Source organism: Spirulina sp. CCY15215, assembly GCF_016888125.1.
GTDB lineage: Bacteria > Cyanobacteriota > Cyanobacteriia > Cyanobacteriales > Spirulinaceae > CCY15215.
Map to the genome: position 1 here is coordinate 1 of NZ_JACSWA010000484.1, position 41,242 is coordinate 41,242.

The window sequence follows — 41,242 nt, forward strand, 5'->3', positions numbered from 1 at the left end:
TTGATAGTTGATAGTTGATAGTTGATAGTTGATAGTTGATAGTTGATAGTTGATAGTTGATAGTTGATAGTTGATAGTTGATAGTTGATAGTTGATATGCTGAGTTTGTTGAAGTTTTGATAATTTATAACTCATAATTCATAATTCATAATTCATAATTCATAATTCATAATTTATAATTAATGAGCAGAACTTATAAGGCAACGGGGATTAATTTGAAAAGTATTCCCCTAGGAGAAAGCGATCGCATTGTTACGATATTAACTCCAGAATATGGTTTAGTGCGAGCGGTTGCTCCTGGTTCGAGGAAACAAAAGTCCCAATTACGCGGGCGAATTGAGCCATTTGTTACTAATGAATTGCTCATTTCTAAAGGGCGATCGCTCGATCGCATTCTGCAAGCGGAAACTCTCGCTTCTTATCCCGGTTTAAGTAAAGATTTGGGCAAACTTTCAGCCAGTCAATATTGGGCAGAAATTGTTTTGGCTTTAGCTTTAAGCGATCGCACTCAAGAGGAAATCTATCTGCTTTTAACCGAACATCTCCAGCGCTTAAATAAATTAACTCTTTCGGGCGATCGCGACATTGCTGCAACTTCCATTCTCTCCCATTTAGCCCACGGCATTTTTCATCTTTTGACTATCGGGGGATTGAGTCCCCAAATTCAACACTGTTGTCTAACAGGAGAGGCGATCGCACCAGCTTTTCACGATCCGCAGTGGCGAGTGGGGATGAGCTTTGATGCAGGAGGACTTCTGCGTTTACCCTTAGAATTAGAGCGATCGCCGAACTTGTCTACATCAATTACTGTTCACACTCGTCTCAATGCCCTAGAAATATTTCTCCTCCAAACTCTAACGGCTCCAGAATTAACTCACTTTGGAGAACTCGAGGCAAAATTACCTCTACTGCATTCCTCAACTTCTTTAAAAATGGGCTGGCTGGGTGTAGAAAAGGTATTACGGAATTACACCCAATACCATCTCGGTAAATCCATTCGCTCGGCTGCATTACTTGATACTTTATTTACAGACTATGGGCAATAAAATAAGTATTTGCCATAAGTTCAGCCACAGAGAGAGAAGCCAAAACCTGTGATGGGAAGAGTCGTGCAAAGTTCTCTGGAGTTTGTACTTTATAATGAAAGAAAATAGTTTTTAAACCCATTACCGATCGGAAAATTCCCATGACTGTCTCCGACTCTCCCTCTTTCAAAACCTATCAACAGGAAGAGATTCAGCAGATTCTCCACATTGCGATCGCCAGCCAAAACGAGAATGGTGAATTGACTGAAACGCAGCTACAAGAAATTGCCGCAGATTTGGGCATTTCTCCCGCATCGCTACAAGAAGCGGAACAGCTATGGTTACAGCAGAAAATTGACAAAACCAAACGTCAAGCATTTAACCTCTACCGTCAAGAGAGATTTCGTCAGAAAGCGATCGCCTATACAATGTTAAGCAGTTTTTTGGTCGCTTTTGACCTACTCGGTGGAGAAGGAATGAGTTGGTCACGCTACGGGATTTTAGTTGCAGTTCTTATGGTTTCTCTGAGTGGGTGGAAGGCGTTTCAAACCCAAGGAGAAGACTACGAACGGGATTTTACGCGCTGGGAAACCAAGCGCCAAATCAAACAAACTCTGAAAGGCATTTGGGACAATGTACAAAAGGCTTTACAAAGCAATTAAACATTGAGGCAATTATTTCTGCTTCATTAATATATTCCCTAGACAAAAAAAAAGAGAGTCACCGTTTTGGCAACTCCCCCAATCATCAGGGTGCATCTACAAGTATTAATATAACATTTGGGGTGGGGGGTGTCACCCCTTTTACTGAAAATTTTGCCAATCTGTAATATTTCTTTACAGAAAAACTTATTGATAATCTTTTTCATTAATGTTATGGTGGTTAATGCAAATTTACGATGCTAGTCTGTAGAAAAATGATTAAACCTGTAAAACCCGTAGAACTCTTTCTTGCTCTTGGTTTAACTGTTGCCGTCAGCGCTTGCGGTAATTCTCCTCCTGTCGATGAGAGTGGGGAGACGGGAAATTCCTCCGATGCACCCACGGAAGTTCAAGATAATGAGGGTGATAGAGTTAACAAAAGTGATGAAAAAAGTGAAAGTGGTGAAGAGGGTGATGAAGTTAACAAAAGTGATGAAAAAAGTGAAAGTGGTGAAGAGAGTAAAGAGGAGGAGAACAAAAGCGATGAAAGTGGTGAAGAAGGCGAAGGAGGTTAAAGTATAAGGAAAATAACCATAGTAATTTTCTGGGAGGATCTGGCGATCGCAGGTAATCGGAATTGAGTCTCGCGATCGCCAATTAATTGTTAGCTATTCTCGCTTTTCAAAATGATTTTTACCATTCCTAATCTTCTTTCCGTTGAAGAACTAGAGACAATTATGACAACACTTGCCGACTCGGAATTTGTGGCAGGAAAATTAACCGCCGGCAGACAAGCCAAACTTGTTAAAAATAATCAACAAGTTAAATCCGGTACTTTAGAGAGTCAAAAACTGAAACAAATTGTTCAAGATGCTTTAAAAAAGAACACACTTTTCCAAGCTGGGATCCGCCCGAAGAAAATCCATTCTCTTCTCTTCAGTCGTTATGATGCGGGAATGTCTTATGGGAGGCATTCCGATAATGCCTTGATGGGGGAATGGAGATCGGATGTTTCTTGGACGATTTTTTTGAACGATCCTTTAAGTTATAAGGGAGGAGAATTAGCAATTGAAGGGGCAGATGATGAAAAATATTATAAATTGGCTGCTGGAAGCGCGGTTTTTTATCCTTCCTCTACTTTGCATCGCGTCGATCCTGTGACGGAAGGGACTCGTTTTGTTGCCGTCGGTTGGGTACAGAGTCGCATCCGAGATCCGGGCGATCGCGAACTTCTTTTCGATCTCGATACCGCAAAGCGGGGGATTTTTGCAAAATATGGGAAAATTCCCGAAGTAGACCTTCTTGGCAAAAGTCTCTCCAATCTCCTGCGAAAATGGGCGGAATAATTTTGCGATCTCTATTAGCATCTTGCCCGCTTGTCAAAGAGATGCACCCCACCATTCATTCAGCCTGTGCATCCATGCAAAGGGAGAATAAAGTTTCCGCCAATTTATCTGCAATACCTTCAATCCAATTTTCATCTTGTTTAGTGTAACTACGAGGGGTATTCGCTCCTAAAATTAATACTCCTTGATTGCTCAAAGGTTGACAAATTACCCCTTGAGTATTCTCTGGTAAATAGTCAAACTCAATTTTGCCAGGATAAATCTTTAAATTGACCAAATACACAGGTTTTTGTGTCTCCAAAACGCGCCTTAAAATTACCCCAGGATTAATTTTTTTGTTATCGGGTAGAATGCCTCGACGCATTAAAACTCGATCTTGATAATAAACCAAGATCGATCGCGTTGTTGTATTAGTGAGTAATAAATGAGAAGCCCATGCCAATTCAATTTTAGCGGCTTCGGGTAATTCCTCTACTAATTCAAATCGTTCTTCACCTATTAACTGGACAGCCTCGGGCGATCGCGGTTGCACTTGCTGCCAAATTAATCCAACTAAAATTAATAACGCACTCAAAATAATACCCAACGCATCCGAACGAGATTGGGTTGAAGTGAGTTCCACCGTTAAGGAGCGGTTGACAACCAGCAAAATCCCCCCTAAACTACCCACAACCAAAGGTAACAGACGTAAAATTTGATTTGGATCTGATTTTGCCATATTGAAGGCTTTCATGAGCAAAGAAAGAGCGGGTTGGCCAATTTCTACTCTAAGCTATATTTGCCTCAACAATAATATCATTAAAGTCTAGATCTCCTCCTCCTTTTAAATCTTCAAACCCGAATACATTGTTCCCAAATAAGCGAATGTGATCCGCGCCATCGGGGTTTGCACCCTGATAGAGGAAATAGGCAACAAGATCGGAACTATTGCTATTACTAGAATTTTCAGTTAAAAACTCTTCTACCGTACCATTGGCAATAAGAAAAGGTGCATAAATTTTACCCCCGCTTAAATCCGCCGAGAAATTAGCCGTTCCTTGGTTGGACACAGCCAAATTTAAACCACTGACACGATTTTCTAAAGCGGCTCGGGCATAACCCGCAGAACCAGGTGTAAAACCGCCGACGGTACCATTAGCATCATCAACCGCGTAAAATCCGACGACATTACTAAAAGCAGCTTCTCGATATACAGTAAATCCGCCGCGAACCGATCCGGAAAGTCCTTGTAAATCGAGGAGTTCGCGACCTTGTTCTTGTAGATTCCCGATGCCGCGTGGGAGTCCGGCATTAGTTTGACGCACATTTAAAACAACTCCTTGGGCAAATCGCAAGGAAAATTCTCCGTTGGCGGTTTCAATCACCTCTGGTTCTACGGAAAGGGTGCCACCATCAATGTTTTGCAAGATAATACGGAACTGCTGACCGGGGGAAATATTGGGGCGCAAAAACTTTTGGGCGCTGACATCAAATCCACTGGGGCGAAAACGATTGGGAAGGGGGGCAAAGAGGGGTTGAGGTGCGCCAAAACTGCCGTTAGAATTTTTGAAGGAAATGCTAATTTGCGTAAAATCGTTGGCTCCATCTCCGGTTAGTTGTAATTCTACAGAATTGCCGCCTTCAGATCCGACGACAAAGAGTTTTTCTCCTTGATTAAAATTTAATTTGTTAGGGCTGCTTGACGGGGGTAATACCAGTTTAGCAATTCCTTGAATGGCAAAATCAAAGGGAGGAGCCGCGATGCTAGGATCGGTGGTGGTAAACTCCACTTTGCCGCTAAATGTGCCAGCATTGGCTGTGTTGAAGGCGATCGCAAAACTGGTGGATTGATCGGCGGCTAAATTGCTGATAAAACCTGTGGTATCGAGATTAAAGGCCGCAGAGTTTCCCCCGGCGATCGCAGGGTTCCCCAAGTCGATCGCTTGAGTTCCCTTATTAGTAATGCGGAATTTAGCAGGTTTAGCGGTACTTCCCACCAAAAGATCGCCAATAACAATGGGTGCAGGGGTGCCATCTACAATCGTTCTGAGAACATTATCTTGTTCGTCTAGCAATTCCACCACCATAGTGGGGTCAATTGCTCCCGCGAGTTTGAAATTAAAGGGTTCAGCAATGTTGGGATCGTTGGTGGTAAAGGTAATTTCTTCGTTAAACGGTCCAACTTTATCGGTTTTGAGAGCAACTTTAAAGGTAGTGGACTGATCTTTGGGGAGGGTCCCATTAAATCCGGTGGTATCCAGTACAAATGCCGAAGCAACGCCCCCTTTTAGGCTAATAGCGCCGATATTGAGGTCTTGAACGCCAATATTTTCAATTTTGAAGGTTGTAAAGGTTTGAGGGGTACCAAACAGAATATTGCCAAAGGCGATCGCCGTGGGAGCATTATCTAGGACTGGCGTTCCGCTTGGGTTATCAATAGAAACGCGAATTTGCGGTGCGGGGGGGGTAATTCCCCCAGCAATATCAAAGTTGAAGGGATCGGTAATTTGTGCGTCATTGGCTGCAAAATTCACCGTGGCTGCAAACTGTCCGAGGGTATCGGTTTTGAGGGCAACTTTAAAGGATGTGGATTGATTTTGGTTGAGGGTTGTTTGAAATCCCTGGGTATCCAAAACAAAGGCATTAGGGGAAGCGCCAACCAAAACCGGAAGCCCTAAAGTGAGGGGATCTTGCCCGCGATTCTCAATATTAAAGGTCGTAAAAGTTTGCGTTGCACCTTGGATCGAATTACCAAAGGCGATCGCCGTAGGTTGACCATCGGCGATCGCCGCACCATTGGCGATCGTAACGCGAATTTGAGGAGGATTCGCCAGAAGTTCCGGTGCATTGGTCCTGGTGACGGTATTTCCCCCATCATTCACCACCGTAGTTGGACCGGTATTTCCATCTTGGTCAAAAGCATCTTCAACATCTAACCCCACTCCTGAATTATTCTCGATCTTCGTATTGCTTAGTGTTAAACTCGTTCCTACAATTCCAGGTGCAGCACCATTAGCAATTCCGCTCCCAAATTTAGACGAATTATTGCTAATTTGGCTATCTCGGATCGTTAAAACACCCCCATTAACATTACGAATTCCTCCACCACTGCCATTTGTATTTTGATTTTCGGTAATGATACTGTTAGTAATGAGCATCTCTGCACCTAATGCACCACTATCCTTATTACCATCATTATCAATACCCCCACCTCCATCATCAAGAGCGTCTCCTTTGGCAATATTCTTGCTAATTGTACTGTTCTCAATGGTTGCTTTGGCTAACCCTTGACCTGTTCCTGTATTTATAATTCCCGCACCATCGTCGTCGGCATAGTTTTCAGTAATGGTAGAATTACGAATAATCAATTGTCCACCCGAGTTAAAAACTCCCCCTCCATCATCGGTTGCACCTGCTGTTCCCACCGCACGTCCGCCTTTAATGGTGACATTATCTAAGGTCAGTTTCCCTTTACCATTAAAGAATCCTACGGTACCGGGTCCAGCAATGAGAAAAATGCGGAAATCTGGACCGCTACTGCGTTGAATCGTTGAACCATTACCATTAATTGTAATATCGTCTACAATTACGGGCAATCCTGTCGCACCGTAAAAATTATCTACATTCTCAGCTTGTGTTAAATTAAAGGTCGTATTTGCTCCTAAATTGATCGTATCGGCTTCTGGTGTTACATTTGCTTCATTTATTCTCGCAATTAATTCAGCCGCATTATTAGCGGTAAATGTGGCTAAAATCGATGAATAAGATGCCATCACTTCGGGTTTAAAGGCTAAATCAGCAGCGATCGCCCCGATCTCATGTTCTAATTGCCAAGTTCCCTCTAAGGCTGCATTTCCGGTTAAATCTACCGACGCGGCTATATTTGCCCCTGTAATTTTGGCGATCGCCTGAACAAATTCCCGTCCTTTTCTCCCTTTCGCAACTTGACAGCCATAAAGGAGGAGATGGAGATCGAAGTTCGTAAAGGCGTGTTGCCAATGTTGGAGTAAATGTGTATAAGTTTTTAAATTATCGAGATTAAGTTTGTTATTACCAATATATAAACTACCGGGAGCGCCGTGACATAAGAGATGTAAGCTGGTAAATCCTTGATTTTGTTTGAGATAGGCGCTAATCTGGGCAATGCCATCAACTTCGGGATCGAGTTGAAACACTGTTGCGCCTTCGAGAACGCCCCTAGCGAGGTGCTGACTATCGGGGATACTCGGATCGATAATAACGAGCATTCCTTGCCCTTCTGGAGAGGGATTTACATCGGTGTTCGGGGTAATGCAGTTTTCCTGAATAAGATTGGATAGTACCATAGTTCAATGCTCGCGCTCCTCGTTAACACAGATTGCTTATTATGCTTTTTTTAGAGTAGCTTGTTAGAGACAGAATGGGGAGGGTTATTTTGCGGATATTTTTTGAAGAAAAATTAACCGCAAAGACTGAGAGGGTTCATTGTTCCTCATAATACCGTGCAGAAGGGGCAAAAGAAATCAAATCCTCAATATTTATTTTCATAGTCTGACAGATTGTATCTAAGGGCAAATCGTTCGGATCGTGTCCAAAAGGATTTTCAATTTCGATGCCAATTTCTTCAATCCCAAAAACGGTAAAACTAATAATACCGACAATGATCGCCGTACTCCAGCCAAATTCCCTCACCAGTTGTGAGGGTAAACACAAACAGTATAAAACCAAGAGTTGTTTTAGATGAATCGAATAAGCTAAAGGAATGGGTGTTTTTAAAATACGTTCGCAGCCTCCCAAAGCAGCGACCATTGTTTCGAGAAGCTGCAATATGGACAGTAAATAACTCATCCCAATGCGATCGCGATCGGATTGTTTTTTAATGTAATCTCCAATCCAAAAAGCAATTTCTAAGGGAGGGTTATTCATTGTCTTTAAACGTTCGTATCGTTCTGAAGACATGAGTTCTGCAAGTTCGTCATCGAGAGGTTCGTTTCTTAAATGGAGTTTGGTGGCGATCGCAAAAGCGACTAACAGTCGAATTGTACTGATTTTTTCTGTTTTATCTTCTGGGCTTTCTTCAGCAATTCCTACCCATAATTCTCGCGCAAGGTTACGAACATTATTAATAAAAACACCCCACAGTTTTCGCCCTTCCCAAAATCGCTCGTAAGCGGTATTTGTTCTAAAAACGAGGAGAAGTCCAAGGACTAGACTCGAGACAATACTGGTTTGAGAAGGTAAGGTAACGGGAATCTGAAAATGAAATAGGGTGGAAACAATGAGACTTAAAATAACAAAAAAAGCAACTCGAGGAAAAATGGCTGGAATCACTGAAGAGTTAAGCTGGAAAATCACTCTAAACCAGTGGCGTTTTTCTAGTATCATTTTAGGTTGATTTATCTTTCTCTTCATAATATTTTTGTACTTTTTCCATAAATGCTTGCCAGATTTCATTGGGAGTCCAGATTTTTGCTAAATCCTGTTTTGCTTTTTCTTCCTCTACGCGATCGCCAATGCGACGATACAAGTAAATAAATGCTGAAACTCTCATATTCATGGCACAATGTACCAAAACTTTTTGCTCTGAATAGGTATCCATAACCTTGACAAATTGTTGAAAATCTGCTAATGTCGGATTCTCCCAGATAACAGGAATATGGATATATTTCATATCCCAGCGATCGACGATCTCTGCTTCATCAGAAATAGCATTAGTGGAAGTTGGCAATGCTAGATTGACAATAACATCGTAGCCTTCACTGCTAATCTCTGCAAATTGCTCTTCTGTGGGTTGTCCCGCAGTTGCAATACGGTCAGAAATCTGCACAAAATTATAAATATTATCGAGTTCAGTTTCGTTCATTTTCTGAGTAATAAACAATCATTAAATGATTTCATAGGATTTTTGTTGAAACTCGGGGGGAATGACTGTGCGATCGCAACTCGCTTTGTGACTTTCCTTTTGAGTTTCCACATCGATCGCGATCGCCTCAAAACGGATCGAGAGACTTCCCAAGGGAACAATTAACTGAGTCAATGTTTCCAATTCTCCAGCTTCATTACCCGTAAAATCAACAAAAGCGCGAGGTCCATCTAACAATTGTCGCGTTTCTCGATCTTGTACCCAAAGTTTAACATAAATTGCGCCTGGATAAGCGGGCAATCTGACGCGAATTAAAACTAAATCTCCTCCTGATAGTTCCCCATTCGGAATCTCTAAAATAGGGGTAGGAATCGGAATTTGCGATCGTAACTGGGGTGGAATTAAAGATTGTTTTTGGGTGATGAGGTTGCTGCTTTGCTGAGTTAAAAAATTCTTTGGAAGTTCTGAAATGGCGATTTCTTCCTGATTTTTTTCAACGGATGTAGGAAACGACATCGATCGCGCAGCAACAAGATTTTGTATTCCCACAGGATAAGGTAAACCGGAGGTATCGTGTTTGGGTAATGCACCAGAAATGGATAATTCTTCTTCTCTTTCCTCTTCATCATCATCCACTACAAATTCATGGTTAATGCGATCGATGGTAACATCGGCAAAGGGGATTTCCTCTTCTTCACTGGGGGAAGATTTTTCTGAATTTAATGGGTCGCGATCGCCAGCTTTCTCCTCTTTTTTCTCCTCTTTTTTCTCCTCTTTTTTCTCCTCTTTTTTCTCTGATAAAGTATTCTCTCCGGAGTCCATTTCTACTGCCAATTTTCGTAAAAATTCTGCTTCTTTGGCTAATTTAGCTAAAATCTCTGTTTCTGATGTTTCATCACTAAGTTCTAATTCGTCAGCAATATCGGCTAAAGCTGCACGTCTTTCTTCTTCTGCTAATTCTTGTAGGAGTTCGGCTTTTTCTGCTAAACGTTGAGCCGTTGCTTCTAAATTGTTCTTTTGACGTTCATTTTCTGGTAAAATTGTGCTATTGGGTAATTGCGATCGCACGGGATTTGCTTGCAACCATTGCACCAATTCATCGTTAACTTCTTCATCAACTTTCAAAAGATTTATTTGTTTCCAAAACTGCCCTTGCATTTGTACTTTCTTAAAGGAAAGCACTTCTTTATCTTCTTCTAATGAAGTCTCTGAAGATTCTGAAATATACTCAGTTTCTATATTGCTTTCATTGCCTAGATTATCTATCGATATTTCTTCTTTTTTAAGAGAGGAATCTTCAATTTTACTTGTATCATTTTCGATAATATTTTCTGGGCGATCGCCGTTACTTTCAGCAAGGTTGTTTTCGGGAATTTCAGAATTAGACAGGCTATTATCTGTTTCTAAAGATTGCTTTTCTAATCGATCTTCATCCGTTGGAGACTTCAGAAAATCGGCTAAAGAAGAAACCTGATAAGTATGAGATGCAGAAACTCTTGGAGGAGGAGAATTAAAATTTGGCAGATCGATATTTTTCGATTTAACTGTTTTGTTTTTAGTGGTTTGTTTTATGGGTAAAGATAACTTTGGCGGTAAAACTTGCCGTCCAGTTGGTTGAAAAGGTCGCGATTCAGCCTCGCGTTTTGTGAGTTCGAGAAAATCGCTATTTACCGAAGGAGTTGTTTTTTCTGGCGCTTGAGAAAGGCTAGACTTTAGATGTTTGACACGATCGCCATTTTCAGATTCAATAGGATGAGCGATCGCATTGAGCAAATCATCTAATCCTGCGGTAATAGAGAAAGTTTGACTCGCTAAACGCATTGTTTTCTTTGCACGTCCGTCTCCGCGATCGAGAAAAACTTCGAGAATTACTTCTCCTAAAATTAAGCTAGTATCATACTCTGTCGGAATATCTAATAAATAATTGAATACCAAAGGAATCGTTGCGTCACTGAGAGGTTGACAAACATCAAGCAATAATTCAGTTCCATGCGGATCGCGCAATTCATAATGTAAAATTCCCTCAAACCCAGAATCAAGAATACTGTTTTGAGTCAAGTCGAGAGAATTGACATGGCCGGAAATCAACAAGGGTTCGTCTTTGCGTCGGATAAAATGATCTTGGAGTAAACTAATCGATAAGTCTTTGGGTAAATTAATCTCCTCTAGATCGGTTTTTGTCGCAACAGGAAGAGAAGGAATGGATTTTTCTGCTTGAATGTCTTGTCTCTCCGGTTTTGATGATTTTTGCGGTGGTGGATCGGGTTCGCTAACCTGTTGTAAAATATCTTCTAAACTTCGGATTGATTGTTCTAAAAGAGAATGAGCATTATTGGTTATCGGCTGGGGATTTGTGACTGATTCAACAACCGTTGGTTGCGATTTAGATCTCGCTGAAATAGGAGTTTCTTCTCGTTTTTCTAAATGTTGTGTTGGCTGTTGATTAACGATGGGCTGAGATTTTGCTTTAGACGCGATCGCCTCTTCTGGTTTTTCTAACTGAGTTGCGATCGCAGTTTGGCGATCGACTATAACTTGCGGCTGAGATTTAGCCGCGATCGCCTCTTCTGATTCTTCTAAATGAGTTTGTATCGGTTCTTTCTCAACTATTCCCTCTTGCTTATTCTCTGGGGGTTGATGGGGGACTGGTGATACAGCTTCTCGAACAACTTTTTCTGAAGAGATTATTGTTTGCGGAGGTGGAGAATTAACCTTCTCAGTTTCTTGAGGAACTTGAACGGGAATGACTTCCAGTTGTACAATTTCTTGCCAAGGTTCCCCTTGAATTTCGTTCATTTTCTCGCAGACGCAACGAAATTCCCAAAAACCAGGACGAATGTAGGTAAAAGGAATAGCAACCATTAATCCTTCTTGAGAGGTGCGACAGGTGCGTTTTTGCGAACGTCGCTTGGGGGGGATTTCATCAATAGTGCGATGAATAACCCGGATTTCTACTTCTACATTAGCACGACAAGATTGAGCAACAATTCGGTAGATGCCTGCTTCAATTTTAAGCCTCCTGCGTTTAAGAGGAAGCCAAGAACGAGTACCCTTCTTTTGAAGCAAAAATTCCCAAGAGTCCATTTATAAAGGAGGAAGAAGGAAGGATAAAAAAAGATGAAAGAGAAACAACAAGAAAGGAAAAAATCTTTCCGGTTTTTAGTGTTTCATTTGTTTTTTGAGCGTATCTGTCATGGTTAACAATTGACTTTGAGCGATCGCTTCTTGTTTTTGAGTCGCCATCCACTTCAAATTCACTGTTTGATTTTCCGCTTCAGCATCCCCAATAACCAAGCAGGCCATGGCATTACTGCGATCGGCACGTTTAAATTGTTTTCCAAAAGCAGCACCGCTTAGGTCTAATTCTACGCTGAAGCCAAAATAACGCAACTTTTGCGCTAAAACTAATGCCTGTGCCGTAGCGCGATCGCCTCGGGAAACAAGATAAAAGTCTAATTTTGGGGGTTTCTCTTCTCCTAATTGTTGCAGAAGTAAGACCAATCGCTCCATCCCGATCGCCCAACCTACAGCCGGAGTTTCTTTTCCTCCCAATTCTGCCACCAAACCATCATAGCGACCGCCTCCGCACACTGTTGCTTCGTTGCCCAAACTCTCAGCTTTAATTTCAAAGGCAGTGTGAGTATAGTAGTCCAAACCCCTGACCAAACAGGGATTGAGATGATAGTTAATACTTAAATCCCCTAAAAGTTGTTGGACGCGATCGAAGTGCTGGCGAGATTCATCTCCCAAGTATTCTAAAAGACTAGGGGCATCCCCAACAATTTCTTGAGTTCGTTTGTCCTTGCTATCTAAAATTCGCAAAGGATTGCGATCGAGACGGTCTTGGGAGTCCTTATCTAATTCGCTTTTATAGGGGCTTAGAAAGCTCACCAAGGCTTCTCGATAGCGTTGGCGGTCTTCACCCTGTCCTACGGAATTTAAGTCCAGTTTCAGGCTTTTTAAGCCCAAATCCTGCAATAATTGGGTCGCGAGGGCGATAACTTCTACATCAGCGCGAGGGTCTTGGGTGCCGATATTTTCCACCCCAACTTGATAAAATTGGCGCTGTCGTCCTGCCCCTGGACGTTCGTAGCGAAAAACAGGACCCGTGTACCAAAGGCGATGCACTCCTGCCCCTAAACTATGCTGGATGAAAGCACGGACTACCCCTGCGGTCATTTCAGGACGGAGAGAAATAGAACGATCGCCGCGATCGCGAAACGTATACATTTCTTTCCCCACTACGTCCGTTGCTTCCCCGATCCCCCGCTCAAAAAGTTCGGTTTGTTCGATAATAGGAGGCCGAATTTCTTGATAAACTGCCTTGGCAAAAATATCTCTTGCAGTTGCTTCGATTTGTTGCCAATACCCGATTTCTGTGGGGAGAATATCTTGTGTTCCCCGTAATGCTTGAATTGCGCCCATTAATACTCCACTATTTTCCTGCTAATCAATACAACCTGTACTATAAAAATTAATTATTCTTTCAGTAAAATTTAAGCATATTTGTTTGTTTTTTGGGGCATCGCAAACAGGAAAAGGGGCGATCGCACTTGGAGATGCCCCAGAGAAACAAGCACGAGCTAAAATTGATTGAGATTCAAACCTGCTTCCTTCGCCACTGCTTGTAAACCGTTCTTCTGAATGGTTTTCAGTGCTTTAGTAGAGAGTTTAATGCGTACCCAACGATTGCCTTCAACCCACCAGATCCGCTTCCATTGTAAATTCACTTGCTGTAATTTTTTGGTTCTGCGGTGAGAGTGAGAAACTGCATAGCCATTATTGGCTTTTTTCCCGGTAACTTGGCATCTACGAGACATGGAAAACCTCCAGATTGTATGATTTATTTTCGATCGCGATCTCCCATCCTACCTTAATTTTTGTCGCGATCGCCTCAACTCCGCCGATCTTTTTGCTGCAAATAGGCTTTTCTCTCTTCCGGTGGAAACTTTTCGATCGCATAACGCACCAGCGATCGCTTCCCCAAATAACCAAAAGGAGTTTTGGGTACTGGATTGGGCTTGCATGAAGGACTATCGAGTTTCTTTGCTCCATTGTAAGCAAATATTGAGTTTTGTTACAGTCCTGAGATCGAGGAAAAAAGAGAACAATATTACTGTTTTATCGCAAAAATTGTTGGCTGGTAATTCGTGTTATCGATTCTCTTTTGAGCCATTTTTTGATAGGTTTCAACTAATTCACAGCCAATAAATTTCCGATTATTTTTGATAGCAACAACACCCGTTGTTCCCGAACCTGTAAAAGGGTCAAAGACAATATCATCCATTTTTGTTGAGGCAAGTAGACAAGTCTCAACTAATTGTTCAGGATAGACGGCAAAATGTGCATCTCTAAATTTTCCTAAAGGTATCTCCCAAACCGTTCTTTTGTTTCTCCCTTGGGGATGAAAGGCTTGATCCCAACGACCATTATGTAAGTTTTGATTTCCTTCATTTTTACCTTGTTCTGGCGTACCATTTTTTTTACCCAGATGTTTTCTTCCTCCTCTCATTTTTGATTCTGAACTAAATGTTACATGAGGTTCCCTAATAGAGTCTGCGTCATAATAGTAATCAGATGTTTTTGAGAAAAGGAATATATATTCATGATCGGTTGTTGGTCTATTTTTAACTGAAGATGGCATCGCATTGGGCTTTTTCCAGATAATATCACTTCTAAGCATCCACCCCTTATCCTTGAGAGCAAATGCAACGCGCCACGGAACACCTAATAATTCTTTTTTTCGATAAGTATCTCCCAAATTTAGCCATAAAACTCCCGTATCTTTTAATTTAGATTTAATTACTTCAAAACAAAAAGTAAGATTCTTGATATATTCATCTAGGTCTTTTTCTCTCCCTATTTCATCTTGACTTAAATCTTCTCCTGAGTATTTTCTATGGCCAAAATAAGGAGGGCTAGTAATAATTGACTGAAAATAATTATCGGGTATTTTGTCATAAGTTTTTCTGATATCTCCCAGAAGAACTTGATTAATGATATTGTTATAATTTACCTGCTTAATCATGATTAAGAATTCCCTCAATATACTTGTTTAAATCTATCTGTGTCTTCTCATCAAATCCTTGAAATTTATTTGGACTCATATTGAAATGAAAAATTAAGTCTATTCGATTATTAATATTTCCCAATTCAGATGCTGACCAATTTTGAGCAATAATTACTGCCATTATATAATAGATGTTCGCATCCTCTTGAAGTTCGTCAATTGCAGCAATTAAATCCCTTGTAAATATATGTGCATGACCTCCACCTTCAGTTTCTCTTGTTTTTATTGGTATTAATAAGATTTCGTTGGCTTTACCATTTTTTGGGTCGAGTTCTACAGAAACATCAATAGTATGATTACCTATTTTGATTTGTTTAGGAGCAATCTTAATCCTTTTATATTTTCCATAGTTTCCATATATAGCAAAATAGTTTTGAAAAGCTGTAACTATAGCAGTTCTCACATTTGCTTCTACATGATGTCCTTTAATACTTCTTCGCGATCCTTCGAGGCGATCGATTATAACTTCTCTTACTGTCAACCAATCGAAACTTTTAATATGATTTTTATACTCAAAAATAAGTTCTACAAGTGTATCCGTTTCAGCTACGACTTTTTCAAGTTTCTCTAATTTACGCATTCGTGAAATTAAGGGTGCAAGTCTTTGCTGAGGTGCATCTCTAATTACCCAAGAAAAAAAATAAAAGCACGCTTTTGGATGTGGATATACCCTTCCTACTCCATCAAATAAAAGCGGTCTTTTTTCATCAGTTTCGCTATAACAATTTAAGATTATACTAGAAAGAGTATTTTTTGTTGAGTTCATCAGTATATCATGAAGTGATTTGTGAGAACTTGTTTGCTTTTTTGCTATTCTTTCAACCCAATCATAAAAAGGTTTTGCTTGGTCAGCTAGTTTCGATAGCTCGACCAATCTATAATGAGTAATATTGACCTGATGTACAATTAGTTCATTCATTGATTCAATAAAATATTGGCATATTGTATCACGTATGAGGGAATGAAATCAATTTTTAGTGAACGTAAAAAATAAGACGGTAGAAACATAAACATTATAGGATTGACGATCGCCGCGATCGCATCTTGTTTAACTCCGCCCTCACCCTGAGAAATTCAGCAACGGGTAGAAGATTTGCATTCTCCAGAATATACTCCATATAAATGATTGATAATTGATAATGACTGTAGAAGCGTGGACTTTTCTTTTTGTTACCCTTTCCTTTCTGGTTTATGCCTATATTGGCTGGCGATCGCGGGTCCGAGATAGCGAAGGCTTTTTTGTGGCTGAAAGAGGGGTTTCCGCGATCGCCAACGGCGCTGCAACTGCCGCCGATTATATGTCTGCTGCCACTTTTATTTCTAGTGCTGGGTTGATTTCCTTCCTCGGTTATGATGGTTTTGTCTATATCGTCAGCATCGGCGGGTTTGTTCTCCTTGCTTTGCTGATTGCCCCTTACCTGCGAAAATTCGGACAATATACCGTCCCAGATTTTATTGCGACTCGCTATTATTCCAAAGCTGCCCGCATTATTGCCGTGGGGATATCCATTATCATTTGTGTGACTTACGTTGCCGGACAAATGCGCGGCGTGGGGATTGTCTTTAGCCGCTTCCTGCAAATTCCTATTAGTGCAGGAGTCCTTATCGGCATGGCGATCGTTGGTTTTTTTGCCATTTTGGGGGGCATGAAGGGCATTACTTGGACCCAAGTGGCGCAATATGTCGTCTTACTCACAGCTTATTTGATTCCAGCTTGCGCGATCGCCTGGATCTTAACGGGAAATCCCATCCCCCAATTCGCCTTTGTTTTTGGAGATATTACGGATAAACTGAATGCGATTACTCTCGATCTGGGGTTTCACAACTATACCCAACCCTTCGTTAATAAATCTGAACTTGATATTTTGTTTATTACGATTTCTCTCTTCTTGGGATGTGCGGGACTCCCTCATGTTATTGTCCGTTTCTATACTGTCCCTAGCCCTCGGGCGGCAAGATATTCGGTGGGTTGGGCGGTGCTATTTATCGCCCTTCTCCTGACCACAGTTCCCACAGTTGCAGAATTTTCTCGCTACAATCTCATTACCAGTTTGCACGACAAAACCCCCACGGAAATTCAGGCTTTAGACTGGGCTATAAAGTGGGAAAATACGGGTTTATTAGGATTTGATGACAAGAATCAGAACGGGCGCATTGAATTAACCCCAGACAAGGACAGCAACGAAATAAGCATCGATCGCGATATCGTCTTTCTCTCAACCCCAGAAGTCGCCAAACTCGCCCCCTGGACGATCGCCCTGGTTGCAGCAGGAGGATTAGCGGCTTCTCTTTCCACGGCGGCGGGGTTATTATTAGTTATTTCCAGTTCTATTGCCCACGATATTTATTATCGCCTCATCAACCCCGAGGCTTCTGAAGAAAAACGGGTCATGTTAGGGCGAATCATGGTCTGCGTGGCGATCGCCATTGCGGGATATTTTGGTATTAATCCCCCTGGATTTGTGGGAGAAGTTGTTACTATGTCCATCGGTTTTGCTGCGGCGAGTTTCTTTCCGGTACTTTTGTTAGGAATTTTTGACAAGAGGACGAACAAAGAAGGGGCGATCGCGGGAATGCTGGTGAGTTTCACTTTTACTGCTGCCTATGTTATCGGCGAACAGTTTTTGGGGATGTCTCCCTGGTGTTTTGGTATTACTTCCCAAGGGATCGGCGCAATGGGGGCAATGTTGAATTTTATTGTCACGCTATCTGTCTCGCGTTTAACCCCTCCCTGCCCCTTAGAAGTACAACAATTAGTTGATGATTTGCGATCGCCGGAAGATGCCCCTTTTGCCCTCATGGATATCGGTGAAGAACAGTTAGATTAATTATAGGACTTACGCAGCTAGGGAGCGAGACGCTCCCACTACTGTATTCTCTATCATTATGGTAGTGCGGGCATCTTGCCCGCTAATGTGTAAAGCCCGCTAATGTGTAAAGCCCGCTAATGTGTAAAGTCCTCAATCATTTTCTAATCCCATAATACGGCGATAATGTGCCTCTACTTTCTCCGTTGTTACAGATTTGCGATCGCGCGTCCAATCGCTATATTTAAACAGATCTTGGCGCAATTTCTCTAGGTCAATATGGGTAAGTTTACCTGCTGCAACGACGCGATCGCCATTCACCCAAACGCTATCAACAACTTGGTTGGGACGACCAAAAACTAACAATCCAATGGGATCGGTACGGGGTAGTAAAGATAAATTAGTTAGATCGTAAAGTACGCAATCTGCTTTTTTACCTACTTCCAACGATCCTATTTTATCGCCTAAATTAATTCCCGTTGCTCCTCCTAAAGAAGCCATTTTTACCGCTTCTTGCGGATCGATCCAGCGACGATACTCAAAATCGGTAATATTGTGCAGCATCGTCCCAATTTTAATCGCTTCTAGCATATCTTGACCATCACTGCTGGCGGCTCCATCGCAACCAAAAGCAACATTAACCCCCGCTTGACGATATTTTAAAATCGGGGCAATTCCACTCCCCAATCGTAAATTACTTAACGGGTTATGGACTACCGTTGATTGGTTTTTAGCCAAGCAAGAAATATCATTATCATTCAGCCAAATGCAATGCGCTAAAGAAGTGCGATCGCTTAAAAAACCAATACTATCTAAATATTCTACTGCCGTACAACCATATTTTTCTTGGGCGAGTTTCTGCTGTGCCTTCGTTTCGAGAAGATGAGTATGGCGGCATAAATTATAGCGATCGCTTAACTCAATACAGCCTTTAAATAAAGCATCCGAACATAATTGTGTTCCCGTTGGTGCTGCCATAATACTAATACCAGCTTCGGGATGATGGAATTTTTCAATAGCAGCTTGCAACAACTCCAAAACCCACTCTGTTGTCCAACAACCGTCTTTAATTTCTCGGTTTTTACCCCCATCAGGAATACCTTCTTCCAGATCGCGATCGTAAATCAATGGACCAATAAATGCCCGAATACCAATCTCTTGATAACCGCGTACAGTTGCTGCGATCGTCTCCATTTCTTGCCCTGGAATGAGGACTAAATGATCGACAACGCAAGTTCCTCCTGATAATAAAGTTTCTGTTGCAGTACCTAAAGCACTGAGATAAATTTGCTCTATTTCTACTGGCGGAAAATCATAGAGTTGCGTCAACCATAATTCTAAAGGATAAGGGGAAATTAACCCGCGCTGCCACATTTCGGAAGAGTGGGTATGGGCATTGACAAAACCAGGTAATAATAACTTATTTGTTCCATCAATAATAGTGCCTTTGGCTTCGAGATCGGCTGCAATGTTAGCGATCGCATCGCCTTCAATTTGCACGTCAACGCGAACATATCCCGTATCTGTAGAAATCAAAACATTTTGAATGGTAAAATTCATCTCAATTATCAATTATAGTAAAGATTATCCACAGTGTAGACATATAGTAACCTGAATCAAAATCAGAAAATTCCGTCAAATTGCCGATCGCCAAATTATGAATCAATCTTTACACATTTTAGGGACTCCTCCCAATGCTTGGCAAGTGAATGCAGAAATTGCCGATATTACTCGCCCTCCCTTAGAAGCCAACATTATCACATTACCCACAGAAACAAAACTCCTACGCTTAGATTTAGCTAAAGCAGCCCTTTTGGTGATTGATATGCAGAATGATTTTTGTCACCCCGATGGTTGGTTAGCCAGTATTGGAGTCGATGTGAGTCCAGCGCGATCGCCCATCGCCCCCTTACAAAACTTATTACCCTTATTGCGATCGCACAATATGCCTATTCTCTGGGTAAATTGGGGTAATCGCCCCGATTTGCTTAATATTAGTGCCGGAATTCATCACGTTTATAACCCTACAGGAAAAGGAGTCGGCTTGGGAGATCCTCTCCCTAAGAATAACGCCCCAGTTTTAATGGCTGGAAGTTGGGCTGCTGCGGTAGTAGACGAGTTAGCACAAAAACCAGAAGATATCTGCATTGATAAGTATCGCATGAGTGGGTTTTGGGATACTCCTCTCGATAGTATTTTAAAAAACTTAGGCAAAACGACGCTTTTCTTTGCTGGAGTAAATATCGATCAATGTGTGATGGCAACGTTACAAGATGCCAATTTTTTGAGTTACGATTGTATTTTATTACAAGATTGTAGCGCAACAACTTCTCCTGAATATTGTTTGCAAGCAACGCTTTATAATATCAAGCAATGTTTTGGATTTGTGACTGATTCTCAGATACTGCAAAAAAGTATGCCTGGAATTATGAATTATGAATTATGAAAAATAGCCAATTTTTTAACCCCAATTGTTTTACTGAATCTATCACCCACCATTAACCATGACTTTATCTCTAGATAACATTACAGATCGCTGTAGTATTCCAACGTACTGCATGATTCCCACGATTAAATCTCCTCAAGATTATATCGCTTATCGCATTAGCCCTCATGATACAAATCGTTTGGCGATCATCTTCGATCCAGAAATAGCAGCAGCATCTTTAACATTTTGTGTAGAAATCTTCGATCCTGGAGGAAAAACACCTCCCAATCGTCATAATATTGCGGTAGAAATGTTTTTTATTCTTAAAGGTGAAGGAAAGGCGATCTGTGATGGAAAAACTGTTACGATCCAAACCGGAGATAGCTTGCTAGTTCCTCCAACTGGCATTCATGAAATCCATAATACGGGTTTAGGAAGACTCTATACCCTTTGTTTTATGGTTCCTAATGAAGATTTTGTCGAACTGATTCGGAGTGGTACGCGAGTAGAATTAGATGAGGAAGATTTTCGAGTTTTGACAGGAAATCGATGCACAATAAACGATTATTAATAAAAATAGTCAAACGTTAGGAGAAAAAGCAGTGCAACCCCAACAACTTGAAGCCTTTTGGATGCCCTTCACCAATAATCGTGCTTTTAAAGCCAATCCTCGCATCCTGGTGTCTGCCCAAGATATGTATTATACCAGTGCCGACGGTCGCCAAATCCTCGACGGTACCGCCGGACTCTGGTGCGTGAATGCGGGACATTGCCGACCCAAAATCGTCGCAGCCGTACAGAAACAGGTTGCCGAATTGGACTATGCACCCCCTTTTCGCATGGGGCATCCCGGTGCATTTGAACTAGCAGAACGCTTAATTGCGCTGTTTCCCGAGGGATTCGATCGCGTCTTTTTTGGGAACTCCGGTTCCGAGGCCGTAGAGTCGGCTTTAAAAATTGCGATCGCCTATCATCGCGTGCGGGGAGAAGCATCTAGAACCCGCCTGATCGGGCGAGAACGAGGCTATCATGGGGTCGGCTTCGGCGGTATTTCCGTGGGAGGAATGGGGAATAATCGCAAGTTTTTCGGCAGTCTCCTCCCCGGTACAGATCACCTCTCCCACACCCATAACCTAGCGGAGAACGCTTTCAGCCAAGGACAGCCTCAATGGGGGGCGCATTTAGCCGATGAATTAGAACGCTTGGTCAAACTCCACGATCCTTCCACGATCGCCGCCGTTATCGTCGAACCTGTCGCTGGTTCTACAGGAGTCCTTGTCCCTCCTGTCGGCTATTTAAAACGATTGCGGGACATTTGCACCCAATACGGCATCCTCCTCATTTTTGACGAAGTGATTACCGCTTTCGGGCGCTTAGGGGCAACCTGTGGGGCAGAATATTTTCATGTACTTCCCGATCTGATTACTGTTGCCAAAGGACTCACGAATGCTACAGTGCCAATGGGAGCCGTTTTAACCCGTCAAGGAATTTACGATGCTTTCACTGCCGCCGCATCAGAATCGGCGATCGAATTCCCCCACGGTTATACTTATTCTGGGCATCCCCTCGCTTGTGCTGCTGCTTTAGCCACCTTGGATGTTTACCAAGAAGAAGGACTCTTCGATCGCGCCCGAGAACTGTCCCCCTATTGGCAAGAATGCGTTCACCAGTTAAAAGGTTTACCTCACATTATTGATATTCGCAATATTGGTTTAGTGGCGGCCATAGAACTTGCTTCAATTCCCGATCGCGTTGGCGATCGCGGTACATTTTGCCTGCAACGCTGTTTTGAAAAGGGTTTAATGGTGAGGGTGACAGGGGATATTATTGCCCTTTCGCCTCCTTTAATTATCAGCAAAGAACAGATCGATCGCCTCTTTACAATTTTGGCCGAGGCGATCGAGAATATCAAAGAATAATTGGGAACTCGAACAAATAGGGTTCAATAAAGATAAAATAGACAATCTTACCCCAGCCAAAACCGCGATCGCCTTGTGACCCTACCCCAACAGAAGGCGATCGCGCCTAACGAACCCTAAACTCGATGGTCAATGTTAAATCCCAACTTGGATGAAATCCAACTCAATAAAGAAGAATACGAACGTTATTCGCGCCATATTATCTTGCCAGAAGTGGGGCTAGACGGGCAGAAGCGTCTAAAATCTGCAAGCGTTCTTTGCATCGGTACCGGCGGTCTTGGTTCCCCTCTCTTACTCTATCTTGCGGCGGCGGGTATTGGGCGCATCGGTATTGTCGATTTTGATATCGTTGATAGTTCCAACCTCCAACGCCAAATTATTCACGGCATCTCATGGGTAGGGAAACCGAAAATTGAATCGGCAAAAAACCGCATCCATGAAATCAATCCGAACTGTCAAGTAGACTTGTACGAAACCCGTTTAAGTGCCGAAAATGCCCTCGACATTATCAAGCCTTACGATATTGTTGTCGATGGAACGGATAATTTTCCCACGCGCTATCTCACAAACGATGCTTGCGTTCTTCTGAATAAGCCGAACGTTTACGGCTCAATTTTTCGCTTTGAAGGACAAGCGACGGTTTTTAATTATGAAGGCGGACCCAACTACCGCGACTTATACCCGGAACCTCCTCCACCTGGAATGGTTCCCTCCTGCGCGGAAGGCGGTGTACTTGGGGTTCTTCCCGGTATTGTCGGAACGATTCAAGCCACGGAAACCATTAAAATTATTTTAGGGAAAAACACAACTTTAAGCGGGCGCTTGTTGTTGTTTAATGCCCTGGAAATGAAGTTCCGAGAACTCAAACTTCGTCCCAACCCCGTTCGCCCAATTATCGAAAAACTTATCGACTACGAACAATTTTGCGGTATTCCCCAAGCCCAAGCAGCAGCAGCAGAGGAACAAAAAACAATGTCAGAAATGAATGTACAGGAGTTAAAACAACTCCTCGATAGTAGTGCGGATGATTTCTTGTTAATTGATGTTCGCAACCCCAACGAATACGAAATTGCCAAAATTCCAGGGGCTGTTCTCATTCCTCTCCCGGATATCGAACAAGGTCCAGGGGTTGAAAAAGTGAAAAATTTGCTCAATGGTCATCGTCTCATTGCTCATTGCAAAATGGGGGGGCGATCGGCGAAAGCCTTAAGCATCCTCAAGGAAGCGGGTATTGAAGGAACCAATGTTAAAGGTGGTATTCACGCCTGGAGTCAAGAAGTCGATCCTTCTGTACCCGAATACTAAAAATTGGCGATCGCGAATGGGGACTGGGTAATTGCTCATTCCCCATTTCTCGTCTTAAACTGAGCGAAGCCGAAGTGTTCCCTATTTTCCCTTTTCCCATGAAAAAGTCCTTCTCTCGTACAATTTCTCTGGGCATGAGCGCCCTTTTACCCGTAACCGCTTTACTGGTAGCAACCCCCAGTCAGGCTAATATTTTCAGCGATCTCGATGTTTTCAGTCGTCGCTATCGTCAAGGTCAATTTACGGAAGAGTTTGCAGAATGTGCGACGCAACTATTAGGGGTGGGAGTGCGGGAAGACCAAGCCGCGATCGCCTGTTCCGAAGCCCTAGAACCCACCGATGTCTCGCAATGTGTCAGTTCAATTGACACAGGAACGGTTATTAATGAACTCTATGCCCTATTTGCTTGTTTTCGCGTCAGACGACCCCTAGAATTGGCTGAATGTGTGGTGACGATTAATGATAACGTTTTGGTGACGCGCACCGAATTGGCGGGAAATATTACGGTTGCAGCGACGGAACTCGAACCCCTTGCTTTATCAACTTTAGATCATTGCCGTCGCAGTCTGCTACCTACGCGCTTATCGGCTTGTGTTGTTGGGTTGAGTCAACAAATTCCCCTCACTCCCTCTCGCGCTCTGAACACTTGTATTGATGCGGAAGATTTTCCTCGGGAATTATACACGCCATCCACTAATGCTACTTTAGAGCCAGATTATCCCACAGACGCGAATCCAATAGATAAGCCTAGTTTTGAGGAGTTTTCGCCCTTAGATGAGAAGTTTGATTCTACAACACCTTTTCCCTCAGAGGGAGACTCTCAAAACACACCATAACTTAAATGATTAATCCCCTTTTTCGAGTTTCTCAATAATAAAGGGGATTATTGAATTGCGGGTGCTGGGTTTAAATCACGATAAATAGGTGAGGTGAATCCACTAGGAGCGTAATGTTACCTCAAATTTCTCCGTTAGCGCCTCCCGGACTTTTCGATGAATCGGTTCGATTTCAGCGTCGGTTAAGGTGCGATCGCCGGCACGATAAGCTAAACTGAAGGCTAAACTGTGCTGTCCTTCTGGGACATTTTTGCCGAGATAGCGATCGAACAATTCTACTTTCACTAACAAATCTTTCCCTGTTTCCTGCATGGTTTTCTCCAACTCAGCCACGGGAAGATCGATCGGGGCAAAAAAGGCTAAATCGAGTTCTACGGAAGGATAAGGGGAGAAGGCTGTAAACTTAACCTGGGTCTCAATGTCGATCGCCTCAAGTAAAATTACTGCATCCAATTGGAACAGATAAATTTCATCGGGAAGATCGCGATCGCGCCGCAATTGAGGATGTAACTGCCCGAAAATGCCCAAACGCTTCCCAGCAAGCCATAAAGAAGCTGTACGCCCTGGATGCAGGCGATTATCCTCTGAACTGGCTTCATAGTCAACTTTTACCCCCAAACGGGCAAAAGCCGCTTCTAACAGCCCCTTGGCTTCATACCAGGTTAGGGGAGAACCCTTTCCTCCCGTCGTCCATCGTCCTTGGGGGAAGCGATCGCCGCTTAAAATCCCCGCGATCGCCTCGGTTTCCAGAGATCGTCCCTCTTCATCCCGAGAGAAGATGCGCCCCAACTCAAACGCATTTAACGCCCCATTGCCTCGGGTAAAGTTATATTCGTAAGCATTAACGAACTCATCGAGTAACTCTTTTCGCAGGGCAGAATATTCACTCAACAAAGGATTCGCAATCGGCACTTCCGAGAGTTCCGGTTTCACGAGGGAATAATGTACCAGTTCGGTTAAACCAATACCGCGCAAGGTTTCTCTGACTAAATTTCTGGCTTGATTTTTGGCAGGAATGCCCCCCGGTGCCGTTTGACTGGGGAGGGTTTCGCAGAAGCGATCGTAACCGTACAGCCGCGCCACCTCTTCAATTAAATCAATTTCCCGTTCCAAATCTCGATAGCGATAGGGGGGAACCGTCACCATCCAAACAGGAGTTGCAGCAGTCGTCTCTCCCTTCTCCAAAACGCAGCCAAGGGCGGTAAGAATGCGTTCTACATCATCGGAGGCAATATCGATCGCCCCTCCTGCTTCTGTTTTTACCTGACCGAGAATAGCCCCAATGCGACTCAAACGTAATTCAATTCGCCGGGACCAGGAAGCGCGATCGCTGCGGTTGTCATCTCGTCCCTGCTGGGTGACTTTTCCTCCTGCTAACTCCAAAATCAGGGCGATCGCGCGCTGACAAGCAATATCCAGTTCTGCTTGATTAACTCCCCGTTCGTAACGCGCCGAGGCTTCTGTCCGCAAACCCTGACATCGGGCGGAACGGCGAATAAACACGGGATCGAATAAAGCCGCCTCTAATAAAATATTAGTTGTCCCCTCATGTACCTCTGTTTCTTCTCCTCCCATTACCCCAGCTAAAGCCACCGGAATATCATTGGCAGTAATCAGGAAGTTTTCCGGACGTAATGGGCGTTTTTGTCCGTCCAACGTGGCGATCGCCTCCTTTTCTTTAGCCAAACGAACACTAATTGTTAAATCTTTTCCTCCTGCAACAGCTTCCAGGCGATCGCGATCGAAAGCGTGTAAAGGTTGTCCCCACTCCAATAAAATTAAATTCGTCACATCCACCACATTATTAATCGGGCGGACTCCCGCCGCTTTTAAACGAGATTGTAACCAATCAGGAGAAGGAGCAATTTTGATCCCGGCGATCGCCGTCCCGATATAAACAGGACAACCCCGAGACTCTTCTACGGCGATCGTTAAACCCGTTCCTGCATCAAACTTCATTTCCGAAACTTCCGGCAAATGTAACGCCCCCCCAGTCAAAGCCGTTACCTCCCGCGCCACTCCAACCATACTTAAAGCATCAGCGCGATTGGCCGTCGAAGTTAAATCCAAAATGACATCATCCAAACCCAACAGGGGACGCACATCCCTACCCACCTCTAAATCGGGTTCCGTAAAAATGTGAATTCCCTCCGATTCTTTCTCTAATCCCAATTCCTTCAAAGAGCAGATCATACCAAAAGACTTGATTCCGCGCAACTTTGCCGCCTTTAACTTCAAATCAATAATCGGCAAATAGGTCTTTGGAGGGGCAACCGCCACAAAAATCCCCGCTTTAACATTACTCGCACCACAAACAATCGTCGAGGCCGCATCCCCCCCAATATCCACCTCGCAGACGCTTAATTTATCCGCATTGGGATGGCGCTGACAGTCCAGCACCCTTCCCACCACCACGCCATCCGCCCACTGACGGCGATCCTCAATATCTTCAACCTCAAACCCCGCGATCGTCAATATTTCTGCCAGTTTTTCCACAGGCAGTTCAATATCCACTAATTCTCGCAGCCATTTAACAGAAATTTGCATTGAATCGTCGTTTTTCCTTAAACCTTGAACGCATCCCGACCAAATCGAGATCATAGCATAGCATAAACCCTTGCCTCTCGCTTCTCTTGATAGTCCTAGGATTTCTTTTCTCTCAATAAAGTTTAATCAAAAAATTATACTATTTGTAACACATCTTGAATTGAACGGGGAACGATAGAGTTAAACCTCCATTGCCAATAGAAATATCGAGGGAAATTAAGATATCCTAGGTAAGAGGAGGAACGCTCTATTCTTCAAACACAAAATTATGAGCATCTTAATCGGCTGTTTGCACGAGGGGCTAGACCCCCGATTTAGAGAGTATTATCTCTAAAGTTCTTGTTTCTGATTCCCTTGCAGTTCTTTTTTCCAACCAACGTTACATCGATGACGCTGAATGAGTTATTGTCTCAATCCTTCCTGTTCTTCTCCCAAAAACCCCGATAAAACCGAGGTCTGCCAAAGTTGCGGCGCGAAAATATTAATGCGCGATCGCTACAAGGGCATCAAATCTCTCGGTCAAGGCGGATTTGGGATGACATTTCTCTCCATTGATATGTCATTACCTGGCAATCCCCCTTGTGTAATCAAGCAATTACGCCCCTCGACGGACGATCCGCAAATTTTTCAGATGGCGAAAGAATTGTTTGAACGAGAAGCTGAAACTTTGGGGAAAATTGGCAATCATCCTCAAGTTCCTCGGCTATTAGATTATTTTGAATACAACAAGTATTTTTATCTCGTACAGGAATATGTTAAGGGGAATAATCTCCAACAGGAAATCAAGAAAAATGGACCTCTTAGCGAAGCCGGGGCGCGGCAATTTTTGAGCGAAATTCTGCCGATGATTCAGTATATTCACTCCCAAGAAGTGATTCATCGCGATATCAAACCGGCTAATTTAATTCGACGAGAGCAAGATAAAAAGATAGTTTTAATTGATTTTGGCGCGGTTAAAAATAAAGTTAATCCCCAAGCGGCGGCGAATACGTCCGATCAAACGGCCTTGACTTCTTTTGCGATCGGAACCCCTGGGTTTGCCCCTCCCGAACAAATGGCACTGCGTCCGGTGTATTCCAGTGATGTTTATGCGTTAGGTGTAACTTGTATTTATTTATTAACCGGAAAATCGCCCAAAGAGTTAGATTACAACCAAAAAACGGGGGAGATGGAATGGCGCAAGGAGATGGATATTTCTGACAAATTTGCCAAGGTTTTACAAAAAATGTTGGAAGTTTCCGTCCGCCATCGTTATAAAACTGCTGATGAAGTTTTGCGGGCGATGGAGTTAGAGGCTTATGAAGATCAATTACAACAAGGATTAATTACACCAAATCAGTCAAATCAAGGGAGTACTAATCTCTCTAATTCGGGCAGAAATGCGAATTCAGGGGATAGTACCTCCGGTCGTTCTAAGCCCGTTTCAGCATCGCAAAAATTAGCAGAACAATTGCGCCGAAGACGCGATCGCAACAAGCGAGGAGATGCAGGAATGGGAGGATATAACTCTTATAGTTCAGGTATGGGAGGTGCTGGGTTATCTGGTCGCGGGGCGAGATTGCCGGATTCGGGAGATATTATGAATACGGCGGGGCGGCCGGCCAAAAAACGCAAAGTGGTGAGATTAGATGAAAAAACGGTTCTCGATGGTTATGTGAAGGGACGGCGCGATTTTGCCCAACAGAATTTGAGTCAACTTGATTTGTCGGAAGCAGATTTATCGGGGGGGATTTTTCACGAGTCGCAATTACGACGAACCAATCTCCAAAAAACAAATTTAGTGAAGGCAGATTTTGGCAAGGCTAGTTTGATCAAAGCGAATTTACGCAATGCTAATTTGGTGAGGGCTTATTTTTCCGGTGCCGATCTTGAAGAAGCGGATCTGCGCGGTGCCGATCTCAGTCATGCTAATTTTAATCAGGCGAATTTGAATAAAGCCAATCTTTGCGGCGCAAATTTGACGGGGGCGAAAATTACGGAACAACAATTGGCTGTAGCGAAAACAAATTGGTCAACGGTAATGCCGGAAGGAAGAAAAGGATTCTGGTAAAAGCGTGATTTTAAACCGCTTTCGGTGGGTCAACCACAGAATCCCCATCTTTTTAAAGCGGTGAGATGTCAACCGTTGAGTTTGGTGGTTACTTCGGCCAGTTTTTTGGCAATATCTCGCACCGCCATCGCCAGTTTTTCATCCTTCAGTTGTCCAGCTTCATCAAAGGCTTGATACGCCCCTGGAATTGCCTTCTGGTCGGGAATGACCGTTACGCCAATACCTTCGAGAATGCTACGGACGTGAACCAAACCCCGCATTCCCCCCAACCCACCTGGAGAGGTTGCGAGTAGGGCGGCGGTTTTCCCTTTGAAGCAATGGAGGGACATGGGGGATTCATCGGGTTCGGGACGGGAAGCCCAATCGATCGCATTTTTGAGCAAGGGCGTAATAGAGCCATTGTATTCTGGGCAGGCAATGAGGAAACCTTGATGGCTTTTCAGCAGAGCCTTAAACTGCAAAACTGACTCGGGCAATCCTGCTTTGGCCTCCAAATCTTCGTTAAAGAGGGGCATCGGGTAGTCGAGAAAATCTAAATTAGTGACTTCGACTCCCGCAGATTTTGCCCCTTCCGCCGCAAATTTAACTAACTTTTTATTGAAAGATTCAAGGCGAGCGCTGCCTGCAAAAGCTAAAATTTTGATGGTTTGAGCCATTATTTTCTCCTTGAAAAGATTGAACAAATATGAGGATTAGAACGAAAAAACTGTTCGGATCGTCCCCGTGATAATCGTACCGTAGGAACTATGGCCATAACGTCCAAAGATTCCTAAGCGATCGCCGAAGGTAAAAGTTTTTTTACAATTTCTGCGGGAAAAGTGGAATACTTATCAACAGTTTAGCGGTCACATCTTCTCCCAACTGTCCATGATCGATGCAACTTACCCCATCTTGCTGGTTCCCAAAGGAATGACTCAGCACCTCCAACAAGTTACTCCCCGGCCTTCTGCTCCCAATCATTCTCTCCCGTCTTGCCCTCGGTTTGAAGAACCTCCCCCGCGACGATTAGACCCAGAATCTATCAAAACTCCCATCATCAACGCGATCGCAGCCGTAACCATTGGCGCAGTCGCCTCATTCTTGAATCTCACCAGTATTGGGATTCCTCTGATTTTCATATCCCTGAGTCTGTTGGTGGTTTACCTCATCAGCCACGCTCAACAATATCCCAAACGCCAACGACACTATCAACGCCAACTTGAAAAACACCAAAGCGCACAACGTAAATATGATAAGGCCACGCGGGATGCCGCCAGCCAACAACAACAATACGACGCGGCGATCGCGCAATGGCAAAAGCAGAACAAATCGTTATTGCAACTTGTTTGGGCAGAACTCAAATATACTCAAAGCCCCGGTCGTGGTTCTAACTACCGTTCTGGATATAGCGAAGCAGCATTCAAAGAATCCCTGAGACAGCATTTTGGCGATCGCATCCACACCGGATGCACAATTCGCAATCCAAAGTACGACCGAAAGCATCCCTACACGGCTGATTTTGCTTACATTGACAAGACTTTGGGACTGTATATCGATATCGAAATTGACGAACCTTACGTTTATAATAAAACTACACTCACTCACTGCATTGGCTCGGATGACGAGCGCAACGGCATCTTTTTAGAACGCGGTTGGATTGTCTTAAGATTTGCCGAGGAACAAGTGGTACACTATCCCCAACAATGCTGCCAAACGATTGCTGAAGTCGTTGCCACGTTCCAAGGTCAGCAAAGCTATGGCGAGATTCCATACCCTCCTGCTATTAAGCATTGGACGACAGAAGAAGCAATGAAAATGATGTTAGAACAGTATCGCCAGACGTATCTGTAACTTAGAATTTCCCATCATCGCTGGTTTTACAAGCGGTGAGTTACCTTTCTCAACCCGATGCCCCATTTATTAAACTAGCCCCCTTTTTAGAGAATTCTGATGGGACAATTCCCTCGCATTTAATCCAGACGGGAAACAAGTAATCTTTTCCTTTAATCTTTTCGCACCTCTAGCGATCGCCTCCCAGTCTTCAGTTTGAATTAAAGATACAGGGAAAAGTTGACTTGATAATCCTACCGCGATCGCCCCAGCTTGAATCAATTCCCCTGCATTTTCTAAAGTAACCCCTCCCGTAGGAATTAAAGGAATTCTATCTAAAGGCGCTTGAATAGCTTTAAGATAATTTGCCCCTCCCACTGTTTGAATGGGAAACACTTTCACGCAAGTCGCCCCAGCTTGCCAAGCCGTAATAATTTCCGTGGGAGTTAATGCCCCTGGTACCATAGGAATTTGGGCGATAATTGCCTTGTCAATTAATTGCCGATCGCTATGAGGAGAAAAGATAAATTGGACCCCTGCGGCGATCGCTTCTGCAAGTTGTTGTGTTTCCAGAATTGTCCCGACACCAATGAAACAAGAGGGAAATTCCTGACGTAATTGACTAATTAAAAAGGCAGGGCGATCGCTATTCCAAGCAATTTCAATGGAATGAATACCCCCCGCGATCGCAGCCCTAGCCATTTGCTGTCCTAACTTCCAATCTGGTGAACGAATCACCGCAATGAGGCGATCGCGCTGTAACTGTTGTAACCAATTGTGCGAGGATATTTCAACCACAGAGAATTCTAAATTTTGTTTATGGAGATTTTACCGTGGATTGCACTTACAATCTGAAAGGTAACTCAATGCGTAAATTCTATTATAAAAACCGCTTATGTCTTCCGTCAGCTTAATCCGCGCCGAATCCTACGATCGCCATCTTTTGCGCCAGTCTCTCCTGGAACTCCTCGAACCCCTAGGAGGAATAGGTGCATTTGTTAAGCCAGGCGATCGCGTTCTCCTCAAACCCAATCTTCTCACCGGAAGTCAACCCCCCACGCGGGAATGCGTCACCCGTCCAGAAATCGTCTATTGTCTCGCGCAAATGGTGCGAGAAGCAGGAGGAAACCCCTTTTTGGGGGATAGTCCCGCCTTTGGGAGTGCCAAAGGAGTCGCCAAAAACAACGGCTACCTTCCCTTTACCGAAGAATTAGCATTACCCATCGTTGAATTTAGCGGACAACGCCATGTTATCGAAAGCGATCGCTTTAATCACCTGCGCTTATCCAAAGAAGCACTCAACGCCGATGTCGTGATTAATTTACCAAAAATCAAATCTCACATTCAACTCACTATGACCCTCGGCGTTAAAAATCTCTTTGGTTGCGTCCCAGGAAAAATGAAAGCCTGGTGGCATTTAGAAGCTGGGAAAGATGCCGATCGCTTTGGGGAAATGTTAGTAGAAACCGCCCGCGCGATCGCCCCAGAATTGACCATTATCGACGGTATTATCGCCCATGAAGGAAACGGTCCGAGTGGGGGCGATCCCCGCTTCTTGGGCATTCTCGGCGCATCTGCTGATGTTTTTGCCCTCGACCTCGCCCTACTGGATCTCCTCCGTGTCGATCCCGCTTTAGTCCCCACAATGGTAGCCGCGCAAAACTTGGGCATCTGTCCGGAATTCTCTCAAATTGACTTCCCCAAACTCCATCCTTCTAACCTACAAGTCCAGGACTGGAAACTACCAGAAGTCCTAATACCCATTGACTTTGGACTGCCTCGCATTCTTCGTTCCACCTTTAAACATTTTTATATTCGTTTTATCAAAGAACCAATGGCGTTGTATAGCGATCGCAAATAACATCGGCTTGGCTATCTTCCCTGATATCCCCCCTTATTTTCGGCATAATATAACACCAAACCATTCTCGAGGATCCGTCTGAGTTGACAATAGGGATAAGCCCCGTTGCTGTAAGTTTTGCGTTAAAGTATCGAGGTTAAATTTGCGCGAAATTTCCGTCAGAATGCTTTCTCCTTGGCGAAATTCCACCGTCAAATCTAAAGATTCCAAACGCACTTGATGCGATCGCAAACAATCTAAATACATCTCAATTCGGGCTTCTTGTTCATTATAAATTGCTCGATGGACAAAGTTGTTAAGATCGAAATTTCCCCGAAAGCGCCAATTGAGATGGGCAAGCATATTAAGGTTAAATGCTGCCGTTACTCCTTGGCTGTCATTATAAGCTGCCTCAAGAATAGTTTTGGGCTTTTGTAAATCGATGCCTAGGAGAAAGTAATCTCCCGGTTGTAGAGTGTTAATAATTTGAGCTAAAAAGCGATCGCTTTGTTGGGGGCAAAAATTACCTAATGTACTCCCCAAAAATAAGATGATTCGTGCAGACAGAGAAGAAGGTGTTAATTGTGCTAATGCTTGTTCGTAAGTGCCAACCAAACCGCGAACTTTTAAGGTAGAATAATCTGATAGTAATTGTTTGGCACTGGCGGTTAAAATTTCGCCACTGACATCAATAGGAACATAATTTAAAGATGAATATAATGTTTGATAAGCATTCAATAAAAACCGGGTTTTGCTAGAACTACCGCTTCCTAATTCAACCAGTTCGCAATTTCCCGTTATAGAGGCAATGTCTAGCGCATATTCTTGCAAAATTCCGGCTTCCGTGCGAGTAGGATAATATTCCGGTAAATTGCAAATATCCTCAAACAAAAGAGAGCCTTTTTCGTCGTAAAAATAGCGAGGTGGTAGGGTTTTCGCGTCTTGTTGTAACCCCTGACGAACATCTTGACCATTTTCTGTGGAGTCGATCGCCTTGATTTGTTCGAGATAGCGAATATGTAAGGAGTCGATCGCGGTTGGAGTTGTAATCATCATGGTAGAGGGTGCGAGAATTCTGTTGCCATTTTGAACCATACTGCAATCGAGTTTTCCTTACAAGACAAACAGGACAGAAAAAAGCTAATTTCCCAAGTTCACACCATATCCACTTCTGACGACACTAAAAGAATACTCTAAAATTTCCGAGGATTGTCGGAGGGCTTCTTCTTCATTGGCAACCATCACGATGTTACACAGTCCAAAGGTATCAATATACCAGTAAAACCAACCGGAGGTCCCGTCAAAGTTGCACTCATCAACGTCAACTTGAAACCCCTCATAGGTTTTGGTTAGGAGGAAGGGAGAAGGAAACGCAAATAGCCCCAGAATACAAATTACAGGTAAGGCGCGATCGCCAAGGAAGAATCCCTGGGGGAAAATAGCGTAGATTCTTTGAATTGTTTTTGAGAAAAGTTTCAGCATCTTAGATTAAGAGAGTGGCATTTAGGGACAGGGAAGAGTAAAAAGGAATGAGGAAATTAAATTTAAGGCGATCGCCTGACTAATTTTCCGACTCCGATCCTCTACCTCGCTATTTATCCAATTATGACAGTACCTTTTGTCGATCTTTCTCTACAACACCAACCCCTAGAAGCCAAGATTCAAGAAGCCCTCATGACGGTAGTTCGAGATGGGGACTTTATTTTAGGCAAAGCGGTGACGGAGTTTGAACGTGCTTTTGCGGCGGCTTCAGGGGTTAAATATGGGGTGGGGGTGAGTTCCGGTACCGAAGCGATCGCCCTGGGTTTGCAAGCGAATGGCATTGGGGTTGGAGATGAAGTTCTCATTCCCACTAACACCTTTATTGCCACGGTAATTGGGGCATTGCGAAGCGGTGCTAAACCGGTTCTCGTAGACTGCGATCCCGCAACGGCTTTAATCGATCTTGAAGCCGCAGCCAAAGCCATTACCCCTCAAACTAAGGCGATTATACCCGTTCATCTCTACGGACAGATGGTTTCTCCCTCTCGCTTGCAAGACTTCGCCACAACTCATAATCTCCTGATTTTGGAAGACGCAGCCCAGGCTCATTTGGCGGAACGGGAGGGGAGAAAAGCGGGTACAATCGGTCAAGCTGCGGCTTATAGTTTTTACCCCAGTAAAAATTTAGGTTCTTTGGGGAATGGCGGTATCGTCCTCACCGATGAGGAAGCGATCGCCCAGAAAATACGCTGTTATCGCAACTACGGGGCCACCCAAAAATACATTCACGAGGAATTAGGTACAAATAGTCGCCTCGACACCCTACAAGCTGCTATTCTCAATCTCAAACTGCCCCATCTTGAGGGCTGGAACCGCGATCGCAATCGCGCCGCCCGCAGCTATGATGCGGCTTTAGCGTCTTTAAATCAAGATGGTATTACCTCTCTCCACAACCAAAGCGGAACCGGGCATATCTATCATCTTTACATCATTCGCATTAACTCTTCCTGTCCCCTGAACCGGGATGAAATGCAAAAACAACTCGGCGATCGCGGCATTCAAACCGGCATTCATTACCCCATTCCCTGCCATCTACAACCCGCCTACAAGTTTCTGGGCCACCAAAAAGGGGATTTTCCTCATGCCGAGAAATTATGCCAAGAAATCCTTTCCTTGCCCATGTATCCAGGGCTAACAGAAGACAATATTGCGATCGTTGTGGCCGCTTTGCAAGATATTGTCACTTTCAAGGGATGAAGAGAGAATAAAATATAATCGAGAAAAGGAGTCAAACTTTATTTCTCGTTATTATTGCGATCGTTACAGTTTAGAGGAGGAAAGAATTTTGGACACAATTGCTTACACTCAAGGATATCTCCTTCGCGAGGAAATGGAAGGGATTGAATACGATCTGCCTGATTTGAACTTATTCACCATCGGGAACAATTTCAGTCATTCAGTCTGCTTGAGTCTTTTAACTGCGGCCTTGGTTGCCGGAATTCTCAGTGCTGCGGATCCCGCACTGGCACAACGGATGCTGAGGGCAGGAATGCAGGGAAATGATGTTGCCGAAGTGCAAACCCTATTGAGAAATCGCGGTTATGCTATCAGTTATGGTGCCAATGGGGGCGGACGCGGAAAGTACGGACCACAAACCGCAAGCGCTGTCCGTACTTTCCAACAAAAGATGGGTTTAACCCCCGATGGTATTGTTGGTTCTCGTACCCTTGCCGCCTTAAAAGGTTTGGGGGTTGGCGGTTCGACCGCTAATACCAGTGTTCCTGCTGTTAGCAATAGCACTGCTGCGAATACGGGAGGAAGCTATTTGACTATGGGGGCTCGAGGAGCCGCCGTGGAAGAGTTGCAAACCCTGTTGAGAAATCGCGGTTATGCTATCAGTTATGGTGCAAATGGAAGCGGTCGCGGTACATTCGGACAGCAAACCCTAGATGCGTTGCGTCAGTTTCAACGGGATGCAAAATTGTCAGTGGATGGCGTTGCTGGACCTCGAACCATGAGTACATTGCGCGGTGGCTCTGTTGCTGCCAGTACCGGTACCGTGCGTCAAGCCAGTGCAAATATCCGTCCGTCTACTTCCGGACGCTATCGGGTCACAGCATCGGGCTTGAATATTCGCAGCAGCCCGAGTACAACTGGCACTGTTGTCGGAAACTTGAAAAACGGGGCCACGGTCAATGTCATCGGTTTTCCCAATTCAGCTTGGGCGCAAATCGGTTCGGGGCAGTATGTTGCCAGTCGTTATATTCAACAGTAGTGAATGAGTCAATCCTTGGATATTACCCTAGTGGGAGCGAGACGCTTCCACTATTTTTAATTATGGTATTTATGCGGATTTGATATGATTAATTCATTGCCCATCAACCAGAGGTTTGCTGTCGAGTTCTAATTCTGCGCTGACGATATCAGAGGTGTAGCGTGAGAGTTTAAAACCCGCTTTTTCACAGACACGCTGCATCGCCCCATTTTCCGGGAGAATTTCTGCAACGATGCGAGATAAATTACGATCGCGCCCGATCGCCACCAAGCGTTTTAATAACTCAGTCCCTAACCCTTGATATTGAAAGCGATCGCTGACTAAAGCGGCAAATTCTGCCTCATTGGTGCCGTGTACCTCCTGCAAGCGAGCCACCGCCAGAATTTCCCGTTCTCCCGTCTCTGGGTTTTGATAATCTGCGACCAAGGCCATCTCGCGATCGTAGTCAATAAAACAGAGACGAGAGAGGCGATCGTGAGCAATTCGCGCTTTCAAAGCAATTAAGTGAAAATAACGCAGATAAATACTCTCCTCAGATAAAGGTTCGTGAAATTTCACCGCCAAGGGTTCATCTTCCGGACGGATGGGGCGAATAGTAACTTTTGTCCCATCTTTCATAGTCCAAGGGGCAACATACTCCAAAGGATAAGGACAAATAGCGGGTTTGGGAATGTCTTCCTCTTGCACCTCGAGATCGTGCAGCACCACCCGCGCGTCTAAAGCGATAAAGTGTTGAGAAGAAGCCAATAAGGGATTAATTTCAATTTCCTTAATCCAACGCTGTTCCACCACCAACTGACTAAAACGGACGATCGCCTGTTCTAAAGCAGCCAAGTCTACTGCCGCTTGTCCCCTTACTCCTTGCAAGGCTTGGTAAATTTTCGTTTGCTCCATCATGCGCCGCACTAATGTAGTATTTAAAGGAGGAATAGCAAGGGAACGATCTTTAAAGACCTCCACTAAAGAACCTCCGGTACCAAACAGTAAGACGGGACCAAATTGCGGGTCGAAACTACTGCCGATAATCAATTCATAGTCCCCGCTAGACATCTGTAACATCGGTTGCACCGTCACCCCTTGGAAATGTTCTGCCCCCACTTTCTCCGTCACCGAGGCGGCAATTCCTTGATAGGCACCCCGCACGGCCTTTTCATCCTGCAATAATAAACGCACGCCACCAACATCGGTTTTGTGAGTAATAGTCATAGAGTTAAGTTTCAAGACCACGGGATAGCCAATTTTTGTCGCTTGTTCCACGGCTTCATCAACATGGGTAGCAACGTGAGTAGGAATGGTGGGAATTTTGTAGGCTTCTAAGAGTTGTTTCGACTCATATTCTGTGAGTAAAGTGCGCCCTTTGGCACGGATCGCCTCAATAGTTGCGGTAACGCGATCGCGATCGAGGACATTATTTTCGCTATCCTGGGAAAGGGTAGGGGTTTCGTATAAGCCCTGTAAATTATAAGCATAGCGCCACATATAGTTAAACACCCGTGCGGCAGTATCCGGGAAAGGTAGCGTAAAAATCTTGGCATTATTGAGCAATTCTTCCCCAGGGGTAATGCTATTTCCTCCCATCCAACTAGCCAAAATTGGCTTGAGGGGATAAACTTTGCTTTGCAGGACCTCTAAAAACTTCTGGGCGGTTTGGGTGGGTGCTGTCATAGCTTGAGGGGTGAGGATCGCCAGCAAACCGTCGCTGTTGGGATCGTTGAGGGCAATTTCGATCGCCTTGCCATAGCGATCGGGGTCTGCATCTCCTAAAATATCAATGGGGTTGCTATGGCTCCAGTGAGGGGGCAAAATCTCATCAAGGGCGCGGATCGTCTCTTCCGACAGGGTAGCTAATTCCCCGCCGCCAGCAATGAGAGCATCGGTAGTGAGAACCCCCGGTCCTCCAGCATTGGTGAGGATCGTCAAGCATTTTCCTTTCGGCCTCGGTTGCTTGGCGAGGACTTCTGCCATATTAAAGAGGTCGTCAATAGTATCAACCCGCAACACGCCACAACGTCGGAAAGCGGCATCGAGAACATCATCGCTGCCCGCTAATGACCCTGTATGAGAGGCTGCTGCTGCTGCTGCTGCTTCTGTGCGTCCGGCTTTAATAACAATAATCGGTTTAGTGCGAGCAACTTCTCGGGCAGAAGAGAGGAAAGACCTGGCATTACCGATGCTTTCCATATAGATAACAATACTTTCCGTATGAGGATCGTCCCCGAGGTAGTCGAGGAGATCCCCCCAACCGACATCTAACATCGAACCGATGGAAACGAAGGCACTAAAACCAACATTTTCCCGAAAACTCCAATCGAGGATCGAGGTACACAATGCCCCGCTTTGGGAGATAAATCCTACCTTACCGGGACGGGCGATCGCGCCAGCAAAAGTTGCATTTAAACCATCGATCGGGTTCATCACTCCTAAGCAATTCGGTCCGATAATTCGCATTTTGTAGCGACGGGCAATTTCTAAAATTTGTCGTTCTAGTTCAATGCCTTGAGAACCAATTTCTTTAAAGCCTGCGGAGATAACGATCGCGCCTTTGACTCCTGCTTGTCCACATTCGGCGATAACTTGGGGAACTGTCGCTGCGGGAGTCGCCACGATCGCTAGATCTACGGCGGCAGGAACGGCGCTAATACTAGGATATGCCTTAATCCCTAAAACACTCTTTCGCTTGGGGTTAACGGGAAAAACAGTACCACCGAAGGGATGTCCGATTAAGTTCCAGAGGAGAGTGCGTCCAACACTGCTGGATTTTTCGCTGGCACCAACGATCGCAACATTTTGGGGTCGGAAAAATACATCTAAGGGTTGCTGTTGATAGCCTAAGATATTTTGGGCGGGATCGGGTTGTTTCATATTGGTGGCCATAATTTGTTCTTTTATGCTTTTTATTACAGCAGTTATAGGTTAAGAATTAGTTTTATTGTTCATTGAGGATTCCCGATCGCCTTGCGGGAGGAGATGCGATAATCATCTTGATTTTCGAGATTGAGAACAATTCAACTTTAGCCAGTGTAGCAAGCAATATTAAAGAATAGGCGTTTTAAATAATACCAAAGAGAGTAGAAAATCCAGCATAAAAATAGCGATCCATGTCGTAACAACAGCATTGGTAGAAGATTGTCCCACCTCCTTTGCCCCTCCCTGGGTCGTTAAACCCCAACTACAGCCGATCGCCGAGACAACAATACCAAAGAGAAACCCTTTCAGCAAAACTGCCAGCAAATCTAAAGGGGTTAAAAACGAGCGCACCGATTGTAAAAATAGCCAAGAATTGAGATGATAAAATTGCCTTGCTACCAGCATCCCAGAAATAATTCCCACGGCGATCGCGCAAATGCTTAAGAGGGGTAACATTACGCAACAGGCGATCGCCCTCGGTAAGACCAAATAATCGATAGGATCGGTTTTTAACATCATTAACGCATCAATTTGTTCCGTTACCCGCATCGCGCCTAATTCCGCCGCATAAGCCGATCCTACCTGTCCTGCGACAATACTCGCAGTTAATACCGGACCTAACTCCCGACAAAAGGCTAAGGCAAAGGCTCCTCCCAGGGCATTAATTGCCCCAAAACGGTTTAATTCCCGCGCGGTTTGAATGGTAAAGATGGCACTGGCGGAAATTGCGATTAAAATAACAGGTAAGAGGGAACGAGGTCCGGCTTTGGCGAGTTGTTCGAGAAAGGCACGCGGATAAATTCTGCCCTTGAAGAGGCGCAACCCGAGTTGTCCAACCAGGAGAAGTGCCATGACAAAACGCCATAGCCAAGACTGTTCGACAAAATCTTCGGATTCGGGGTTCGACATTGTGTAAAAAGAAAGAGGGTGCAGCCACAAGAGTCATTTTTGTGCGGGCGAAAATTAATCAGGAACAGACTCAGATGATTACGAATAGGCTACACCACGGCGCAGCGAACACTATGGAAAGGGTACAAGCGCAACTTTTGGCGGGAAAAATTTTATCGGGGTTATTAGGGTTTTGTATTGGAGATGCTTTGGGGGTTCCAGTGGAGTTTTCCCCGCGATCGCAACTGCAAAAAACTCCCGTCACGGGGATGCAAGGATACGGCACCCACAACCAACCCCCAGGAACTTGGTCCGATGAAAGTTCTTTGATGTTTTGCGTTGCTGATGCACTCTGTTGGCAAGATAATATTCAATCGGATGCTTTGGTGGATGAGACGGCAAATTTGCTTTCTTGCTGGTACGAGGGTCAAGTTTGGACTCCTCACGGACAGCGTTTTGATATTGGCTTTACGACGGCTAAGGCGATCGCCCATTTACGGGAAGGGATATCGCCGCAACTGTCGGGGGAAACGGAGGAAATGAGTAATGGTAACGGGTCTTTAGTGAGAACTTTGCCTTTTGTTTTTTTCCATCATTTATTGCCTTTTCCGGAATTACTCGATCGCATTCATAAGATTTCACAAATTACCCACGCCCATCCGCGATCGCAAATGGCTTGCGGTTTTTATGTGAGTATCGCGATCGATTTGTTGCGAGGATACGATCCAAAAATAGCTTATTTACAAGGAATTGCTCGGATTGAGCCATTTTATTGGCACCCTCCTTATAACGATCAATTGTCTCAATTCCAGAATATTATTGGGGGAAATTTAGCCGAACTTTCCCAAGCAGAAATTCATTCGGGAGGATATACTGTTCATACTTTAGAAGCGGTTCTCTGGTGTTTATTAAATAGTTCTTCTTATACTGAAACTGTTTTAAAAGCAGTTAATTTAGGAGAGAGTACGGATACGATCGCGGCATTAGCGGGAGGTTTGGCTGGATTATATTATGGTGTTAAAGATATTCCGGCTGATTGGATGCAAAAGATTGCCCGATTTTATGATATTTTGGCTTTGTCTGAGAGATTAGCAAAGAAGATTTTGAGTTAGTGGCGATCGCAAAGCCTAGTCTTAGCTATATCGCACTTCAACTTCCTAAAACAAACCTGAGAATAATACCAATAGTTGTAGCAGCAATCAAACTGAAAGCAAGATTAACAACCCATTGAGTCCCTTCTCGATAA

At 44.1% G+C, this 41,242-nt stretch carries 35 protein-coding genes; 16 read left to right on the forward strand and 19 right to left on the reverse strand.

The annotated features are described in order from the left end of the window. Nucleotides 1-182 precede the first annotated feature (182 nt). Nucleotides 183-1,046 (forward strand): DNA repair protein RecO, encoded by an 864-nt coding sequence (recO, locus tag JUI58_RS16150; protein ID WP_239121521.1) that lies wholly within the window; start codon nucleotides 183-185, stop codon nucleotides 1,044-1,046. Here the strand turns inward: recO and JUI58_RS16155 are convergent. Beyond that, nucleotides 1,027-1,188 (reverse strand): hypothetical protein, encoded by a 162-nt coding sequence (locus JUI58_RS16155; protein WP_204104830.1) that lies wholly within the window; start codon nucleotides 1,186-1,188, stop codon nucleotides 1,027-1,029. The two genes, recO and JUI58_RS16155, sit on opposite strands and share 20 nt — an antisense overlap. Between JUI58_RS16155 and JUI58_RS16160 the strand changes: the two genes are divergently transcribed. The 3 genes from JUI58_RS16160 (at nucleotide 1,187) to JUI58_RS16170 (ending at nucleotide 3,012) form a co-directional block, all read left to right on the forward strand. Continuing rightward, nucleotides 1,187-1,687, forward strand: coding sequence for a 2TM domain-containing protein (locus tag JUI58_RS16160; RefSeq protein WP_204104831.1), 501 nt, complete (start codon nucleotides 1,187-1,189; stop codon nucleotides 1,685-1,687). The genes JUI58_RS16155 and JUI58_RS16160 overlap by 2 nt on opposite strands. A gap of 254 nt (nucleotides 1,688-1,941) precedes the next feature. Continuing rightward, a complete protein-coding gene (locus JUI58_RS16165) occupies nucleotides 1,942-2,241 on the forward strand; it encodes a hypothetical protein (RefSeq protein ID WP_204104832.1) in 300 nt (99 codons plus the stop codon). 111 nt (nucleotides 2,242-2,352) lie between these two features. Beyond that, nucleotides 2,353-3,012: a Fe2+-dependent dioxygenase gene (locus JUI58_RS16170; RefSeq protein ID WP_204104833.1), complete on the forward strand. Its 660-nt coding sequence runs from the start codon at nucleotides 2,353-2,355 to the stop codon at nucleotides 3,010-3,012. Nucleotides 3,013-3,067: 55 nt separating this feature from the next. Here JUI58_RS16170 and JUI58_RS16175 read toward each other — a convergent pair whose 3' ends face one another. From JUI58_RS16175 to JUI58_RS16220, 10 genes are all read right to left on the reverse strand, one after another. Then, the gene (locus JUI58_RS16175) at nucleotides 3,068-3,730 is read right to left on the reverse strand and encodes a cofactor assembly of complex C subunit B (protein ID WP_204104859.1); all 663 of its coding nucleotides are present in this window, start codon (nucleotides 3,728-3,730) and stop codon (nucleotides 3,068-3,070) included. Nucleotides 3,731-3,779: 49 nt separating this feature from the next. Continuing rightward, nucleotides 3,780-7,316, reverse strand: a complete 3,537-nt coding sequence (locus JUI58_RS16180) for a DUF4347 domain-containing protein (RefSeq protein WP_204104834.1) — start codon at nucleotides 7,314-7,316, stop codon at nucleotides 3,780-3,782. A 136-nt stretch (nucleotides 7,317-7,452) separates the two neighbouring features. Further along, nucleotides 7,453-8,355 carry a bestrophin family ion channel gene (locus JUI58_RS16185; protein WP_204104835.1) on the reverse strand — a complete coding sequence of 301 codons (903 nt, stop codon included), beginning with the start codon at nucleotides 8,353-8,355 and terminating at the stop codon, nucleotides 7,453-7,455. A gap of 1 nt (nucleotide 8,356) precedes the next feature. Further along, nucleotides 8,357-8,833: a protein tyrosine phosphatase family protein gene (locus JUI58_RS16190; RefSeq protein ID WP_204104836.1), complete on the reverse strand. Its 477-nt coding sequence runs from the start codon at nucleotides 8,831-8,833 to the stop codon at nucleotides 8,357-8,359. A gap of 21 nt (nucleotides 8,834-8,854) precedes the next feature. After that, complete coding sequence (locus JUI58_RS16195; protein ID WP_204104837.1) at nucleotides 8,855-11,917, reverse strand: hypothetical protein; 3,063 nt, start codon at nucleotides 11,915-11,917, stop codon at nucleotides 8,855-8,857. Between the two features lie 75 nt (nucleotides 11,918-11,992). Continuing rightward, a complete protein-coding gene (hisS, locus tag JUI58_RS16200; RefSeq protein ID WP_204104838.1) occupies nucleotides 11,993-13,258 on the reverse strand; it encodes a histidine--tRNA ligase in 1,266 nt (421 codons plus the stop codon). A 158-nt stretch (nucleotides 13,259-13,416) separates the two neighbouring features. After that, on the reverse strand, nucleotides 13,417-13,653 hold the full coding sequence (rpmB, locus tag JUI58_RS16205) for a 50S ribosomal protein L28 (RefSeq protein ID WP_204104839.1): 237 nt from the start codon (nucleotides 13,651-13,653) through the stop codon (nucleotides 13,417-13,419). A gap of 48 nt (nucleotides 13,654-13,701) precedes the next feature. Beyond that, nucleotides 13,702-13,860: a hypothetical protein gene (locus JUI58_RS16210; protein ID WP_204104840.1), complete on the reverse strand. Its 159-nt coding sequence runs from the start codon at nucleotides 13,858-13,860 to the stop codon at nucleotides 13,702-13,704. An 86-nt stretch (nucleotides 13,861-13,946) separates the two neighbouring features. After that, nucleotides 13,947-14,861, reverse strand: coding sequence for a site-specific DNA-methyltransferase (locus JUI58_RS16215; protein WP_204104841.1), 915 nt, complete (start codon nucleotides 14,859-14,861; stop codon nucleotides 13,947-13,949). Further along, complete coding sequence (locus tag JUI58_RS16220; RefSeq protein WP_204104842.1) at nucleotides 14,854-15,822, reverse strand: hypothetical protein; 969 nt, start codon at nucleotides 15,820-15,822, stop codon at nucleotides 14,854-14,856. The genes JUI58_RS16215 and JUI58_RS16220 overlap by 8 nt, the downstream gene beginning before the upstream one ends. Nucleotides 15,823-16,042: 220 nt before the next feature. On the opposite strand from JUI58_RS16220, the gene JUI58_RS16225 reads away from it, so the two are divergent. After that, on the forward strand, nucleotides 16,043-17,731 hold the full coding sequence (locus JUI58_RS16225; RefSeq protein WP_204104843.1) for a sodium:solute symporter family protein: 1,689 nt from the start codon (nucleotides 16,043-16,045) through the stop codon (nucleotides 17,729-17,731). Nucleotides 17,732-17,863: 132 nt separating this feature from the next. On the opposite strand, the gene JUI58_RS16230 is transcribed toward JUI58_RS16225, so the two are convergent. Further along, nucleotides 17,864-19,270 (reverse strand): amidohydrolase, encoded by a 1,407-nt coding sequence (locus JUI58_RS16230; RefSeq protein WP_204104844.1) that lies wholly within the window; start codon nucleotides 19,268-19,270, stop codon nucleotides 17,864-17,866. 97 nt (nucleotides 19,271-19,367) lie between these two features. Between JUI58_RS16230 and JUI58_RS16235 the strand changes: the two genes are divergently transcribed. The 5 genes from JUI58_RS16235 to JUI58_RS16255 all read left to right on the forward strand — a co-directional run bounded on the left by JUI58_RS16235 (nucleotide 19,368) and on the right by JUI58_RS16255 (nucleotide 24,198). Continuing rightward, nucleotides 19,368-20,156: a cysteine hydrolase family protein gene (locus JUI58_RS16235; protein WP_204104845.1), complete on the forward strand. Its 789-nt coding sequence runs from the start codon at nucleotides 19,368-19,370 to the stop codon at nucleotides 20,154-20,156. Nucleotides 20,157-20,268: 112 nt separating this feature from the next. Further along, nucleotides 20,269-20,709: a cupin domain-containing protein gene (locus JUI58_RS16240; RefSeq protein WP_204104860.1), complete on the forward strand. Its 441-nt coding sequence runs from the start codon at nucleotides 20,269-20,271 to the stop codon at nucleotides 20,707-20,709. 61 nt (nucleotides 20,710-20,770) lie between these two features. Continuing rightward, on the forward strand, nucleotides 20,771-22,057 hold the full coding sequence (locus JUI58_RS16245) for an aspartate aminotransferase family protein (RefSeq protein ID WP_204104861.1): 1,287 nt from the start codon (nucleotides 20,771-20,773) through the stop codon (nucleotides 22,055-22,057). Nucleotides 22,058-22,189: 132 nt separating this feature from the next. Then, on the forward strand, nucleotides 22,190-23,362 hold the full coding sequence (gene moeB, locus JUI58_RS16250; RefSeq protein ID WP_204104846.1) for a molybdopterin-synthase adenylyltransferase MoeB: 1,173 nt from the start codon (nucleotides 22,190-22,192) through the stop codon (nucleotides 23,360-23,362). Between the two features lie 98 nt (nucleotides 23,363-23,460). Further along, entirely contained in the window at nucleotides 23,461-24,198 is a 738-nt protein-coding gene (locus tag JUI58_RS16255; RefSeq protein WP_204104847.1) for a hypothetical protein, read from the forward strand. A 102-nt stretch (nucleotides 24,199-24,300) separates the two neighbouring features. Here the strand turns inward: JUI58_RS16255 and pheT are convergent, their stop codons facing one another. Continuing rightward, nucleotides 24,301-26,745: a phenylalanine--tRNA ligase subunit beta gene (gene pheT / locus JUI58_RS16260; protein WP_204104848.1), complete on the reverse strand. Its 2,445-nt coding sequence runs from the start codon at nucleotides 26,743-26,745 to the stop codon at nucleotides 24,301-24,303. A 397-nt stretch (nucleotides 26,746-27,142) separates the two neighbouring features. On the opposite strand from pheT, the gene JUI58_RS16265 reads away from it, so the two are divergent. Beyond that, the gene (locus JUI58_RS16265) at nucleotides 27,143-28,795 is read left to right on the forward strand and encodes a serine/threonine-protein kinase (RefSeq protein WP_204104849.1); all 1,653 of its coding nucleotides are present in this window, start codon (nucleotides 27,143-27,145) and stop codon (nucleotides 28,793-28,795) included. Between the two features lie 68 nt (nucleotides 28,796-28,863). Here JUI58_RS16265 and JUI58_RS16270 read toward each other — a convergent pair whose 3' ends face one another. Then, nucleotides 28,864-29,451 (reverse strand): NAD(P)H-dependent oxidoreductase, encoded by a 588-nt coding sequence (locus JUI58_RS16270; protein ID WP_204104850.1) that lies wholly within the window; start codon nucleotides 29,449-29,451, stop codon nucleotides 28,864-28,866. A 211-nt stretch (nucleotides 29,452-29,662) separates the two neighbouring features. On the opposite strand from JUI58_RS16270, the gene JUI58_RS16275 reads away from it, so the two are divergent. Then, the gene (locus JUI58_RS16275) at nucleotides 29,663-30,625 is read left to right on the forward strand and encodes a hypothetical protein (protein WP_204104851.1); all 963 of its coding nucleotides are present in this window, start codon (nucleotides 29,663-29,665) and stop codon (nucleotides 30,623-30,625) included. 69 nt (nucleotides 30,626-30,694) lie between these two features. Here JUI58_RS16275 and JUI58_RS16280 read toward each other — a convergent pair whose 3' ends face one another. Then, the gene (locus JUI58_RS16280) at nucleotides 30,695-31,402 is read right to left on the reverse strand and encodes a bifunctional 4-hydroxy-2-oxoglutarate aldolase/2-dehydro-3-deoxy-phosphogluconate aldolase (RefSeq protein ID WP_348539906.1); all 708 of its coding nucleotides are present in this window, start codon (nucleotides 31,400-31,402) and stop codon (nucleotides 30,695-30,697) included. 97 nt (nucleotides 31,403-31,499) lie between these two features. On the opposite strand from JUI58_RS16280, the gene JUI58_RS16285 reads away from it, so the two are divergent. Beyond that, nucleotides 31,500-32,465: a DUF362 domain-containing protein gene (locus tag JUI58_RS16285; RefSeq protein WP_204104852.1), complete on the forward strand. Its 966-nt coding sequence runs from the start codon at nucleotides 31,500-31,502 to the stop codon at nucleotides 32,463-32,465. A 33-nt stretch (nucleotides 32,466-32,498) separates the two neighbouring features. Here the strand turns inward: JUI58_RS16285 and egtD are convergent, their stop codons facing one another. Further along, nucleotides 32,499-33,500 carry an L-histidine N(alpha)-methyltransferase gene (gene egtD, locus JUI58_RS16290; protein ID WP_204104853.1) on the reverse strand — a complete coding sequence of 334 codons (1,002 nt, stop codon included), beginning with the start codon at nucleotides 33,498-33,500 and terminating at the stop codon, nucleotides 32,499-32,501. 84 nt (nucleotides 33,501-33,584) lie between these two features. Continuing rightward, nucleotides 33,585-33,926, reverse strand: a complete 342-nt coding sequence (locus JUI58_RS16295) for a hypothetical protein (protein ID WP_204104854.1) — start codon at nucleotides 33,924-33,926, stop codon at nucleotides 33,585-33,587. Nucleotides 33,927-34,049: 123 nt separating this feature from the next. Between JUI58_RS16295 and JUI58_RS16300 the strand changes: the two genes are divergently transcribed. Next, entirely contained in the window at nucleotides 34,050-35,183 is a 1,134-nt protein-coding gene (locus tag JUI58_RS16300) for a DegT/DnrJ/EryC1/StrS family aminotransferase (protein ID WP_204104855.1), read from the forward strand. Then, a complete protein-coding gene (locus JUI58_RS16305; RefSeq protein WP_204104856.1) occupies nucleotides 35,164-36,201 on the forward strand; it encodes a peptidoglycan-binding protein in 1,038 nt (345 codons plus the stop codon). The genes JUI58_RS16300 and JUI58_RS16305 overlap by 20 nt, the downstream gene beginning before the upstream one ends. A gap of 93 nt (nucleotides 36,202-36,294) precedes the next feature. Here the strand turns inward: JUI58_RS16305 and JUI58_RS16310 are convergent, their stop codons facing one another. Beyond that, nucleotides 36,295-39,075, reverse strand: coding sequence for a bifunctional acetate--CoA ligase family protein/GNAT family N-acetyltransferase (locus tag JUI58_RS16310; protein WP_239121524.1), 2,781 nt, complete (start codon nucleotides 39,073-39,075; stop codon nucleotides 36,295-36,297). Between the two features lie 159 nt (nucleotides 39,076-39,234). Then, on the reverse strand, nucleotides 39,235-40,017 hold the full coding sequence (locus tag JUI58_RS16315) for an MlaE family lipid ABC transporter permease subunit (protein ID WP_204104857.1): 783 nt from the start codon (nucleotides 40,015-40,017) through the stop codon (nucleotides 39,235-39,237). 74 nt (nucleotides 40,018-40,091) lie between these two features. On the opposite strand from JUI58_RS16315, the gene JUI58_RS16320 reads away from it, so the two are divergent. Then, the gene (locus JUI58_RS16320; protein WP_204104858.1) at nucleotides 40,092-41,108 is read left to right on the forward strand and encodes an ADP-ribosylglycohydrolase family protein; all 1,017 of its coding nucleotides are present in this window, start codon (nucleotides 40,092-40,094) and stop codon (nucleotides 41,106-41,108) included. The last annotated feature ends 134 nt before the right edge of the window (nucleotides 41,109-41,242 follow it).

Bases quoted from the DNA above. Each gene is read 5' to 3' on its own strand.
- recO (WP_239121521.1), top strand. From the start codon at position 183: ATGAGCAGAACTTATAAGGCAACGGGGATTAATTTGAAAAGTATTCCC.
- JUI58_RS16160 (WP_204104831.1), top strand. From the start codon at position 1,187: ATGACTGTCTCCGACTCTCCCTCTTTCAAAACCTATCAACAGGAAGAG.
- JUI58_RS16155 (WP_204104830.1), bottom strand. From the start codon at position 1,188: ATGGGAATTTTCCGATCGGTAATGGGTTTAAAAACTATTTTCTTTCAT.
- JUI58_RS16165 (WP_204104832.1), top strand. From the start codon at position 1,942: ATGATTAAACCTGTAAAACCCGTAGAACTCTTTCTTGCTCTTGGTTTA.
- JUI58_RS16170 (WP_204104833.1), top strand. From the start codon at position 2,353: ATGATTTTTACCATTCCTAATCTTCTTTCCGTTGAAGAACTAGAGACA.
- JUI58_RS16175 (WP_204104859.1), bottom strand. From the start codon at position 3,730: ATGGCAAAATCAGATCCAAATCAAATTTTACGTCTGTTACCTTTGGTT.
- JUI58_RS16180 (WP_204104834.1), bottom strand. From the start codon at position 7,316: ATGGTACTATCCAATCTTATTCAGGAAAACTGCATTACCCCGAACACC.
- JUI58_RS16185 (WP_204104835.1), bottom strand. From the start codon at position 8,355: ATGATACTAGAAAAACGCCACTGGTTTAGAGTGATTTTCCAGCTTAAC.
- JUI58_RS16190 (WP_204104836.1), bottom strand. From the start codon at position 8,833: ATGAACGAAACTGAACTCGATAATATTTATAATTTTGTGCAGATTTCT.
- JUI58_RS16195 (WP_204104837.1), bottom strand. From the start codon at position 11,917: ATGGACTCTTGGGAATTTTTGCTTCAAAAGAAGGGTACTCGTTCTTGG.
- hisS (WP_204104838.1), bottom strand. From the start codon at position 13,258: ATGGGCGCAATTCAAGCATTACGGGGAACACAAGATATTCTCCCCACA.
- rpmB (WP_204104839.1), bottom strand. From the start codon at position 13,653: ATGTCTCGTAGATGCCAAGTTACCGGGAAAAAAGCCAATAATGGCTAT.
- JUI58_RS16210 (WP_204104840.1), bottom strand. From the start codon at position 13,860: ATGCAAGCCCAATCCAGTACCCAAAACTCCTTTTGGTTATTTGGGGAA.
- JUI58_RS16215 (WP_204104841.1), bottom strand. From the start codon at position 14,861: ATGATTAAGCAGGTAAATTATAACAATATCATTAATCAAGTTCTTCTG.
- JUI58_RS16220 (WP_204104842.1), bottom strand. From the start codon at position 15,822: ATGAATGAACTAATTGTACATCAGGTCAATATTACTCATTATAGATTG.
- JUI58_RS16225 (WP_204104843.1), top strand. From the start codon at position 16,043: ATGACTGTAGAAGCGTGGACTTTTCTTTTTGTTACCCTTTCCTTTCTG.
- JUI58_RS16230 (WP_204104844.1), bottom strand. From the start codon at position 19,270: ATGAATTTTACCATTCAAAATGTTTTGATTTCTACAGATACGGGATAT.
- JUI58_RS16235 (WP_204104845.1), top strand. From the start codon at position 19,368: ATGAATCAATCTTTACACATTTTAGGGACTCCTCCCAATGCTTGGCAA.
- JUI58_RS16240 (WP_204104860.1), top strand. From the start codon at position 20,269: ATGATTCCCACGATTAAATCTCCTCAAGATTATATCGCTTATCGCATT.
- JUI58_RS16245 (WP_204104861.1), top strand. From the start codon at position 20,771: ATGCCCTTCACCAATAATCGTGCTTTTAAAGCCAATCCTCGCATCCTG.
- moeB (WP_204104846.1), top strand. From the start codon at position 22,190: ATGTTAAATCCCAACTTGGATGAAATCCAACTCAATAAAGAAGAATAC.
- JUI58_RS16255 (WP_204104847.1), top strand. From the start codon at position 23,461: ATGAAAAAGTCCTTCTCTCGTACAATTTCTCTGGGCATGAGCGCCCTT.
- pheT (WP_204104848.1), bottom strand. From the start codon at position 26,745: ATGCAAATTTCTGTTAAATGGCTGCGAGAATTAGTGGATATTGAACTG.
- JUI58_RS16265 (WP_204104849.1), top strand. From the start codon at position 27,143: ATGAGTTATTGTCTCAATCCTTCCTGTTCTTCTCCCAAAAACCCCGAT.
- JUI58_RS16270 (WP_204104850.1), bottom strand. From the start codon at position 29,451: ATGGCTCAAACCATCAAAATTTTAGCTTTTGCAGGCAGCGCTCGCCTT.
- JUI58_RS16275 (WP_204104851.1), top strand. From the start codon at position 29,663: ATGATCGATGCAACTTACCCCATCTTGCTGGTTCCCAAAGGAATGACT.
- JUI58_RS16285 (WP_204104852.1), top strand. From the start codon at position 31,500: ATGTCTTCCGTCAGCTTAATCCGCGCCGAATCCTACGATCGCCATCTT.
- egtD (WP_204104853.1), bottom strand. From the start codon at position 33,500: ATGATGATTACAACTCCAACCGCGATCGACTCCTTACATATTCGCTAT.
- JUI58_RS16295 (WP_204104854.1), bottom strand. From the start codon at position 33,926: ATGCTGAAACTTTTCTCAAAAACAATTCAAAGAATCTACGCTATTTTC.
- JUI58_RS16300 (WP_204104855.1), top strand. From the start codon at position 34,050: ATGACAGTACCTTTTGTCGATCTTTCTCTACAACACCAACCCCTAGAA.
- JUI58_RS16310 (WP_239121524.1), bottom strand. From the start codon at position 39,075: ATGGCCACCAATATGAAACAACCCGATCCCGCCCAAAATATCTTAGGC.
- JUI58_RS16315 (WP_204104857.1), bottom strand. From the start codon at position 40,017: ATGTCGAACCCCGAATCCGAAGATTTTGTCGAACAGTCTTGGCTATGG.
- JUI58_RS16320 (WP_204104858.1), top strand. From the start codon at position 40,092: ATGATTACGAATAGGCTACACCACGGCGCAGCGAACACTATGGAAAGG.